Below are 57,671 nucleotides of genomic sequence, written 5' to 3' on the forward strand. Positions count from 1 at the left end.
TGTTTTTGTCGTTAAAAACATTGTACCGTATAATGAATGTTATTTGGCCTTTTTACTTTTACACATTTATCCGGACTTTATCTTGCATCGATAAAGAGGACTTCTTTTTTACGTTCATTTTTGCCATTCTTTTCTTTATCTTTTGAAATAAACCATAAACAAACTGGTATTTGTGTTGAGTAGAATAATTGACCTGGTAAGGTTACAATACACTCTACTAAATCTTGTTCGATTAAGTTTTTACGAATTTCTAATTCATCTTTACCACTTGTAGACATTGAGCCATTTGCTAAAACAAATCCTGCAGTACCACTCGGTGCTAGCTTAGAAATCATGTGTTCAATCCACGCATAGTTAGCATTTCCTTTTGGAGGGATACCAAATTTCCAACGATGGTCATCTAGTAATTTTTCTTGTCCCCAATCACTCGCATTAAAAGGTGGATTAGCAAGGATAAAATCTGCTTTTAGCCCCTTGTGTAAATCATTATGGAACGTGTCAGCATGATGGTCACCTAAATCACTATCAATACCTCTAATAGCCAAATTCATTTTTGCCAATTTCCAAGTGGTTGGATTTGATTCTTGACCATAAACCGCAATATTATCTAAACGTCCTTGGTGACGCTCTATAAAACGTTCACTTTGAACAAACATACCTCCAGAACCACAACATGGGTCATAGATTCTACCTTCATAAGGTTCAATCATTTCGACAAGGAGCTTAACAATTGACGCAGGTGTATAGAATTCTCCCGCATTTTTACCTTCAGCACTTGCAAACTTTGCGATGAAGTATTCATAAACACGACCTAATACGTCTTGTTTCTTACTTTCAGAATCGCCAACTTTGAATGTAAATAGATCGATAATATCGCCTAATTTTTCTTTATCTAATGCTGGTCTTGCGTAATCTTTAGGTAACACGCCTTTTAATGACTCATTTTCTTTTTCAATTGCTATCATTGCTTTATCAATAATTTGACCAATTTCTGGTTTCTTTGAATTATCGTTAATATATTGCCAACGTGCTTCTTTAGGAACCCAGAAAATATTCTCTGCTAAATACTCATCTTTATCTTCTTCGTCTGCATATTCATCATTTTTCAATTCTTCATATTTTTCTTCAAAAGAATCAGAGACATATTTCAAAAATATAATACCTAACGCTACATTCTTGTATTCTGCTGCATCCATACTGCCACGTAATTTATCTGCAGCTTGCCATAACTTTTCTTCAAATCCAATTGTTGCCATATACTTTCTCTCCCTTTTATTAATAGTGGTCTATATTTATCCAGTAATCTTCAACATCAAATTCATATTCTTTTAAATTTTTAATACCTTTATCATTTAATTGAAAACTACAATTTGCACATTTAACTGTATATATACATTGAAAACTATCTTCTTGTTCATAAAATTGAACATTACCTTGTTCATCCTCGTACTCATATTCATAAATATCAGTAATTACTTCTTTAGTGTATGTTACTAAGGACATCGCAGCACAACATGGACATTTTAAAATTTCATTGGTAAATGTAAAACTATTATTCAACTCTGCTTGTGCTAGTTGGTTAGCGCTTTGATTTCTCGAATCCATAATGCTACCAAAACCTTTACCATAATGGCTGTAATAGGATGCTCTACCAAGTTCTTTTAAGACAGCAATTTTATCAATCGCTGGAGATTCATTTTTAAATTCTTCAATTATATCTTCAAAAGGATTAATTTCTAAACTGTTTTTATTAAATCTCCAAATTTTATGGCTTCTATATTTTTCCTTATATTCTGAAACTTCTAAGCATTCTTTTACTAAGGGTAAAATATATTGTCCTATTAAAAAGTCAAACGCTTCATATTTAAGCATTACTTTTCCTTGATGCCATATTTTATTTCTTAAGTAGTTTAAATAATCAAATTCTGATCTATGCTTTGCTAAGAATTTGAATTTTACTTCTGGTTTTAATTTAATTACTTCACAGGCCCTATTAAGTGATTGACTAAAACTTAAGCTTTTTAAATTTTTCAATTCATTGTCAGATAGTGGTATTTGTTGAATGAATTCTTTGCGTTTTTTCTCAGATAATGGCATTTTTTGAATGAGTCTTGTTATTAATTCTGAATCATCTGATATAAATAAGGGCAATAATTCTTCCTCATCTCTCAATAGCTCCTTTAAGATTAATTCAAAAAAGTGATGAAAATGTAAAATAGTTTCTGAAAAATTCTCATAGTAATCCTGTTTATGACTATAACTATACGTTCGTTTGTCAAAATTTTCTCTTATACTTTTATAACTACTAAAATACGATTTTAATCCTATATTTAAAGAGTTTAAAATCACATCATTATTGTCATTATCAATTTTAAATTCATTGTTTTTGATGTTCTTAAGTTTCATTTATTTTCTCCTGATAATTATCTTTCTTCTAATTATATCAAAAATACATTAGATAATGTTTTTTTAGATATTATAATTAGATTTTTAGCAAAATTATTGATAATCAGAAGCATATCAAAAACCGCATCACTTATGATACGCTTCCCCTCGCATAATTTTAAACGCACGGTAGACTTGCTCAATTAAGATGACGCGCATCATTTGGTGTGGAAAAGTCATTTTACTAAATGACAAGGCGTAATTGCTTCTGTTTAAGACGTCCTGGTGTAAACCATTGGACCCGCCAATAATAAATGTGAAGTCGCTTTGTCCTCTAGTCATTCGTCCTTCTATTTCTTTAGCTAATCCTTCAGACGTCAGCATGTTCCCTTTAATTTCTAAAGTTACCACTGTAGATTGTGGTTTTACTTTTGCTAGTAAACGTTGGCCTTCTTTTTCTTTGACTTGTTCTACTTCTTTATCACTCATATTTTCAGGTGCTTTTTCATCTGGTACTTCTATAATTTCTATTTTTGAATAAGCACTAAGTCTTTTTTCGTATTCAGCTATTGCTTGTTTCCAGTATTTTTCTTTTAGTTTACCTACTGCAAGTATAGTAATTTTCATTATTTGCCTCCTGTAAAAGCTTTAAGAATCAGTAGTTATTATACTTATCCACAAGTTATTCACTTATTCACACTATTCCCTCTTATTATAACAGGAATGTATACGATAATTTAAAAATATTTACGATATTTTCACGATTATACGTGTATAACTTGTTTATTTGTGGATAACTCTGTGTATAATGTGGGTATTTCTATATTAATTGTGCACACCTCTGGATAACTTTGCATAATTTAGTGGATAAGATACTGGGTGTCTTACATACTTATTCACATAATTTACGTATTTTTTACATTTTGTCTGAGTTATTCATGCTATAAGCGAAGTTATCCACTGTTTATAAATTATCAGATAAATGCATATATGTATAACTATGTTATTAGCCTACTTTAAATTATTTTATATTCCAATTATCTTTTGTTTTAATTTCTTAACCACAAAAATAGCCTATACTCTCATTGAAATATAGGCTAAGACTTCTATCATATTTTATTTGTATAGATACTGAATATATATTCGTTACTTAAAAAATCACTAAACTTATGCCAAATTTAAGATTACAACAACTTGCTGTTGGCTACATTTAGAAATGCTATGTCCTACATCTTATATGAATTTACATTAGTCCTTGGCAAACGCATTAAGAGCCGCTAAACTTTTTGGTTAAGCCTACTAAACTACGGTTTACATTAGCTGAGGCATTAAGAAGCGCTAGGTCCCACAATATATCTTAGGTTTACATTAGCCCTTGGCTAATGCATTAAGAGCCGCTAAACTTTTTGGTTAATACTACTAAACTACGGTTTACATTAGCTGAGGCTAATGCATTAAGAAGCGCTAGGTCCCACAACCTATGAGACCAAGCGCTTCTATAGTGTATATATTGGTGTGGCTTGTGCTTTGTCTGTGTCGCAGAGGAGGACTTCTTTTTCTGTATCGATATCGTGTTCGTTTAGGACTTGGCCGACACTCATGCGGGCAAGGTCTTTCATGTTGTTATCTTGTGATAAATGGGACAGGTAAATGCGTTTGGTGCTGCCTGTTATGACATCTGTCATTGCATGTCCTGCATCTTCGTTGGATACGTGTCCCATATCGCTTAGGATACGTTGTTTGGTTTTCCATGGATAACCGCACATGCGCAGCATATCAACGTCGTGATTGCTTTCAAATACGAAAGCGTCGCTACCTTGAATCATACCTTTCATGCGGTCTGAAACGTAGCCTGTATCAGTAAGTATCGTGAATTTTTTATAATTATTATGGAAAATATAGAATTGTGGATCTATGGCATCATGAGATACGTTAAAGGACTCGATATCGAATCCTGCAATAGATTTTGTATCGTATGGATTAAAAATGAATTTCTGATCCATTGGAATTTTACTGTCTTTCTTTTCAATCGCTGACCATGTTTTTTCGTTTGCGTAAATGGGCAAGCCGTATTTACGTGCTAAGACACCGAGGCCTTTGATATGGTCTGAATGTTCATGTGTCACTAAGATGCCATTTAAATTTTTAATTTGTTTGTCGATTTGTCCAAATAGTGCTTCCATTTTTTTACCTGTTAAGCCTGCATCGACAAGGATACTACCTTTATCACTTTCTACATAAGTGGCGTTTCCTGTACTACCACTCGCTAATACACTCATCCGTATCAAGCGATTCACCCTTTCTAATCTAATAAACCTATTTGCTTATATGCTTAAAGGCAGTCTACGGTTTATATGCCCTTAGCATGCCTTCCGTCTAATTATTGATGTTTTTATAATAGCTAAAATGAATTTTAAAATATGTACTTATCACTTTTTCACCATTTATAGGTGTTTTGAATTCATTTTTATAACATGATATCGTCTCGTGTTTTTGCACATTCATACATTATCATTTAACAATAATCTATTTTAACATACTTTGATGCTTAAACTGAGTTTATTGTTTAATAAAACAGCTCATTTTTAAAATGCCGCTTCTCTATTTTTATAGAAAAAGAGCGGTATAGAAATCAAAAATGATGCGTTTAATTTCGTATATCCGCTCTCTTATCGTCAGTGGTTAATACAAGTTTTATAAAACTGATTGATACTACTGCACAATGTTTTTAATCACGCTGCAAAAACTACAAAAATATCACTCTTATTATTCTTCAATAATTTTCGGGCTATCTGATATAGCTTCGACGTAGTATGTCTTGAGCTCATTTGCATGCTTAACTTTGACTTCCCAATTGGCTTCTAATACTTGAACGTTAGGCTCTTTAACGACGGTGTAGTAACCCAGTCGGATGTTGGTCACTTCATCGTTGCGTTTGAGGTAACGATTGTAATAGAGTGCTTCAATTGCACTTCTCGCTGTGTTTACTTGTTTCTTATCATTATTGGCACCTTCTGAAGGCGCTATGGTTTTCATGGCTGTTTGTCTATAGCTGGAAGCTTTGCCATCATCATTAATGTTAAATTCAAGTTTGGCTTTGCTATTATTCATTATTGGAAAATTGTTGTATGTCTGTTCGAATGTGACGTGATCATCGTCAATCTTACTCATTTCATAATTTTTGCCTTTATAAACACTATCTTTAACATAAGATTTTAAATCTGTATATTGGTCGTTACTGACATCAATAGGGTTGTTAATATCACCTTTGATTTTTTGACCAGAATCTTCACTTGTTACATGTGAACGTGATTTAGCATAGGATGAAAAGTCGTTAGATCTCGCGGTCAGCAACTGCATTTTAATATTTTTAACGGTTGGTAAGTTATCAGGAATTTCAATTTTTTCTTGTTTAAAGTTAACTGCGTTTTCGTCGGCGCTGTCATTAATGTGTGATTTATTCACTTTATCAATATAGATAATGATGAGGCTAATGTTCACTAGAATAAATACAAAAATAAATAAGGTTTTCGTGTGTTTCCAGTTCATTTATTCTAGCCCCCCATCTTTGTATGCAAGCCATTGGCCATCGTACTCTACATACCATTGTGGATTGAATTCACTGTTGCGTTGAATTTCGATATCGCCGTTATCTTTCTTATCCTCCATGCTGTAACCTATGGTCATATTGGTTACCTTTTCGAATTCTATTTCAGGATTATTAGCTAGTTCAGAACGGACCGTTTCAGCACCAGGCAAGTCTACTTCCTTTTCACCACTATCAATGGTTACATTGGCTTTTAATAGTGTACGTGCGTAACCAAAAATACCTTTATTACCCCAAGATACTTTTAATGTGTTTAAATCGTCATCGTTAAATGTTGGTCGACCATTTAAGAACATTTGATATGTCAATTCACCACGTTTATTGTCGGTGTGGAATAATCTGAAATCATCGGTAAAACCACCGTGATTATTGATATATGCATAGGTACTTGGCATACTGTCTTGCATATTATTTGAACGAGCTTCATCTTCTGAAAGATTCGTATAGCGATATTTTTCAGTTTCATCGTTGTAATTTGCAACGCCTGTATTGTTATTGTAAGTCACTGAACCACTTCTTGAACTACGTACAACAACTGAATCATTAAATAGAATAGAATTCATTGTATCTACACTAATTCGATTAAAAATCGTGTGATAAGATTTTTGTCCTTTTGGTGATTTAGGCGCAAAAATATGTGTTGCCTTATCGATAGTATCTTTATTCGTAATAATTTCTGTGTATGGTTGCATTTGTTGTTGTTGTTTTTTCATCGCTTGTGAAAATTTATCTGCTTTAACCGTCGTGGTCATGCGTACGACGTTATGTCTATCTTTACTAATAGCATAAAGTTTAATCTTACCATCTTGATTATTATCGATTAAAAGACGATCAAATTTAAAGTTGTTTGGTACTTTAGCATTAATATTTAAAACTTGTCCTAAGTATGTGGCTAACGGCATATCATACGTAAAGTCTAATACTAAAAATTCATCGCTTAAATCTGGAATAATTAAATTATGGTTACTGTGCATTTGTTCAGCATGTAAAACGCGGTGGTTTTTTAACGGCTGAATCGTTTCTTCAACATTGCTACGTGTTGCTTCCATACCTTCTGTGTTTTCGCCTTTAGAGTGAATGACTTGATATGGCGTAACCACTTGAGACATCCCTTGGTCTAAAGGTTTACCAATTGTATTTGATTTTGCTTCTTTCTTACTATTATCATCTTTATCCACGTTCGCTAAATCAGGTGAAAAGTTCCATGTCATATACGTTAAAATAGCGCTCATCAATACTAAAAGAAACAGTATGATAGATTTAATCAACTCTTTACTCTGCATCCCAATCACCATCTTCTAGTACTTCACATGGAAGTGTAATAAAGATTGACGTTCCTTGTCCTTCTACACTATTCGCCCAGATACGGCCATTGTGCGCTTCGACAATTTCTTTAGAAATCGCTAGTCCTAGACCTGTACCACCCATTTTACGTGTACGGGCTTTATCCACACGGTAGAAACGGTCAAAGATTTTATCTACTTTGTTAATAGGGATACCAATACCATTATCTTTAACACGAATTGTCATACGATTATAAAGCGCGTTCTGTTTCACGTGAAACTCGACGCGTTTATCACCACGTGAATATTTCATCGCGTTGGTAATCACATTGTCGAACACTTGTGTCATCTTATCTGGATCAATTTCTGTAAAGATAGTTTGATTTGGAATTTCACGGACAAATGTCGTGTCTTTAGCAGACATTTCATGACGGTTGATAATTTTATTGATAAACATATTGAAGTCGACAATTTCTTTAGTGATTTGGTCTGATTCATTGTCCATTTTAGATAATTGTAGTAAATCATTTACAAGTCGAATCATACGTTCTGTTTCTTCACGTGTGACGGATAAGAATTGTGGCGCTAATTCATCGTCTTTCCATGCACCGCTTTCTAAGGCCTCGATATAACTATTCATTGAGGTTAATGGCGTACGTAGTTCATGTGACACATTTGCTACGAATTCACGGCGTTCTTGTTCAACTTGTTGTTGTTCCGTAACGTCATGGAGCACAGCAATATAACCTGTCACGAACCCAGTTTCTTGTACGATTGTGCTGAAGTTAACACGTGCAATAATACCTTCACTTTCATTGATATCCAATAAGAAACTATCGTTGTTTTCTTGGATTTCATCTAATGAGAAGTCTTCTTCTAATTTAAGCATGTTTAACATATAATGACCGATAATGTCTTCTTTTTTCATGCCCATCATTGTCAATGCCATGTCGTTCACAATACGTACACGACCACGGCGATCGGTTGCGATAATACCGTCACTCATATGTGTAATAACTGAGTCTAAACGGCGTTTTTCACTCTCAGTATTTGCTTGTGCTTCTTGTACTCGTTTTGAAAGGTTATTGAAGGCTAGCGCGAGTTCACCAATTTCGTCATTACCATATATTTTAACACGTTGCGTATAATTACCTTTAGACATTTCCACCGTTTGGTTACGCATATCTGTAATTGGTTTGGTAATTGTGCGCGCAATAAAGAAACCTAATATAACTGTGATTAAAAGAGAGATACCTGTCCCAACAATAAATATCTGATTGATATTACTTAATTGGTTATAAACATCGTTTATATCTGCTTCAATATAAACATTACCAATCGTGCCGTCGTTTGATGTCTTCACTGGTAAATTGTAGACCCACACACGCTGTTTACCGTTACCATAGTCTTTTAATACCGTATGGCTATTAATTTCCCCTAAAGATAAGGCTTTTTGTATAGAACTATCATTAGCTTTTTGATTAATTAGACTACGCGTAGACTGCTTCGAGGTAGCCATAATAATTTGGTCTTTATCAATAAAACGGATTTCTTCTATTTCTTGTCTATTCGCATACTCATTTAATAAGTTTTGTACTTCTTTTTGAGCATTAACTGAGTTATCTTCGTCATAGACTTTTTCAATATTGATTTCTATTTGTTTCGCGTACTGCGAAATATTATTTTTAAATGTTTGCGTTAATTCTTTTTCTAGACTATTGGTAAAGTATAAACCGATTATCTGCATTCCGATTACGATTAACAATACATAGACAATAACAAGTTTCGTGTGTAACGATTGAAAATGTTTAAGCCATTTCATTTAACACTATCCCCTAATCATGTTGTTGGAGGAAATATCCAACACCGCGGCGTGTCACTATATATTCTGGATGAGATGGATCATCTTCAATTTTTTCACGCAAGCGGCGAATTGTTACGTCTACTGTACGTACGTCACCAAAATAGTCATAGCCCCAAACCGTTTGTAATAAATGTTCACGTGTCATTACCTGACCCATATGTTTAGATAAATAATGGAATAATTCAAATTCACGGTGTGTTAATTCGATATCTGCACCGCGTTTTTTAATAGAATACGCATCTGGGTAGATAACAATATCTTTGATTGTAATTTCATTAGACGCATCATTCACTTCTTGTGCTGGTTGCGAATAATGGCGGCGTAAATTTGCTTTTACACGTGCGATTAATTCACGCGTACTAAATGGTTTCGTTACGTAGTCATCAGCCCCAAGCTCTAGCCCTAAAACTTTATCAATTTCAGAATCTTTTGCTGTTAACATGATAATTGGCATTTCGTATTTTTTGCGGACTTCGCGACATACTTCCATACCATCACGGCCAGGTAACATAATATCTAATAAGACAATATCTGGTTCTTCATCGTATATTAAATCTACTGCGTCGTTTCCGTCGTACGCACAGTATACTTCATAGCCTTCTTTTTTTAAGTTGAATTCTAAAATATCAGCAATTGGTTTTTCGTCATCTACTACCACAACTTTTCTAGCCATATTTATAAACCTCATTTCTAAATTGTAGTACATTTACATAAATTTCTACGCATTTCTCTATAATATAATTTACCATTTATAGCGTGCTAATTCTATTTTTCTATACAAAAAATAAAATTGGTATATTGTAAAATTATAACATTTTTTACTATTAAATGGGTAATTATCATAAATTATAGTCATATTCAGTCTATATAAAATGATATCATTGTTCGACCTTATTGCCTATAGCGCAAAAATAAAGTGATACATATCACAGAAGGCGTATGTTTTGTCATTCTAATGCTTTTAGTTATGACTGAAACATGACGGCCTCGATCCTGTATATGCATCACTGATAGAGTTATATTTTTTTAGTTTTTTTAACGAACAGCGATAAGATAAATCCGATAACTGTCAATCCAACAATAAAGAAGCATGCGTATTGAATACCGTACGCCAGTATGACCTCTTGTTCAGCATTGGGATGGTTTGTACCAAATGCATGCATCGCAGTCGTATAAATGGTAATCGCGATGGCAGTACCAGCTGAACCTGCCACTTGAATTAAAGTCGTAATCGTCGCCGAACCGTCTGCGTAAAGGTGATGAGGTAATTGATTTAAAGCATTTGTCTGTGCTGGCATCATCACCATAGATATACCAAAGAAAAGCACCATAAACGCTAAAATAATAGCCCAAACAGGGGTAGAAACTGAAATCATCAATGCAAAGGCCATCGCTGCAATAAACATCAGTAAAAATCCAATAATGCCAAAATATCTTGCGCCGAATCGATCGAATAAAGACCCTACCACAGGTGATAATACTAAATTGATAGCATTACCTGGCAATAAGATTAAACCGGCTATAATGGAATTAAATAGCAAAGCGCCCTTTAAATAAAGTGGGAGTAAGATACCCATAGAAAGTACGCATAAAATAGTTACAAAAACCATTACAGTACCTAAAACAAACATGGGATATTTGAACACATTTAAATTTAACATGGGCGAATCGATTTTAAATTGACGTGCAATAAAGATTGCCAATGCAACGACGCCTATAAGTAGTGGTAGCCATACTATGATATTTGTAAAAGAGGCTTCTGCTAAAGAACTTAATGCAAAAATTAACCCTGCAAACCCTACCGTAGATAAAGCAATAGAAATGATATCGATTTTAGGTTTTGTAATTTCGCCTACATTTTCTACCTTCGAAATAGCTAATAATAATACAATAATATATAAAATAGCACTAATCCAAAAAATAAAATGCCAACTTGAAGCAGAAATAATAACACCTGAAAGCGTTGGTCCAAGAGCTGGTCCAGCAGTAATAACCAGTCCCATGATCCCCATTACGGCGCCCCGTTTTTCTATAGGGAATATAAGCATTAATACTGTTACCATGATTGGTAATAAAATCCCTGTACCGAGTGCTTGTACGATACGTCCTAATAAAAGGAATCCGAAACTCGGTGCGAGTGCACCAATAATGACACCTAATAATGATAACAGAATACCAGTAATAATCAGTTGTTTGGTATTAAACCATTTAATTAAATAAGATGATGCGGGGACTAAGCAAGCCATTACGAGCAAGTACCCCGTCGTAAGCCATTGCACGACTGCAGCTGAAACTTGGAAATCTGTCATAATATCTGTTAAAGCCATATTTAACGCTGTTTCACTAAACAGACCCATAAATCCACCAATCATAAGTACGAGTGCGTACATTTTTGGATTTTTTACTTTTACTTGTGTAGCCATTTAATATACTCCTTTTAATGGTCAAATGAAGTATAAGTATCATTGAGAGACTTAAGAATGCTTAATATGTATACATAATGCATTGGTACACGATATGACTAGTAATCATTCTTTTTAAAAACCTCTATGTTCATAACTTATTCCTATATTACCATTCAAATTTATTTGTATGATTGAACATTCACAATTTGAATTTTGAAATTTATACATTGCCATTTTCATTGGTATGTATAGATATTTTAGTTGCTTCAAAGCAATGTCCTTGAATAATCAACTTACTTACTGTAGCAAAATTTTATAATTATTGTCAACTAAGTTGACGATAATAAATTTAAAAATAAAAGTATTGAAGCCACATTTTATGAAATGGCTCAATACTTCATTCGTTTCATTTATTTAGGGTCATTCTCTTTTAAGTCTTTGAGTTGCCAATCTTGTTGTAAAATCATTTTAAAAGTCTGGAATTGCTCGGGACCTATCATCGCTTCAATATGTGTTTCAATTGATTGTTTATAAGTCATATAGTGTTCTATACATTTGATGCCTTGATATGTCAGTGACACACATTTTTCTTTTTTATTATGGGTCATATTTTTAACTTTAACCAATTCTTTTTCTTCTAATTGTTTAATTGATTTATGAATAGCTTGTCTCGTTAAATTCACAGCTTGTGTTACTTCTACAAATGTTAATGTGCTTTCATATAGTTTAGCCATGATATACCATTCAGAACTAGAATTGTGTATGCCATTGATGTCGTTTGCTTTAGTTTCTATAATATTTCGTAATTCACCGTGTCGTTCACTGATGGTATCTAGCATATCTAAATCCTTTAATTTTGGATCTACAGTCATCGTCTCACCTCACGTTTATCCCACTTATTACTTTCTAGTTTAACCTTTTTGATTTTAATTGTATAAAAAAGCGTTATAGCAAGATGGTAACCAAGTAAAATATATTTCACTAAAATGAGTGCGTTGGTCTGTCTTGGCAAACACTATCAAAATTCATAAAAGATGGCATGAGCTTAAGCACGTAATAAGTGTCGCTTTTCGAAAGCTTGTTATAAGCGTATTTTTATCTCAGTCGTTTACTCCCTATATCAGGTTCAAATTTGACATGTTTTATGTTCAAACCACATAAAAAAATGCCCATCCTATTGGATGGGCAATACGGTCTCGACGGGAATCGAACCCGCGATCTCCTGCGTGACAGGCAGGCGTGTTAACCGCTACACTACGAGACCTAAAAAAATGGTGACTCCTACGGGACTCGAACCCGTGTTACCGCCGTGAAAGGGCGGTGTCTTAACCGCTTGACCAAGGAGCCTCTCTTAAGCACAAGATAAATTATATCAACTCTTATTAAGGATGACAAGCTATTTTTAAAATTTATTTAGTATAATTTTCTAACATTAATGTATAAAGTAAGAAAACAACATTAAACACTGACAAAATAGTATTTATCCGCCTTATTTATCTTTTTAAAACGGATGTTATTTCGGTTATAAACCTCATTTCATCTTTATTTGAAAATCATTTATATTTTAAAATCTAAATAATAAATACAAAATATTTTTGTTTTAAATATCTTTTGCTAAAATTATATCAGAGCAGGGCAAAAGTCACATTTTCTAAAATGATGATGCCGCCCCGCCAAGGCTAGATGACTAAGACGTGTTACAAAAGATGAATCGCTTATATAAGTATTACTCGTCTTTATAGAAGACTATACGAGCTCAAGGTTATGTATACGTTTTGCTATGGCTAAAAGATGACATAGGCATGAGCCCATGTATAAGTAGCAATCGCTAAAGCATAAAAGGGGATATAAGTGCTAAGGTGCTTACATAAGTTCTACTCCTCTTCGTAAGTAAGTGATTCATGAACCAAACTCGTGTATAAAAAGTGCGCTTTATCATCTACTACCTATATCATATTGATGTCGAGATACCGAGACTTTATTGAGGTCACGGCCTCACAACATACAAGGAGGCGCAATATTGGCAAAAATATTATTTGTTAACCCAGGTTCTGCTGGGCATGTTAATCCAACCATTGCAGTTGTTAAAGAATTAGTGAAACGTGGCGAAGAAGTCGTTTATTATGCAAGTGATTTGTACAAAGATAAATTAAGTGAAACAGGCGCTGAAATTAGAACATTACCTACAGAAGCTATTATGAGTGCATTCACTCATCATGAAAATCATCACTTATTTAATGTCATTAATGGCTTATTGAGAACAGTAGATATTATTGTTCCACGCATTTTAAGAGAAACTAAAAATGAACATTTTGATTATATGATTCATGATTCTATGTTTAGTTGTGGCTATATACTTGCACAGAAATTAAATTTACCATCTGTTTCATCTGTTTCGTCTTTCGCACATACAAAAGCAACATTTGATACATTTATAAATCATTTAACTTCTACCGTGAATGCTGAGGAAATCCAACAAGCTGACGAAACATTTGAAGTATTAAAAAATCACGTAGAGAGCACATATAATGTCATTGTTCCTTCACGTTTTGAAGTCATGAATAACCCGGGAAATATTAACATTGCTTATGTGATGAAAGGTTTCCAAATCAATTATGATACTTTTGATCCAAATGATTATAAATTTGTTGGACCTTCAGTACTTAAACCTAATGTTTCTGGATTTATGGACCAAATCGGTACAACGCGTCCAGTCATTTATATTTCCCTCGGGACAGTTTTCAACCAAAATGCTACTTTTTTCAATCATTGCTTTAAGGCTTTAGCAGATATTGATGCTTCATTCGTCGTTTCAATTGGTTATCGTAATCAACTCGAAGATTTTGATATGATACCATCTAACTTTACCGTTGCACAGTACGTTCCTCAAACAGAGTTATTACAACATACTGCCTTATTCTTAACCCATGCAGGCATGAATAGTACAAACGAAGCTATGTTGATGGACGTGCCGATGTTAGCTTTTCCGCAAAGTGCCGACCAACCTGTTGTCGCCCAGCAGATTGAAAAGTTAAATATTGGTCGTCAATTAAATACAGAAGATATAACGCCAGAGCAATTAAAACAAACTGTGCTGGACATGCTAGCAGCATTACCATATTATCAACAAAATATTAAAAAAGTTAAATCTGTACAATCTAGTGATAAAACAGGTTATCAATTAGCAGTTGATCATATTCTAAACTTTCGTGATCAACACTTAACACAATCTAATATTTAAACAAAAAGCCCCTTGCAGATATGCTAATTTGAAATAGCCTTTGCAAGGGGTTTGTATATTTAAAATTTTATTTTTAATTCTAAAGGTTTGGGCATCTAACTAAGTAGCTTACCATAATGATTTCAATAAGTTTGTTTGGTTACGGTCGGGCCCTACAGAGAAGATAGAAATTTGAACATCACATAATTCAGAAATGCGTTCTAAATATCTGCGTGCGTTCATTGGCAATTCTTCTAATGAACGGCAACTTGTAATATCTTCTGTCCAACCTGGTAATGTTTCAAAGATTGGTTTGCAACGTTGTAAATCTTTCAAGTTCGCAGGGTATTCTGTGATTTCTTTACCATCTAATTCGTATGCTGTACAAATTTTCACTTCTTTAAGACCTGTTAACACGTCGATAGAGTTAATAGAAAGGTCTGTAATCCCGCTTGCACGACGAGAGTGACGTAACACGACTGAGTCAAACCAACCAACACGACGTGGACGTCCTGTAGTTGTACCGTATTCACGGCCAACTTCACGAATATGGTCTCCATCTTCATCAAATAATTCTGTTGGGAATGGGCCATCACCAACACGTGAGGTATATGCTTTACATACGCCAATAACTTTCGATACAAATGTTGGTCCTACACCGCCACCAACAGTGACATTACCTGCAACAGGATTACTTGAAGTAACAAATGGATACGTACCATGATCGATGTCTAACATTACCCCTTGTGCGCCTTCAAATAATACTTTTTCTTCAGCTACAAATGCGTCATCCAAAACTTTTGCAGTGTCTGTAACAAACTCTGCTAAGCGTTGACCTGCAGCATAATAAGTTTCGAAAATTTCTTCAAATGATGGACACGCTTTATCAAACATGCCTTTGAAGTAGGCTGATTTGTATTCAATATTTTCTTTTAATAATTTTTCAAAAGTTTCTTTATCTAATAAATCAGCAACACGGATGCCAATACGTTGTGCTTTATCTACATAAGCAGGGCCGATACCTTTTTTCGTAGTGCCAATTTTATTATCTCCACGGCGTTCTTCTTCATATTCATCTTGTTTTATGTGATAAGGTAAAATAACTTGAGCGCGATTAGAAATACGTAAATTATCTGTAGAAATACCTCTTTCATTTAAACCGTCTAACTCTTTCAATAATGCGACTGGGTCGATAACGACGCCATTACCAATCACTGCTAATTTTTCTTTATAAAAAATACCAGATGGTACTAAGTGCAATTTATATGTTTCTCCACCAAATTTAATTGTGTGGCCTGCATTGTTACCGCCTGAAAAACGTGCAATAACATCTGCTTGTTCAGCTAAGAAATCTGTGATTTTACCTTTACCTTCGTCTCCCCATTGTGTCCCAACGACTACGATTGATGACATATGAGCACCTCCAAGTTTTTCTCAATTAACCATTAAGTATTCTACCAATACCAAACCGATATTGCAAACAAAAATCGAACATTGATTTTTTACGTTTTTTTAGTTTTTGGTAAATATCCAAATTTCACTCAACACACTATAAACTGACTGTTATCAAGGTTTTCAAAGACTTTTCTTTCAAATGCTAATACATACTTCATAAAATAATAAAGAATCAAACACAAACAAAAACCGTACAATAAATAAACCTGGTTATTTATTGTACGGAAAAAATAATTTTATTTCTTTTTCTTAACCCATATCTGCATGTGCATAATCGATGTCTGTAAATTTATTATATTGTTTCATAAAGTGTAGTTTCACAGTACCTGTTGGGCCATTACGTTGTTTGGCAATAATAATTTCAATCTCGCCGTTATCGTCATTGGTTTGAGGTTCATAGTTCGTATCTCCATCGTCGTCTTCCTCATCTTCGCCACGATTATAATAGTCATCACGGTATAGGAAGGCAACGATATCGGCGTCTTGCTCAATTGATCCCGATTCACGAATATCGCTCATCATTGGTCGCTTATCTTGACGTTGTTCTACGCCACGTGATAACTGACTTAGTGCAATGACAGGACATTCCATCTCTCTCGCAATCGCTTTGAGCGTACGCGAAATTTCAGATACTTCTTGTTGTCGGTTATCTGAAAATCTCGAGCCGCTACCTGATATTAATTGAAGATAGTCTATAACGACCATATCCAAGCCATGTTCTTGTTTTAAACGGCGGCATTTTGAACGGATATCTGTAATTCGAATACCAGGTGTATCGTCAATAAATATCTTCGTTCTAGATAATTTACCTACTGCAATCGTAAAACGATTCCAGTCTTCTTCGGTCATCATACCTGTTCTTAAACGGTTGGAATCGACGTTCCCCGAACTACAAATCATACGTGTTGCTAATTGGTCAGCACCCATCTCAAGTGAGAAAATACCTACTGAAAAATGGTCTTCATGCGTAGCTACTTTCTGAGCAATATTAAGTGCGAAGGCAGTCTTACCAACAGAGGGTCTAGCCGCTAAAATAATTAAATCATTGCGGTTAAAACCAGCTGTCATTTGATCCAAATCTCGATAACCAGTTGGAATACCCGGCGTTTGACCACTATTTTGGTCAAGCAATTCTGCGTTTTCATATACTTCTCCAAGTACGTCTCTAATATCTTTAAAGCCGTCGCTTTCTCTTGTCGACGATAATTCTAAGATACGACGTTCGGCATCGTTTAGTATTGTATCTAATTCTAATTCGTCATTATAACCGTCGTTCGCAATACTATCAGCAGTTTGTATTAATTTACGTTTTGTTGCGTGTTTAAAAACGATATCTGTATAGTATTGAACGTTTCGTGTTGTTGGTACATTACTAGATAATTCTGCTAGATATTGTGGGCCACCCGCTTCATTTAGTCGCCCTTCGTACGACAACTGATCCATAATTGTAACCACGTCAATATCTTTATTATCTTCGTTGAGGTTCATCATGGCTCTAAAGATGTGTTGATGTGCGCCTCTATAAAAGGACTCAGGAAGTAAAACTTCCTGAGTTCTGTTTATCAGTTCCGGATCTATGATAATGGCACCTAAGACAGATTGTTCAGCCTCATTACTGTGGGGCATTTGATTTTGTTCATACATTCCATCCATTATGATTACACCTCATATCTCAATCCGTTTTTATTGTTCAACTGTGTGTACACGAATTGTACCTTCTACTTCTTTATCTAATTTAACTGGCACATTTGTGTAACCTAACGCATGGATACCATTTGGTAAATCCATTTTACGTTTATCTAATTTAATATCGTGTTGTTGTTGTAAAGCTTGAGCGATTTGTTTTGTGCTTACAGAGCCAAATAATTTTCCACCTTCACCTGTTTTAGCAGATACTTCAACTTCAATATTACTTAATGTTTCTTTTAATTTTTTAGCATCTTCAATTTCTTGTTGACGCTCAGCTTCAGCAGCTTCGTGTTGTTTTTCTAATTGTTTTAAATTACCTGGCGTCGCTTCAACTGCATAGTTTTTCTTCAATAAGAAATTATTTGCATAGCCTACAGGTACGTCTTTAACTTCGCCTTTTTTACCTTTGCCTTTAACATCTTGTGTAAATATTACTTTCATGTATTTTCACTCCTACTCATTTGTTCTGTTATTGCTTGTTGTAATTGTTCTATTGCTTCTTCGACAGTTACATCTTTTAATTGGGTCGCTGCGTTAGTCAGGTGACCACCGCCACCGAGTGCTTCCATTGTCAGTTGAACATTAACTGCACCAAGCGAACGGGCAGACATACCGACTAGGTTATCTTCTCTTCTAGCAATTACATAAGAAGCCTCTACGCCATCTAAACTTAACAGTTCATCAGCAGCTTGTGCAACTGTGACAGGATGGTAGATTTTTTCATCTGAACCGTGCGCAATGGCTACACCGTGATCTTGTAACTTCACTGTTTGAATTAATTCTGTACGATTAATATACGTATCTAAGTCGTCTTTCAAGAAATGCTGCGTCAAGATTGTATCAGCACCATGTGCCCGTAAATAACTTGCCGCATCAAATGTTCTTGAGCCTGTACGTAATGTGAAATTACGTGTATCTACGATAATACCTGCAAACATAATCGTCGATTCTAAACGTGTTAATCTTTGTTCTGTCGGTTGATATTCTAGTAATTCTGTCACTAGCTCTGCGGTAGAACTTGCATATGGTTCCATATAGACGAGTAATGGGCTAGAAATAAAGCTTTCGCCACGTCTGTGATGATCAATCACAACTTTACGATTTGCTTTATTTAAAATATTTTCATCAATGACCATTTCTGGTTTATGTGTGTCTACAACCACTAAAGTTGTCTTAGATGTCATAATATCCCATGCTTCATCTGATGTTATGAAACGATCTTTGAGTTCTGGTTTTTCATCTACAGCATCCATTACACGGCGTAATGTCGGATCAATATCCGAATCATTTAACACAATGTAAGCATCTAGATTATTCATCATAGCGAAGCGTGATACACCAATCGCTGCGCCTATAGCATCTAAATCTGGGCGTGTATGTCCCATAATAATGACTTTATCGCCTTCCATTAAAATATCTTTTAATGCGTGGGAGATAACACGTGCTCTGACACGAGTACGTTTTTCCATTGGGTCAGTCTTACCGCCATAGAAACGCACATTCCCATTCATATTCTTAATCGCAACTTGGTCACCACCACGCCCTAGCGCTAAATCGAGTCCAGATTGTGACAATTCTCCTAAGTCGATTAAATTCTCAGAACCTTCACCTACGCCAATACTTAACGTCAATTGTGCACGGTAACCCACGCTTTTTTCGCGTAATTGACTTAGTATACTAAAGTTAGACGCTTCAACTTCATCTAAAATATGTTGATTTAAATAAGCGACAAATTGATCAGAACTATACCGTTTGAAATAGATATTATATTCTGTCGCCCATCTACTTATCACACGCGTAACCATTGAGTTAATCTCTGATCGTTGTGTGTCATTCATATTTTGAGTGATTTCATCGTAGTTATCTAAAAATAGTGTGGCAATGATTGGTTTAGATGCTTCGTATAATGCTTGTGTGTGTACTTCTTCTGTTATATCGAAGAAATAAAGTACGTGTTCTTTTTCTGAATATCTTACACGGTAGTGATATTCATTTTCTTGAATTTCAACTTCTTGTGTCTTTTCTAATTGCTTTAAGATGTTAGGATATACTTCGTTGACTGGATCAGAAATAACATTTCGATCCAAACGCTCTGACATAAATTGGTTCATCCACTCTATGTTTTCATTTTCATCTAAGATAATCATACCAATCGGTAGCTTTTTAATAGCAGTGTTGCTACTTGCTGAAATTATTCCGCTTAGACTATCTACATAGCTATCCAGTTTTTGTAAAGCTTGTCTTACCATCAGTGCTGTCCCTATAATAATCACAAGTAAAACAACGGTGGCTATACCTGCAATCAATTGATTAAAAATAAACCAAACGACTACAAGCGCTATCGCTGTCAATACCATGATTATAAATGGTAAAATCAACGCTTTTTTAGTGGATTGACGGTTCATTCTTCCACCTCAAATCATTTTTTAATGATACGTTTTAAATTGATGCATAAATCTACAAAACCCAGGAGACTTACAATATGTGTTAATGGTGTTAAAATTGTCCCCACCACCATTAGAATGATAGTAAGTGCTGGCGGCATTGATTTTGCCTTTCCGAAAAAGTGAATCACACTTAACCCCTGAATATACATACATAATGATAACACAGTTTGAAAGTTTAATACGATAGTTTGAAATGCGCTTGGCTCGGTTGAAAACATAACACATATTAATACAATAATATATATCCATAATACAGAACGCTTCATTTGCCAAGCGTATAATGGTTTGAATATGGGCGTAGCGATTTTGAATTTACGCAAGATTGGAAAAGTAATAATTAAATTGATTAATATTAATAGAAAAACGCCAATAATAATATAACTTGGTAATTGAACTGATGATTGGCGGAATGTTTCTTCAAACATTTGTTTATAATCTGCGCTTACAGAAGCGTTAGCAATCACACTATACATCTGGTCTTTAAATGGTTTAATTAATGATGTAGCGTTTGGTATTTTTTTTAATGCTTGTAACATCATAAATGCAATTAACGCAATAATACTAATATACGTTGTTGTTATATAAAGTATACGTTCTTTAGATGTACGTTCTTTTAATAATTGACCCACTACAAAACTCACTACAAGCAAGAGGATCATAATGCTTAACACGAATATATTACCCAGCAATGTTGTTAACACAACTGTAACCACCGCTGTAAAAGCAAATGATTCTACAGATTTATGCCATAAAATAATACCTGGAATTGTTGCAAATAAGCCTAACAGCAACCCAAGTGGTGGTAATATATGTAAAGCTAAAGCCACTATAATTAACGTAATCACACTAAGTATAGTGGCTTTAGTATCTATTTTAGAAAACAAGTTCGCCACTCCTATACTAATTTTGTCTATGTTTATTATTTTAACCTCTTTAAAACTTTTATACAATTATTGACAATCCTTTTTAATAGAAGTTCCACTCAAACTATAAAATTCAAAAATAGACTAATACTTCAAAATGTACTTTTACGCATTAATTTGACCAAAATGCCTCATTTATTTCTGATGTTATGCCATAAAAATAAGACGTCCTGGTAAGGCAATCACTTCACTCTTTTAATCAACTAGAAAGCCATCTTCCAGACGTCTTATTTTTCCACGTACATCGTAACCATATATTTATTTTCTTTTGAATTTGGATACTTTTAAGAAATGATATAAATTGGGCGCCCAATCATTAAAATTAAGTAAAAAGCCATCATGTCCTACATTGTCCGGTACAAAGAAGTGTTTATGGTATTTAAAGCGAGCACCAGTCGCATATACCAAATCATCTGGATATAATAAATCATCTGTAAATCCCATCGTCATGACTTTAGTATCAAGACGTCCAAATACTTCATCTACATCTTTGCGATCTCTATCTATATCATGGCTATCTAAGACATCCAGTAGTGTTAAATAGCTCAATGGGTCAAAGTTTTTCTTGAATTTGTTACCTTGGTGTTTTTGATAATTCACAACTTGGTCCGGCGTAAAGCGTCTATCATAACTCTTAGACGAACGATAAGTTAAAAAGCCAAGTTGTCTTGCTATACTCATACCCTCGCTGTGATCTAATTGAATTGCTTGTCTAGCAATTTCATTAAATGCACGACTATATGAAGATGTTTTGTCTGTAGCAGCTAAAATAACTGCCTTATCGACCTCAAATTTATGGTTGTATAATAATTCTAATGCTTGCATGCCACCTAAAGAGCCTCCAATTAAAATATTAATTCGATCAAACCCTAACGTTTTAATACCTAATTCAATTGCATGTACAATATCTCGTAAAGTTAAATGTTTAGGAAAGTCTGCATCTGTATGTGCCGAACTAGAACCATATGGGCTCCCAATGACATTGAATGTTAAAAATTGATAGTCATGAATAGGCATATAACCACCATCTATAATGCCTCTCCACCACCCTGGGTTATCATCCGTGCCATACGTCAAATGATTACCTGTTAATGCGTGGCATACCAGCACTAATGGTTGCCCTTGATACCCAACATGCTCATAACGTAATTTCAAATTTAAAATCGTTTCACCTGATTCTGTTGTAAATGGCCCTAATTCCAATGTATCAACTGTATAATTTGTCATCATTTACCTCCTACCTAGTAAAAAAACTTCTCACCTATTTATAATAAGTAAGAAGTTAAAATACTTATTATTCGACGAGTCGTTGGTATTAGCACCGTGCTTTAAAAGCCGGTTGCTGAAGCTTCATCGGGCCAAGTCCCTCTGCTTCTCGAAATAAGATTTAGTTTTAATTGTTTAAAAAAACGACGTATATAAAAGTGATTTACTTCATCAATGACGCACGCGTACTTCAAATTTCATAATTTTCTAATTATTGTCATTCTAACGGATTTTGGGATGTACTTCAATCATATATTTAAAATACCCATCTTAAAATAGCCATGAGCAAGATGCCGCCAACAATTGTCATCGTTAGACTTCGTGTAATGACTGCGATAATAATTGTTGGCACCATAGTAACTAAAAAAGGGATATTAATACTATAGATCATTGTTCCTTCATGTTGCTCTAACACACCATCTATAATTAATGCCGTAAACAGTGTGATTGGAATAAAGGATAACCATTTTACGATTGTTTCCGATAATCTAATTTTAGTTATTAATATAAAGGGTATGATGCGTGTTAACCAAGTAATCACACCGCATAACACGATGATTAATAACATGTGTAGGGTCGTTGTCATTTATCAATCACCACCCCTAAAGCAGCAGTAAAGACGGATGCTAATATAATGGCTACATATGAAGGCATGAAAAAGCTTAAAACAAACATTAGTATAATCACGCAAACGATTAATACTAGATAAGTCCTAATTTGTGATTGTTTAATAGTATCAAACTGCGATACAGCCAAAAATATAAACATCGCGGTAATCGCAAAGTCCAAACCAAAAGCATCGGGGTTAGTTATGTATTTACCAAAGACAGCGCCAACGATACTTGCAAATGTCCAAAATAGGTATGCTGTGATATTTAAACCATGTAGCCAGCGATCATTAATTTTTTCTCCTTTTAAATGTGGCGTGATAGCAACACCGAATGTTTCATCAGTAATGAGTGTAGACATCCCGATACGATTCCAAAAACCATAATCTTTATAACTTGGTGCAAGTGTCATACTTAATAAAAACATCCTTGAATTAACAATAAACGTAGTTAATGCGATTGCAGAAATGGGTGTCCCAGCAATGACTAACGCACATATAATAAATTGTGCAGCACCTGCGTAAACGAGTAAACATAACAAAATAATCTCGAGTAAATTAAAACCCGAAGCTACTGCTACAATACCAAATGAAAGTCCAACACCTGCGTAACCTAACAATGTAGGCACACATTCTTTGACACCTTGCCTAAAAGTTAAATGTGTTTCCATAACGCCACCTCCTAAATTTTTTGTAATAAGAAAATAATATGACTATTTTAATACGACTCGTAAAATATATTCAATGCTTTTAGACATCTGCTTGTCTTACGTTAGACTAACCACAGTGTTAAAATGCTGTTTTTATAATAGTTTTAATTTCAGAATTTTTAAATCATTATTTTAGACGTCCCTCTTATAGTTAAGTAAAATGCTGTTTTTCTGTATTATTATCTATGATTAATCATTTAAATTGAGGCCTCCCTACCCTTTCTCCAAATTAAAAAAGCAGGAATAGTAATCTCGCAAAGATTACAATCCTGCTTTTTTAAAGCTAGATGATGCTAAGCTCATTTTAAACATTCACGTAGTTTATCATGATATTTAAACTTTAATTCATCTTTCTATTTAACTGGGCGTATAACTGTTTTACCGCCCATATAAGGTACTAATGCATCTGGAATTGTTACTGATCCATCTTCATTTTGATAGTTTTCTACAATTGCAGCAAATGTACGACCTACTGCTAAGCCACTGCCATTGAGCGTATGCACTAATTCCGGTTTTGCTGTTTTATCACGTTTAAAACGAATGTTAGAACGACGCGCTTGGAAATCAGTAATATTTGAACAAGAACTGATTTCTTTGTATTCGTTATAACTTGGTAACCAAACTTCTAAGTCATATGTTTTACTTGAACCAAAACCGATATCTCCTGTACATAAAATAACTCTACGATAAGGTAATCCTAACTCCTCTAAAATTGATTCTGCATGTTGTGTCATTTCTTCTAATGCGTTCCAAGAGTCTTCTGGTTTTTCAAAGCGCACCATTTCTACTTTATCGAATTGATGTAATCGAATTAAGCCTCTTGTATCTCTACCTGCAGAACCCGCTTCACTACGATAACAAGCTGATTGGGCAGTGAATTTAGCAGGCAACACATCTGGCTCAATAATTTCATTACGATAATAATTCGTTAATGGCACCTCTGCAGTTGGAATTGTATAAAGTCCTTCTTTTTCAATTTTGAATAAATCTTCTTCGAATTTTGGCAATTGTCCTGTACCATACATAGAATCGGCGTTCACTAATTGCGGCACCATCATTTCAGTGTAACCGTGCTGTGTCGTATGTTTCGTTACCATATAGTTCATCAATGCTCTTTCTAATTGAGCACCTTCCCCAGTTAAGAAGACAAATCTAGCGCCAGAAACTTTTGCGCCTCGTTCGAAATTAGCCATTTGTAATGATTCAACTAAATCCCAATGTGCTTTTTCTTCAAAATCAAATGCTCTTGGCGTACCCCAACGTTTTAATTCTACATTCTCTTCATCAGAATCGCCTTCAGGCACATCATCATGAATGATATTTGGGATACGTGATAATAAATCTTCTAATTCTTTATCTACTTTATTTAAATCTGCATCTAATTGTTTGATATCATCGCCTAATTTACGCATTTCTACAATAACGTCATCTGCATTTTCTTTATTACGTTTTTTCTCAGCGATTTCGCCACTCACTTTATTACGTTTCGCTTTCATTTCCTCAGCACTGCGAATAAGTTCACGACGCTTATCATCAAGTGCTAATACATCATCCACTACTTTTGCGTCCATACCACGTTTTGAAACTTTGTCTTTTAGTAACGTTGGTTCGTTACGAAATCGTTTAATGTCTAACATATCACTTTCCATCCTTTCAAATGTAAATATTTTCAGATTGAACACAAAAAAGACCACATCCCTATACAAGGGACGTGGTCTTTACGCGTTGCCACCCTATTTAACAGTCAAAAAAGACTGCACTTTCACAAAAATAACGGTTAAATCCGATTGTTCTTCTTTATAGTAGGTAGATTCATATTGACACTGATTGCTTGTTCTCACCAACCACAAGCTCTCTGAAATCAGACGATTCAACACTACTTATCCTACGAACAATAACTTTATTGAGTTGTTTTAAATATAGCAAATAACGCACCATTTTTCAAGACTGATGACATTGAAACAATTAAATTTCATTTGAATAAGCATGATCTAGTAAATATTGTGCAACAGCTTCGATATCTTTATGAAATTGTCGATCTCGTGTTATAGAGGGTACTACCTTGCGTAAAGCTTGATATTTGTCATACGTTTTAGGTGATAATTTTTCAATATCTTTATATTCTACTGCTTGAAGTGCAATAATAGCTTCTATTGCTAGCACACGCCGTGCATTTTCAATCATTTGATAGCCATGGCGAGAGGCAATTGTTCCCATAGACACATGATCTTCTTGGTTAGCTGATGATGGAATGGAATCTACACTCGCTGGATGTGCAAGTGTCTTATTTTCTGAAACCAAACTCGCTGCTGCGTATTGCATAATCATCGCACCGCTTTGTAGTCCTGGTTGTGGGCTTAAGAATGCTGGCAAGCCATTGTTTAATTGCGGATTAACAAGTCTTTCTAGTCTTCTTTCTGAAACATTAGCTAATTCGCTAACACCCAGTTTTAAGAAATCCAGTGCAAAAGCAATTGGTTGTCCGTGAAAGTTCCCGCCAGAAATAACGAACGTTTCATCATCTTCATCAAATATTAATGGGTTATCATTAGCTGCATTCATTTCAAATTCAAGTTTTTCTTTCACATAATTAAATACCTGGAAGCTTGCGCCATGTATTTGTGGGATACAACGCAATGTATAAGCGTCTTGTACACGAATGTCTCCTTGTGATGTAGTTAATTTTGAACCTTCAAGCCAATCTAACATACGTGCTGCAACATCGATTTGTTCTTTGAAATGACGTACTTTATGTACGTTTTCATGGTATGCGTCTGTTATACCATTTAATGCTTGATGTGTGAGTGCAGCAATCCATTCTGCTTGATAACCTATATATTCCGCTTCTATATAATTAATCACACCTTGAGCAGTCATGGCTTGCGTGCCATTAATTAAAGCTAAGCCTTCTTTAGCCTGTAATCTTAAAGGGGTACGATTTAATAGATTTAAGACATGCCGGCTGTCTACTTCCTCGTTTTTATAATATACGCTGCCTTCTCCGATTAGCGCTAAAGCTAGATGTGAAAGTGGCGCTAAATCTCCAGAAGCACCCAGTGATCCTTGTTGAGGAATAACAGGAATGATTCTATTGTTAATAAAGTATATGAGTTGATCTACTAAATCGACGGTCACACCAGAATGACCTTTAAGTAATGTATTTAGACGTAATACCATCATCACTAATGCAACGTCTTGTGAAAAAGGTTTTCCTATCCCACAAGCATGCGAACGAATTAAATTCACTTGTAATTGATTGTATTCTCCTTCATCAACCCGTACGTCACTGAATAACCCGAATCCTGTCGTTATACCATAAATCGTTTCTTTATTCTCTATAATCTTCTCTACGGTTGCTCGGCTTTGTTTTACACGCTGGTATGCATCATCCGTCACACTAACTTCATCGCTTTGATATAGTAATTCCTTTATTTTATTAATCGTTAAACTTTCTCCATTAAGTTGCAATGTCATATTTTCATCTCCTTGCTTTTAATGTGTTTCAATTAATTTGAGTATACGCTTACAAAATTTTAAGGACAATAGGTTAACGCATATCCGTAACATGGTATTAAATTAGTATTTTAATAAGGCAAAGTAAGTGATTTTATATTTTCTAAAAACAAATCCACGCTTAATACTTCTAACTATTGACTAAAATGCAAACCAGGTATAATATTTTCTATTGTATTTATAAAATAAGTAACTAGGGTAAATATAAGAATAGACTACACTTTGATAATGCTTAAAACCACGTATTATTTTATCGAAAATAATAAACTTACTCATAAAAAAATCAAATCATTAAAATAAGCTAAATTGATCATAATTTATATCTCTAAAGGAGGTTTCAATGTTGGAAACAATTTCATCCGTAAGTATTCCTAAGCGTAAAGACGAGACACATAAAGGGGATTATGGCAAAATTCTGTTAATCGGAGGCAACGCAAACTTAGGTGGAGCAATTATGCTTGCTGCACGTGCTTGTGTGTACAGTGGTAGTGGTTTAATCACAGTAGCTACACATCCAACCAACCATGCAGCGTTACATTCACGTTGCCCTGAAGCAATGGTCATTGACATCAATGATACAAAAATGCTCACTAAAATGATTGAGAACACAGATTGTATCTTGATTGGGCCTGGGTTAGGATGTGATTTTAAAGGAAACAATGCCATCACGTTCTTATTACAAAATATCCAACCACATCAAACACTTATCGTGGACGGAGATGCAATCACTATATTTAGTAAATTGAAGCCAGATATTCCAACCTGTAAAGTTATTTTTACGCCCCATCAAAAAGAGTGGGAACGTTTAAGTGGTATTCCAATAGAAGAACAAACTCACGAACGTAATCGTGAAGCGGTTGATAACATTGGCGCAACAATTGTGTTAAAAATGCACGGCACTGAAATCTATTTTAAAGATAGTGAATGCAAGCTTCCAATTGGTACGCCAGCAATGGCTACAGGTGGCATGGGCGATACACTTGCTGGTATGATTACAAGCTTTGTGGGACAATTTAATGACCTCAAGGAAGCAGTCACAAGTGCAACTTATACGCATAGTTATATTGGTGAAACATTGTCTGATAAAATGTATGTTGTACCGCCATCTCAACTGATAAGTGAAATTCCATATGCAATGAAATCATTAGAAAATTAAATAATACAAAAAGAGTGAGACAAAAATCTATTTTTCTAAAAAGAATGCATTGTCTCGCTCCTTACTAAAATGACTAGGGTTGAAATATATATTTTCAATCCTAGTCATATACTACCAATATTATATGAGCCTGAGACATTTCAATATATGCCTCAGGCTCATTTCTTGGATTACATCATTTAAATTTACGTTTCATCATTATCTTCGTTATCAATGTCTTCGTTGATGCGGTCCATAAAGTCTTCTCTTACTTCTTGGCGACCGTCTTCATCTGTTTCGTCCTCATCTTCTGTTTCTGTGTGGACAATATCCTCTGATAAATGATCATTTACTACTGATTCTGATTGTTGATTTTCACTTGCATTATCAGTACTTTCAATTACTTCATCATCTGTTTCTTGTAGCTCTTTTTCTTCAGCTTCTTTTTCTTCTTCATCTACTTTAGCTACCGTAGAAACAAATTGATCTTCGTTTAATTTAATCAATCTCACACCTTGTGCAGCACGGCCATTTTGTGAAATATCTTCTACGCCTATACGGATAATGACGCCTGCATTTGTAACAATCATCAAGTCTTCTTTACCTTCAACTGAAGTAATACATACTACTTTACCATTACGTTCTGTGATTGTTGCAGTTTTAATTCCTTTACCGCCACGGTTTGATAAACGATATTCACTTACTGGCGTACGTTTACCGTAACCATTTTCTGTTACTACAAGGATTTCGTCATCTGTTTCTGCTTTAGTAACGTCTAGTCCTACGACACTATCGCCATCTCTGAGCGTAATACCTTTTACACCTGCAGCTGTACGCCCTAATGGACGTAATGCTGTTTCATTAAAGCGGATGAGCGAACCATGCGATGTACCGATGAGAATATCTTCATCCCCGTCTGTTAATCGTACTGCTATCAATTCATCGTCCTCTTTGAAACCAATAGCAATCTTACCGTTTTTGTTAATATGTGAGAAGTTACTTAACGCTGAACGTTTAACAATACCATTCAATGTTGCAAACACTAAATAATCTTCTTCACTTTCTAAATCTTTAACAGCAATCATTGTGCTAATTGTTTCGTCATTATCGAGTTCTATTGCATTGACTACTGGAATACCTTTAGACTGACGCGAGAGTTCAGGAACTTCGTATCCTTTTAGTTTATAAACTCTACCTTTATTTGTGAAGAATAGGACATGATCATGGGTACTCAATGTTACAAGCTGACTTACAAAGTCTTCTTCTAGCGTTTGCATACCTTGTACGCCACGACCACCACGATGTTGTGCTCTATATGTTGAAACTGGTAGACGCTTAATGTAGTTATTGTGGCTTAACGTAATAACAATTTGTTCTTCTGGTATAAGGTCTTCATCTTCAATGTTATCTAGACCACCCAATTGGATTTCCGTCTTACGTTCATCACCGAAACGTTCACGTACATCAATTAATTCGTCACGTACAAGTTGTAATAATTTTTCTTCATCTGCAAGAATTGCTTTTAACTCGTCTATATAAGCAATTAATTCGTTATATTCAGATTCAATTTTATCTCTTTCTAAACCTGTTAAACGTCTTAAACGCATATCTAGTATTGCTTGCGCTTGTCGTTCAGTTAATTTGAATTGTTCTTGTAAGCTTGCCATTGCAACCTTATCAGTGTCAGATTCACGAATCACACGAATAATTTCATCAATATGATCTAAAGCGATTCTCAAACCTTCTAAGATATGAGCTCGGTCTTGTGCTTTTTTCAAGTTGTATTCTGTTCTTCTTCTAACGACTACTTTTTGATGTTCAAGATATTCAACTAATGCTTCTTTAAGGTTAATTAATCTTGGCCTACCATTCACTAAAGCAATCATATTCACGCCAAAGGACGTTTGTAATGGTGTTTGTTTATACAAGTTATTTAATACAACACTCGCGTTTGCATCTTTACGTATATCAATAACCACACGTACACCAGTACGTAAACTTGTTTCATCACGTAAATCTGTAATGCCTTCAATTTTCTTATCACGTGCTAATTCAGCGATTTTTTCAATCATACGTGCTTTATTGACTTGGTAAGGCACCTCAGTCACAACGATACGTTGACGGCCGCCACCACGTTCTTCAATCTCAGCTCTTGCACGCATTTGGACTGAACCACGTCCAGTTTCAAACGCCCGACGTACGCCACTTCTACCAAGAATGATACCTGCTGTAGGGAAATCCGGTCCTTGAATATCTTCCATTAACTCTGCAATAGTAATATCCGGATTATAACTTAAGCTTAATACACCATTTATAACTTCAGTTAAATTATGTGGTGGGATATTAGTAGCCATACCAACCGCGATACCTGAAGCACCGTTTACTAGTAAGTTAGGGAACCTGGATGGTAAGACTGACGGCTCTCTTTCATTACCATCGTAGTTATCAACAAAATCAATCGTATCTTTATTTATATCTCTCAGCATTTCAAGTGTGATTTTAGACATGCGCGCTTCAGTGTAACGCATTGCCGCTGCTCCATCGCCATCCATGGAACCAAAGTTACCTTGGCCATCAATTAAAGGGTATCGATAGCTGAAGTCCTGTGCCATTCTTACCATGGCTTCGTATATTGATAAGTCTCCGTGAGGGTGATATTTACCCATGACGTCCCCAACAATACGTGCAGATTTCTTATATGATTTATCAGGTGTCATACCTTGCTCGTGTAAGCCGTAAAGTATACGTCGATGTACTGGTTTCAAACCATCTCTAACATCTGGTAGCGCACGTGAGACGATAACGCTCATCGCATAATCTAGGAACGACTCACGCATCTCATTTGTTATATTTCGTTCATTAATTCTTGATTCAGGTAATTCAGCCATCAAGATATCCTCCTTCAAAAATTCAGTTCATTGTCTTAGAAATCTAAGTTTGCATAGACTGCATTATCTTCAATAAACTGTCTACGATTCTCAACAACATCGCCCATTAACATCTCGAAAACTTGGTCAGCTTCTATAGCATCATCTAACGATACTTGCAGCATCGCTCTATTCTCAGGGTTCATTGTAGTCTCCCATAATTGATCGGCGTTCATTTCACCAAGACCTTTGTAACGTGCAATAGACCATTTTGGACTTGGGTCTAATTGCCCTTTAAGTTTTTCTAACTCACGTTCATTAAACACATAGTATTTTTGTTTTCCTTGTGTCAACTTGAATAATGGTGGTTGTGCGATATAAACGTATCCTGCTTCAATTAATGGTCTCATAAAGCGATAGAAGAATGTTAATAACAATGTTCTAATATGCGCACCGTCTACGTCAGCATCCGTCATCAAGATAATTTTATGGTAACGTGCTTTACTGAGATCAAATTCTCCACCAATACCAGTACCAAAAGCAGTAATCATAGAACGAATTTCATTATTGTTTAAAATTCTATCTAATCGTGCTTTTTCAACGTTTAATATCTTACCACGTAACGGTAAAATTGCCTGTGTTTCTGAGTCACGTCCAGACTTAGTAGACCCCCCGGCAGAATCACCCTCGACAATAAATATTTCACTGCGAGAAGGGTCTTTACTAGAACAATCGGCTAGTTTACCAGGTAAACTAGAGACTTCTAAAGCAGACTTACGGCGTGTCACTTCACGCGCTTTTTTAGCTGCAAGGCGCGCTTGGGATGCCATAATGCCTTTTTCTATTATTGTGCGACCCACTTGCGGGTTTTCGTATAAGAAGCGTTCAAAAAGTTCAGAAAATATACGGTCTACGACTTGACGTACTTCAGAGTTACCAAGTTTTGTTTTAGTTTGTCCTTCAAATTGTGGGTCACTGTGTTTAATTGAAACAACAGCTGTTAAACCTTCACGTGTATCTTCACCTGAAAGTCTTTCTTTATCTTCTTTCATAATTTTACTATTAATCCCATAGTTATTTAATACTCGAGAAAGCGCACGTTTAAAACCTTCTTCATGCGTACCACCTTCATACGTGTGGATGTTATTAGCGTATGTTAAAAGGTTTGTAGCGTAGCCTTTGTTATATTGAAGTGCAATTTCAACTTCAATATCGTCTTTTGATTGATGTACATAAATAGGCGCTTCATGGATAGGTTCTTTATTTTCATTTAACATTTCAACGTAAGATCTAATACCACCTTCATAGTGATATGTGTCTTCGCGGGTTTCCTCTTCACGTTCATCTCTTAATGTGATTGAGATACCTTTGTTTAAAAATGCAAGCTCTCTAATACGCTGTTGCAATATTTCATAGTTGTATGTCGTTGTTTCAGTGAATATCTCAGGATCAGCTTTAAAACGAATTGCCGTACCAGTGTTTTCATCTGTTTCTCCGATGACTTTCAAGTCAAACTGAGGTATACCTTTTTTATATGCTTGATGATATATATTTTCATCTTTGTAAACATACACTTCTAAATCTTCAGACAACGCGTTTACTACAGAAGAACCTACACCGTGGAGACCGCCGGAAACTTTATAACCGCCACCACCGAATTTACCACCAGCGTGTAATACAGTTAAAATAACTTCAACAGCAGGACGTCCCATTTTCTCTTGTATGCCTACAGGGATACCACGACCGTTGTCTGTTACTTTAATCCAATTGTCTTTTTCAATAACGACATCAATTTGGTCAGCATACCCTGCAAGTGCTTCATCAATACTATTGTCGACTACTTCCCATACTAAGTGATGTAGCCCTCTCTCTGAAGTTGAGCCTATATACATACCTGGTCTTTTACGAACCGCTTCAAGACCTTCTAATACCTGAATCTGACCAGCACCATAATCTTCCGTGTTGTTCACATCTGACAATGCTTCCACCTTCACTTTCTGTTACTTTATAATTTCGCCTTTATTAATGCGATAAAGTTTAGCGTTTTTCATAATTTCATGATCAATGCCATCAACCGATGTTGTAGTCACAAATGTCTGCACTTTATGTTGAATTGTGCTCAATAAATGAGACTGACGTGAATCATCTAATTCACTTAATACATCGTCTAGCAATAGAATGGGATACTCGCCTACTTCAATATTCATCAACTCAATTTCCGCAAGCTTGATAGATAAAGCAGTCGTTCTTTGTTGCCCTTGTGAGCCGTAAGTTTGTGCATCCATACCATTTACGTTAAAACCTAAATCATCTCTGTGAGGCCCAAATAAACATATACCTCTATCTTTTTCACGATCTTTATTATCATCTAGTAAAGTTAAGACTTCCTCTAAGCGTTCTGTCTCACTTTTTTCTTCACCATCTAGCTTGATGCTAGGTAAATACTCCAATGACAGTGTTTCGTTTTCGTCAGTAATACCAGAATGGATAGGCTTTGCTAATGATTCAAGTTCCTTAATAAAATGTTCACGTCTGAGTGTAACTTTGAGTGCATATTCTGCAAATTGTTGGTTTAAGACATCAAGCATAGTGCTATCTGTCTTTTGCCCGTATTGCAATTGCTTCAAATAATTATTTTTTTGTTTTAAAATTCTTTGGTACTGAGACAAATCATTTAAATAGACTGCTGAGATTTGCCCAAGTTCCATATCTATAAATCTGCGTCTTATTTGAGGTGCCCCCTTGACAATGTTCAGATCTTCAGGTGCAAACAAGACAACATTTAAGTGACCAATATATTGTGTCAGTCTACTTTGCTCTAAGTGATTGATTTTTACTTGTTTACCCTTTTTAGTTATAAACATTGTTAAAGGCATCTCACCATACCTATAACTAAGTTCACCCTCTATTTTAGCATAGTCACTATCAAAACGTATCAATTCCTTGTCATTTGACGTTCTATGGCTTTTTGCCAATGCTAAAGTATATATAGATTCTAATAAATTTGTCTTTCCCTGAGCGTTTTCACCAATCAATATATTGACTTCAGGATGACAATTTAAGGTGATTGACTCATAGTTACGGTAATTGTCTAACTGGAGTGTCTTTAATTTCATTCTTCACCTTGGTGTATAATCAAAAATGAACCGACTTCTGGTATTTCGATGTTATCTTGATGGTTTAACTTCTTACCACGACGCGTTTCACGCTCACCATTGATCATTACTTCAAAATCTTGCAAGAACCATTTCGCTTGTCCGCCAGACTCAATAATACCTTCTGTCTTTAGAAATTGCCCTAAAGTAATGTCTCCATCAACAATTACTTCTTCAACCAAATCAATCACTCCATTCCTTTTAAACTCATCTATATATTATACCTTTTTTTTAGAAAAATTTCATGTAAAATACAGTTAGAAAGCGTTTTCTTGTGTGTTATTTTTACTTATTTCTGAAATTTATTTACAAAGGTGTTTAGAATAACGTATTACTCATATATTATAACAAACTTTTATTCATATTATTCGATTTCTTTAGAAAAATATTCTAACTTTAAAATTAATTATTAACAATTTTATTAACTATATATTAAATCATCACTTTTAAGTGTAACGATAGCAAATTGTTACAGTAATCTATCATTTTGCATTTTAAAGCGTTTCTAAGCTCATTTATTAATTTTAGGCATCTAAGTTCGTAATAGACTGCTAAATGCTTATATTAAAGCTCTAAATAGCTTGTAGATAGTTAAATATATTTAATGCACTAAAATATGCTTTGTTAATATACACGGTTTATTTTGGTGAATTACTTCTAAAAATTATAAAACTCACTTAACTCAAGCTTCTTCATATAAAAAAGAGACCCATCTGGGTCTCTTTTTGCCTATCATACATTGCCTCTATAGGATTAATTCTTGATAATTCTTTTTTTAGCCATTCTCGTTGATGTACAAAAAGAATTTTTTAGAAAAGTATAATACTTACGCTTTCTTATAAGATTTTAATATGTTCTGATTGGTAAAATTAATTGCGTAACAGAGTCATCGTCTTTTGGTTTTAAGATAAATGGTTTCATCGTGCCAAAGAACTCAACTTCTACTTCATCATTATCGATCGCTTTTAAAGCATCCATCATATATTTAGAGTTGAATGAAATTTTTAAGTTACCGCCATCAACATTATTAGCTTTCACTTCTTCTTTTACAGTACCTATTTCTGGAGATGTTGAAGATAATTCAACTAATTCACTACCTGTGCTTAATTTAATAACATTATTTCCACCTTCACGTGCTAATAAAGATGCACGATCAATCGCATGGTAAAATTCGCCATTATCTATACCAATTTTGATTTCATAGTTTTCTGGGAATAAACGTGAAGTATCTGGATAATGACCTTCTAATAGACGTGAAATAAAGTTTACATTACCCACTTTAAATAAAACTTGGTTTGATGCGAAGAAAATATCTATTTCTTCTTCATTGTCTGACATAATTTTATTTAATTCAGATAAGGCTTTACCTGGAATGATGACATTTTTGTTTTCAGATGTTTCTTCTAAAGCGACTTTTCGCACAGCCAAACGGTGTGAGTCAGTAGCAGTGCATATTAATTCATTATCCTGTATAAGCCAGTTAACCCCCGTTAGTACCGGGCGTGTTTCTGAGGTGGACACAGCGAAATTCGTTTGTGCAATCACGTTTTTTAAGACTTTCACAGATAATTGAATTGCATCATCGCGTGAAACTTGTGGTAATAATGGGTATTGATCTGGGTCTAAACCACTTAAGTTAAATTCTGAATGTCCAGAAGTGATTAAAGTTTGGAATTGTTCATTCGTTGATAATTTAACTTCTTTTCCTGGTAGTTTTTTAATAATATCTACAAAGAAACGACCAGGGAGTACAACTGAACCAGTTTCAGCAACTTCAATGATATCTTCTCCGTCAACTTGTTTAGGAATAGTGATTTCAATTGAGATTTCTGAATCTGAACCAGTGAGTATCACTTCATTGCTTTTAACTTCAATTTTTATACCAGTGAGTATAGGTAATGTTGTTCTTGGTGAGATTGCTTTTAGTGTATCATTTAATTGATTTATAAAATAATCTCTTCTAATTGTAAATTCCATTTTTTAAACTCCTTCCAGTCGTTTATATAATAATTGTATAGGTTTTAAACCCGTAGTAATAGTAGTAGGGCTTGTGGATTAGGGGATAACTCAAATTATTTCACGTATGCCATCAGCTGATAACTGTGGATAACTTGTGCACAGTGTGTATTACTTTTACACATTGTCCACAAATCAGAGCAATACGTCAATTTGTTATATCTCCCAATTTATTCGTTTAATCTGTTATAGTACAGTCGATTTTATTGGTTTCTAATCTCTTTTTCTAAATTTTCAACTTCTTGTTTAAAGGTTGGATCATTATTGATATCTTTCACAATTTTTTCATGAGCATGAATCACTGTCGTATGGTCACGGCCACCAAATTCTTCCCCAATTTTAGGCAAGGAGAAATCAGTTAATTCACGTGATAAGTACATAGCAATTTGGCGCGGATAGGCAATTGATTTTGTACGTTTTTTCGCGCTAAAGTCTTCAATTCTTACACTATAATATTCGCCAACAACTTTTTGAATATCTTGAATGGTGATTTTTTTAGATTTAGGTGCTTGAATAATATCTTTTAAAGCAGCAGCAGTTAATTCAGTTGTGATTGGTTGTCCTTGTAATTTTGAAAATGCTAATACACGTGTAAGCGCACCCTCGAGTTCACGAATGTTAGATTGTATTTGATTTGCAATATACGTAAGCGCTTCAGTAGGAATATTAATATTTTCTTCGCCAATTTTTTTCTGCAAAATTGCCATTCTTGTTTCATAATCAGGTGGCGTTATGTCCACAATTAGCCCCCATTCAAAACGAGAACGTAAACGATCTTCTAATTTAGCAATTTCTTTTGGAGGTCTATCACTAGAAATAACAATTTGCTTATTAGCTTGATGTAAGTCATTAAAAGTATGGAAAAATTCTTCTTGAGTTTGTTCTTTGTTTTGAATAAATTGTATATCATCTATTAATAGCACATCGATGTTTCGGTATTTTTCTCTAAAACGTTCAGTTTTATTATCACGAATTGATTTAATAAACTCATTCGTAAATTTTTCACTTGATGTATAAATAACTTTAGCATTCGGGTTATTATCTAAAACATAATGACCAATAGCATGCATTAGATGCGTTTTTCCTAACCCTACACCCCCATATATAAAAAGTGGATTATACGCTTGCGCAGGTGCTTCTGCTACGGCTAAACTTGCAGCATGGGGGAATCTGTTGCCAGGCCCAATGACAAATGTTTCAAAGGTATTGTTTGTATTAAATTGTTCATCGCCGATTCTTGCTACATCGACTGTATCGAAGTCTATTTCATTTTCATTAGATTTTTGATTGCTATTTTGTTTCTCTTCAGATTTTAAACTTTCTAATTCATCTTCAGAGTAAAAAACTGGCATGATTTCATGCCCAATAGCTTCATATAATGCAGATTGTACTATTTCAACGTAATGTGTTTTCAACCAATTAGCTACAAAAGGATCATCAATCACTATGATAGCTTCATCATTTTGTAATGAATAAAGTTTTGTATCTTTTAGGAAAGTTTGATAGCTAGGATAGCTGACTTTCTCTTGAGCCAATGTTAAAACTTTTTCCCAAATTTCTTGTTCTGACATAATAACAAACTCCAACTTTCTAAATTTTAAAAGTTATACACAAAAATAACATGTGTGAATAAGTATAATCACAAGCTGTTAATAATTATCCACAATTTACACACAATCAGTGGATAACTTTATCATATACATAAGTTACTCACAGGGTTTTTGTATATTTTTTAATAAAATAACCCTTTATTTATCAATATTTAGATAACTTATCCACATAATTATACTTTTTAACAATCACCTCTGTCAAATAGGTGTGAATATGTTGCTAAATCGTAAATAACTCTGTGAATAGGATATAAATTATCCACAAAAACAATCATCTTATATGTGTATAAGTGGATAACTTACAAGAATTCATAGTATACCAAAAAATAACCGTTTTGTACGGTTGGGAAATAATTTATATAAAATGTATGAAAATTGTATAACTGAAACTGCGTATGCGTAGTTAAGTGAAAAAACAGGGAGAAGGGTTGCAAAACTTCTATATAATAGATAATTTAGAATGTAGTGTGATTAGGGAAGTATCAAAATTACATTAAATGAGGTAATAAAGTGCTTGAAATTGATACTTGCTTTATAAAAAAGATTTTGTTATATTGTAGTAGTTGCTTGAATTATGACTAGAAATTAATAATATTAAATCAAGACTTGAAGCAAAAAGCTTATATTAATTTATCTATTATAATGTTTAGATAACCGAATACAGATGGAGGTGTTTTTGCATGGTAAAACGTACTTATCAACCAAATAAACGTAAACATAGTAAAGTTCATGGTTTCAGAAAACGCATGAGCACAAAAAACGGTCGTAAAGTTTTAGCGCGTCGTCGTCGTAAAGGCCGCAAAGTATTATCAGCATAAGATCACTGACTCATCAGTGGTCTTTTTTTTGGTTTAAAATTCAGTGAATTAGTATGGATTTATTGTTATTATTTGAAAAAGTTTAAAGTACATGCTATAGATTGAAATATTTAACAGTAAATGTAATGAAATGATAAGTGAGTGATGTTTCTTGGAGAAGGCATACCGAATAAAAAAAAATAGTGATTTTCAATTTATATATAAAAAAGGGAAATCTGTTGCAAATCGGCAATTTGTAGTTTACACAAAAGCCAATAAAGAATTAGAACATTTTAGACTAGGTATTAGTGTTTCTAAAAAATTGGGTAATGCTGTTGTAAGAAATAAAATCAAACGTGCTATCCGTGAAAATTTCAAGGTACATAAAGAAGATATAATACCAATGGAAATTATTGTGATAGCAAGACAGCCAGCTAAAGATATGAACACACTACAAATCCAGGCGAGTTTAGAACACGTGTTGAAAATAGCGAAGGTTTTTAATAAACGAATATAAGTAGAGTAGGGGAGTTATTTTAGTGGTAGCGCAGTCTTACCTCAGACAACCCTAAGGCTGACATTTAGAATTTTTCAGTTAAGATATTAGCTTTTTAGCTTAAAACTATTTACAATATTATAATGATAAATTTTAGAATAAAAGGAGGCGAGATGGATGATGGATTTAGATACGATAACGAGTATATCCACACCTATGGGCGAAGGTGCAATTGGTATTGTACGTTTATCAGGTGTTGATGCCGTAAGTATTGCAGATAAATTATATAAAGGAAAGGAATCATTAGATTGTGTGCCGTCTCATACAATTAATTACGGGCACGTCGTTGATCCTGAGACAAATGAAGTTGTCGAAGAGGTTATGGTTTCAGTTTTACGTGCACCAAAGACTTTTACTAGAGAAGACATCGTTGAAATTAACTGCCACGGCGGTATTTTAACAATCAATAGAATTTTAGAGCTAACAATGACACACGGAGCACGAATGGCTGATCCTGGTGAATATACAAAACGTGCATTCTTAAATGGACGTATCGATTTATCTCAAGCTGAAGCAGTGATGGATTTTATTCGTTCTAAAACCGATCGTGCATCTAAAGTTGCAATGAATCAAATTGAAGGTCGTTTAAGTGATATGATTAAACGACAGCGACAGTCCATTCTCGAGATCCTTGCGCAAGTCGAAGTTAATATAGATTATCCTGAATACGATGATGTGGAAGATGCCACAACTGAAGTTTTATTAGAAAAATCAAACCAAATCAAAACAGAAATTAATAAACTATTAGATACAGGCACACAAGGGAAAATTATGAGGGAAGGCTTAGCTACTGTCATAGTTGGTAAACCAAATGTTGGCAAATCGTCAATGTTAAATAACCTTATCCAAGACAATAAGGCAATTGTTACAGAAGTGCCTGGTACTACAAGGGATACATTAGAAGAGTACGTGAATGTTCGCGGTGTGCCATTAAGACTAGTAGATACAGCGGGCATACGTGAAACAGAGGACATTGTTGAACGTATAGGCGTAGAACGTTCTCGTAAAGCACTAAGTGAAGCAGATTTAATTTTATTCGTTTTAAATTATAACGAGTCTTTAACAGAAGAAGATCGTAAATTGTATGAAGTCATTAAAAATGAAGATGCAATCGTTATAATTAATAAGATGGATTTAGATAAGCAATTAGATATTTCAGAAGTTGAGTCAATGGTTGGCGACATGCCGATTATCCAAACGTCTATGCTAAAACAAGAAGGCATTGATCAGTTAGAGACTCAGATTAGAGATTTATTCTTTGGTGGAGACGTCCAAAATCAAGATATGACATATGTTTCTAACTCAAGACACATCTCATTATTAAAACAAGCAAGAAACTCTATTCAAGATGCAATAGATGCTGCTGAAGCAGGTGTGCCAATGGATATGGTTCAAATAGATTTGACGCGAACTTGGGAAATTTTAGGTGAAATTATTGGAGAATCCGCAAGCGAAGAATTGATTAACCAATTATTTAGTCAATTCTGTCTCGGAAAATAAAAGGGAGGAAAAAATATGGCTCAAGAATATGACGTAGTAGTAATAGGAGCCGGGCATGCTGGTATTGAAGCAGGGCTCGCTTCAGCACGACGTGGCGCTAAAACATTAATGCTGACAATTAATTTAGATAACATTGCATTTATGCCATGTAACCCATCAGTAGGTGGGCCGGCAAAAGGAATTGTAGTACGTGAGATAGATGCTTTGGGTGGTCAAATGGCGAAAACAATCGACAAGACGCATATCCAAATGCGTATGCTCAATACTGGTAAAGGACCAGCAGTAAGAGCGCTTCGTGCACAAGCAGATAAAACGTTATACCAACAAGAAATGAAAAAAGTAATTGAAGATGAAGAAAATCTTGATATCATGCAAGGCATGGTGGATGACTTAATTATAGAAGACGAAATAATCAAAGGCGTACGTACGAATATTGGTACAGAATATTGGGCAGATGCAGTTGTTATTACAACTGGTACGTTTTTACGTGGTGAAATTATATTAGGTAATATGAAATATTCAAGTGGTCCAAACCATCAATTACCGTCTATTTCGCTTGCTGATAATTTAAGAAATCTTGGATTTGAAGTAGTGAGATTTAAAACAGGTACGCCACCACGTGTTAACGCGAAGACCATCGATTATTCAAAAACAGAAATACAACCAGGTGACGATGTAGGTAGAGCATTCAGCTTTGAAACGACTGAATATATTCTAGATCAGCTACCATGTTGGTTAACATATACAAACGGTAATACACACCAAGTCATAGATGATAACTTACATTTATCTGCTATGTATTCTGGAATGATCAAAGGTACTGGCCCTAGATATTGTCCTTCCATCGAAGATAAATTTGTAAGATTCAATGACAAACCAAGACATCAACTTTTCTTAGAACCAGAAGGTAGAAATACAAATGAAGTTTATGTACAAGGTTTATCAACGAGTCTTCCAGAACACGTCCAACGCCAAATGTTAGAAACAATTCCTGGCTTAGAAAAAGCAGATATGATGCGTGCAGGCTATGCTATCGAATACGATGCACTTGTGCCAACCCAGTTATGGCCAACATTAGAAACTAAAAAAATTAAAAATTTATATACAGCAGGGCAAATTAATGGTACTTCAGGTTATGAAGAAGCGGCAGGCCAAGGTATTATGGCTGGAATTAATGCAGCTTCTAGAGTATTAGGAGAAGAAGAAGTTATTTTAAGCCGTTCAGATGCTTATATTGGTGTTTTAATTGATGACCTTATTACTAAAGGTACAAATGAACCTTATCGTCTATTAACATCCCGTGCTGAATATCGCTTATTATTAAGACATGACAATGCAGACTTACGTTTAACAGATTTAGGTCATAAACTTGGCATGATTTCTGAAGAACGCTATGCAAGTTTTAATAAAAAACGCCAAATGATTAAAGACGAACAAGCACGCTTGAATGGAATTAGAATTAAACCTCACGAACGTGTACAAGAAATTATTGAAGCACAAGGCGGATCACGTTTGAAAGATGGTATATTAGCCTTAGAATTATTACGTCGACCTGAAATGACTTATGACTTAATTCTAGAAATTTTAGAAGAAGCACATCAATTACCTGATGATGTAGAAGAACAAGTTGAAATTCAAACGAAATATGAAGGCTATATCAATAAATCATTACAACAAGTTGAAAAAGTAAAACGTATGGAAGAAAAGAAAATACCAGAAGACTTAGATTACAGTAAAGTTGAAAGTTTAGCGACTGAAGCACGAGAAAAATTAGCGGAAGTTAAACCGTTAAATATTGCTCAAGCGTCTCGTATTTCTGGTGTAAACCCAGCAGATATTTCAATCTTATTAGTATTTTTAGAACAAGGTAAAATTCAAAGGGTGGAAAGTTAAGATGAGTGTAGAATGGTTAACTGAGCGACTCAGCACACAAGGTATAGCACTTACAAAGAAACAACAACAACAATTTCAAACGTATTACCAAATGCTCGTTGAATGGAACGAAAAGATGAATTTAACTAGTATTACTGAAGAACATGAAGTGTATTTGAAACATTTTTACGATTCAATTGCGCTGAGTTTTTATACGGACTTGAGACAAGCATTAACAATTTGTGACATTGGTGCTGGTGCTGGTTTTCCAAGCATTCCATTAAAAATAATTTATCCTCATTTAAAAGTTACAATTGTAGATTCATTAAACAAGCGAATACATTTTTTAAATCAATTAGCAGATGCATTAGATTTGGAAAATGTGAGCTTCGTACATGATCGCGCAGAAATTTACGGAAAGGGAGACTACAGGGCGTCTTATGATATCGTAACTGCGCGCGCAGTTGCTAGACTTTCCGTATTAAGTGAGTTATGTTTACCGCTAGTTAAAAAGGGTGGACAATTCATTGCTTTAAAATCAGCTAAAGGCGAAGAAGAATTAGAAGAAGCGCGTTTTGGTATAGGAGTCCTCGGAGGTAAAGTTCAGGATGTCATTTCATATGAATTACCGGAAGACGCTGGTGAGAGGCAAATGATAAAAATAGGTAAACGAAGTGAGACACCTAAAAAATATCCTAGAAAGCCAGGAACGCCCAATAAGTCTCCGTTACTTGAAAAAGAAAAGTAATTCAATACAACTAATTTAGAGGGAGCGCATAGACTATGAAGAAACCTTTTTCTAAATTATTTGGTTTAAAAAATAAAGATGACATTGTTGGTTATATTGAAGAGGATCATAATAATGGTGTTGAATCTATTCATACTGAACGTATTGTGCCCAATCGTTACCAACCAAGACAAGTATTTGAGCCAAATAAGATTAAAGAACTCGCAGAATCTATAGATGAGCATGGATTGTTACAACCGATTGTAGTACGTCCTATAGAAGAGGGCATGTTTGAAATCATTGCAGGAGAGCGTAGATTCAGAGCTTTACAATCGTTAAACAAAACGCATGCAGACGTTATCATAAGAGACTTAGGTGACGAAGAAACAGCAGTTGTCGCATTAATAGAAAATATCCAACGTGAGAATTTATCTGTCGTTGAAGAAGCAGAAGCTTACAAAAAACTTTTAGAACTTGGAGAAACGACACAAAGCGAATTAGCTAAAAGTGTAGGTAAAAGTCAAAGTTTTATAGCAAACAAATTGCGATTGCTAAAATTAGCGCCTAAGGTCATTGAACGTTTACGTGAAGGTAAAATTACGGAGCGTCATGCGCGTGCAATGTTGAGTTTGTCAGATACTGAACAAGAAGCTTTAGTTGAAACGATTATTAGTCAGAAATTAAATGTGAAACAAACTGAAGCTAGAGTAAAACAAAAAGTGGGCCCTGAAAAAGTGAAAGCACAAAGATTCGCATTTGAAAAAGATCTTACTGATGCACGTGAAGCTGTAGGCAAAAGCTTAGAAGAAATAGAAAAAAGCGGCGTGAAGTACGAGCATCAAGCGAAAGACCACGATGACTATTATGAAATAAAAATCAAACTATATAAAAGGTAGTATTTAGCGTTTACGCATATATCTATTGCCTCACAAAGTACAACACCGTTTAAAGGTCAGAACGGCGTTGTACTTTTTTATTATCATTTTTCATACTATTGAGTTTAAGTTATTTAGAAAAAGATATGTAACACTATTTTATAAAAACAAAAAGCCTATAAAATTCTTTAAGTAGCATTGTAGAAAAGCAAAATATGTGATTAAATTAAGAAAACGCTTACATATATATAAAGGGGGACTATAATATGATTACGTTTATTGTATCTATTATTTTATTAGTTATAGGTTATTTCACCTATGGGAAATATATCGATAAAATGTTTGGAACTAAAGAAGAAAGACCAACACCAGCTTATCATCAACGCGATAATGTTGATTACTTGCCTATGAAAACATCATCCAACTCATTGATCCAATTGCTGAATATTGCAGGAGTAGGGCCTATATTCGGACCAATCATGGGGGCGCTATATGGACCCGTGGCATTTATTTGGATTGTTGTAGGCTGTATATTTGCGGGAGCAGTACATGATTATCTGACTGGAATGATTTCAATTAGAAACAAAGGGGCACACTTACCTGAACTGGCCGGGAAGTTTTTAGGTCAAGTCATGAAACACTTTGTCAATATCTTCTCTATTTTATTATTACTACTTACGGGTACTGTTTTTGTAACAAGTCCAGCACTGTTATTACATAATTTATTAGATGGACGAATTGCATTAGGTATTATTATCTTTGTTATTTTTGTTTATTATATTTTATCTACGGTTTTACCTATAGATAAAATCATTGGACGCGTTTATCCAATTTTCGGCGCATTGTTATTAATTAGTGCAGTAGGTATAGGATTCCGTCTTATTCAAACAGGTGCACCGATACCTGAAATTAACCTGAAAAATATGCATCCAGATGGCGCGCCAATCTTTCCATTGCTCTTCTTTACGATTACTTGTGGTGCTTTATCTGGTTTCCATGCTACACAAACGCCTATTATCTCAAGAACGACAAATAAAGAGAAAAATGGGCGTTTTATTTTCTATGGTATGATGATTGCTGAAGGTATTATAGCGATGATTTGGGCAGCAGCAGGTATGAGTTTATTTAATGGTTATAATGGCTTGAACGAGGTCTTAGCTCGTGGTGAAGCGGCGCTTGTTGTCAGCGAAGCCTCACATCTTCTATTAGGTTCTGTATTTGGTACGATTGCAGTACTAGGCGTTATTATTTTACCAATCACAAGCGGTGACACATCCTTCCGTAGTGCGCGTATGATTATTGCTGATTATTTAAATTATGGCCAACGAAGTATGTTAAAACGTGTAATAGTAGCCATACCTTTATTTATTGTGAGCTTTGGTTTAACTCAAGTAGACTTTACAGTACTTTGGCGCTATTTCTCATGGGCAAACCAAACAACAGCGGTAGTTGCTTTATGGGTAGGCGCGATGTATTTACTCATTGCAAAAAAGAATTTTTGGGTCGCAGCTATTCCTGCTGTATTTATGACTTGGAATATTTCCACGTACATTTTAAGTCAGAAAATTGGATTGGGGCTGGATCTTAATTTAAGTTATTTCATAGCATTTGGTTTAACAATATTGTGGATTGGTTATTTTGCTTATCAATATAAAAAATTAACTGCAGGCGCTACATTTGAATTAGACCATCCGATTCAATACCAACAACAAACAGTATAAAATATTGAATTTTAAATTATAATCATAATTATATCTGAAATGTGCGATAGCATGATACGAGCAATCTAATCCATTTTTGGAGTGGTATAAGCGATTAAATGAATTGTTTTAATTGCTATTCTACTCCTTTTGTGTATGTCTAAGGTGAGTCTTAAAATGCTGCTATATCAATGTGTCAAAGGATTTTGTCACTATAAAAAATGCGCATGTTGAAAGATTTTGATAGTCTAAAATAAAGTACCATTATACTCTCTATATTGAAGGAGCTAAACAAATGAACCTAGGCCATCAAATTAAGTATTTCAGACAACGTGATCATTTATCACAAGAAGATTTAGCTGAAAAATTATATGTTTCACGTCAAACAATTTCTAATTGGGAAAATGATAAAAGCTATCCTGATGTACATAACTTATTAATGCTTAGTTCTTTGTTTCAAGTTTCTTTAGATGACTTAGTCAAAGGAGACGTGGAGATTATGGAACAAAAATTAAAACAAGCTAAATTTAACGTATGGGCACATTTAATGACATGGCCTATGCTGTTAGTAGCCATTTTAGCAGGCCCAGTTATTTTATATTCGAATCTTTTAGGCGTAGTGGTTGAAATTTCACTTATAGCACTTAGTATGATTGCAGCATTTAAAGTTGATTCGTTAAAAAAATCATATCAAATTCAAACATATGATAGAGTTGTGGCATTTATGAAAGGAAACGACCCTAACGAAGTGCATAGTAGCAAATTACGGAATACTTTAACATTTATTTATAGTTTTGTACTTTATGTAGGTTCGTTTATTATCATTATGCTGCTCAGTATATACATAGTTGGTTTACTCTATTAAGTTATGATTAAGACGCCTTATAATATGAACTGTACGTTTATTATAAGGTGTTTTTATTTAATATTTGGCTATGACATCTACAAAAGATAACTATTCTATCAGTAGTATACATATTAAATTAGTAATAAATTTTTTCTAGGAGAAGAATTTTAAAATATGAAACTTAGTATTGCTTTACCTATCAAGAGTGATTAATATAAAGTTAATAAATTATTAATAAAATATTAGAAGAAATGATTAAAAGTGAGATAGGAGTGATTGTATGTTTAACTTTTTAAAACCAGCAAAACATGTTGATCCATTGCCATCTGAGCAAGTAGATGATACCTATAAAAAACTTCGTTTACAAGTCTTCTTAGGTATTTTTATCGGCTATGCGGGTTATTATTTATTGAGAAAAAACTTTTCACTAGCGATGCCTTCATTAATTGAGGACGGGTTTAGCAAAGGAGAACTTGGTATCGCACTTTCAGCGATTTCGATAGCCTATGGTTTTAGTAAATTTGTTATGGGAACTGTAAGTGATCGAAGTAATGCGCGTATCTTTTTAACGTTAGGCTTGATACTTACAGCAATAGTAAACTTATTATTAGGGTTTGTCCCATTTTTCACTTCTAGTATAACAATCATGTTTATCATGCTGTTTTTAAATGGATGGTTTCAAGGTATGGGATGGCCACCCTCTGGGCGTATACTTGTACATTGGTATAGTGTAAGCGAACGTGGTAGCAAAACATCTATTTGGAACGTGGCACACAATGTGGGCGGAGGTCTTATGGCGCCCATCGCAACTTGGGGTATCTCTATGACAGCAATGTATAATTTTGGTTATTTAAAAGGCTTTGAAGGCGTGTTTATTTATCCAGCATTGCTTGCTATCGTTATCGCAATTATTTCGTATTGTTTAATTCGAGATACACCTCAATCACAAGGTTTACCACCGATTGAACAATATAATAACGACTATTCAACATCTTCACGTGAAACGCTTGAAACAGAATTAACAACAAAAGAGATATTATTTAAATATGTATTAAATAACAAATGGGTGTGGGCCATTGCCTTTGCTAATATCTTTGTATATTTTGTACGCTATGGCGTGTTAGACTGGGCGCCTACTTATTTAAGCGAAGAGAAACAATTCAATTTGAATGAATCTGGTTGGGCTTATTTCTTATATGAATGGGCGGGTATACCAGGAACACTACTGTGCGGTTACCTTTCAGATAAAATATTTAAAGGTCGTCGTGGACCTGCGGGATTCTTCTTTATGTTAGGAGTAACGATCTTCGTACTTATATATTGGTTAAACCCTCCAGGTCATGCTTGGCTCGACAACTTGTCTCTCATTGCAATAGGCTTTTTAATCTATGGTCCAGTGATGTTGATAGGTTTACAAGCATTAGATTATGTACCTAAAAAAGCGGCTGGGACTGCTGCAGGATTAACAGGATTGTTTGGTTATTTATTCGGTGCAGTGATGGCTAATATAGTTTTAGGTTTTGTCGTGCAACATTTTGGTTGGGATTTTGGGTTTGTCTTGTTAACAGGTATTAGTATTCTAGCAATGCTCAGCTTTATCCTAACTTGGAATAAACGTGGGCAAGAACAATTACATTAAGGTTGGAACGATTTATAAAAATTTGAATATATGCTTAATATTTAGATTATAAATTAAAATGAATTATGATATGAATAATATAAAAAACTTTTACATTTAAAAAATATCGAAAGGGGCGTAATAGTAATCAATGTTTATTAGTTGATTTCTATCTCGCCCTTTTTTGTATATAAAATAAAAAAATTATATAAGTTTCTATTTAACTTATTAGAATTTTCTGATAATATAAATAACATATGTAATCGCTTTCAGATAAAGGGGGATTTTTATGAAAAAGTGGGGGATATTCATAATCGCACTGTTAATCACGCTTTCTGCTTGTGGAAAGCAGAAAGAATCAAGTGCTGAAAAAGAACAATTTCCTAACGAAACAGTAGAAATTGTTGCACCAGCTTCTCCAGGTGGGGGATGGGATACAACTGCACGTGCTGTTCAAAAAATTATGATTGATAATGACTTAACTGAACAAAATATTAATGTGATTAACAAACCAGGTGGCGGTGGCGAAGTCGGCTGGCAGTACTTAAAATCACGCTCACCTAATACGATTTCAATTAACTCAAGTTTATTGTTATCAAATAAAGAGTTGGGGCTTAGTGATTTAGGTACAGAAGATTTTACACCAATCGCTATTTTAGCAACAGAATGGATAAGTTTAACCGCTTCTAACCAATCTAACTTAGATTCTGGTAAAGAAGTGATGGAAAAGCTTAAAAAAGATCCTAAATCATTAACGATTGGTGTTGCACCTGGATTAGGTAATAACGATCACTTAGCATTTGTCCAAGCGGCTAAAGCGTATGGTGTTGACGTTGATAAACTTGACTTTTTAGTTTATAAAAGTGGCGGTGATTTACAGACTGCATTATTAGGTGGTCATGTTGACGTTGCTTCAACTGCTGTATCAGAAGTTAAAGAACAGCATCAGACTGGTAAATTGAAAATGTTAGCTGTTACGTCAGATAAACCAGTTAAAGGCATTGAAGATGTACCAACATGGAAAGATCAAGGCATAGATGTTGTATTCCCGCATTGGCGTGGTGTGATGGGTCCTAAAGATATGACACCTGCTGAACGCAAGTACTGGGATGAAACGATGAAGGAAGTCGTTAAGTCAGATAGTTGGCAAGAAATAAGAAAAAATAATGATTGGGAAAATTTTTATAAAGATAGTGAAGAAAGTGAAAAATTCTTAAAATCACAACAAAAGAAATATAAACAACTTGTTAAAGACTCAGGTTTAAAATAAGGGGGGAGAAAGGATGTCACGACTTGTATTTCCAGTATTATTAATTATATTTGGCATCGTTTATATCACGTTGACATTAAATTTACAGAAATCAAATATTGGTGATCCTAATAGTCCAATGTATTTTCCAATGCTTTTAGGTATATTGCTGACGGTGATGAGTTGCATCTATTTTATTCAAGAATATAGAAAAAGGCATTTAACGTTTAAAGCTTTTTCTCAACTATTCGAAAAAGCGACGTTTATTCGTATTATCTTAACGATTATTTTAGCAGTTATATATGCTTTTATATTTGAACGCTTAGGTTTCCTAGTTTCAACGGTTCTCTTTTTAGGCGCTATTATGTTTTTAATCAACGGATATCAAAGATGGCTGCAAAATATTTTAGTGACAGTGATTTTTTCTGGTATTGCATGGTACACATTTTCACAATTATTAGACGTAAGTCTACCATAAGGGGGTAAATAAATGGGGATAGATATCAATAGTTTTATAGATGGATTGTCAACCGCATTACATCCAATGAACCTTCTCTGGGTTTTGATTGGGGGATTTTTAGGCACTGTAGTTGGTATGTTACCTGGATTAGGGCCTGCGACAGCAGTAGCAGTGTTAATACCTGTGACCTTTGGTATGGAACCAGTCAGCGCATTGATTTTAATGGTTTCGATATACTATGGCGCAATGTATGGAGGTTCAAGAAGTTCGATCTTGTTAAATACGCCTGGTGATGGATCAGCAATCGCTGCCACATTTGATGGGTATCCAATGACTAAGAAAGGCGAAGCGGGTAAAGCGCTAACAATCTCAGCCATTGCTTCTTTATTCGGTGGCATTATTGCTGTTATTGGATTTATTATTTTAGCCAAACCGTTGTCTGAATTTGCGTTAAAATTTGGTCCACAAGAATATTTCTTATTATTCTTATTTACGCTTTCCGCTATTGTCACTTTATCTCTAGGGAAAATGGTTAAAGGCTTTATTGCTATGAGTATTGGTTTAATTATTAGTACCGTAGGCGTAGATTTACAAACAAGTATATACAGGTTTACATTCGATTTACCACATTTAAGTGAAGGTATCAACTTTTTAGTAGTTATTATTGGTGTATATGCAGTAGCTGAAGTGCTGTTTAATTATTTAAACTTAGATACATTAAAACCACCTAAAGCTGATTTAGGTTCTATGAAATTAACTAAAAAAGATTGGAAAATGACACGCGGGGCTATGCTTAGACAAAGCCCAGTAGGCTTTTTAATTGGTGTATTACCAGGCGCGGGTGGTTCAATTGCAGCTATGTTAAGTTACTCTACTGAGAAGCAAATATCAAAAAATGGAAAAAAGTTTGGTAAAGGACAAATTGAAGGCGTAGCCGCACCTGAAGCGTCGAATAACGCAGCATCTGTAGGCGCTTTAATACCGTTATTAACAATGGGTGTTCCCGGTTCAGGTACAACAGCGGTTATCTTAGGTGCAGTAGTTATGTTAGGGTTACAGCCAGGTCCCTTACTGTTTGAAAATGAACCAGAGACGATTTGGACTTTAGTAAATAGTATGTTTATTGGTAACATTTTTTTAGTTATTTTAAATATCGCGTTAATTGGGTTATTGTTAAAAATTTTACGTACGCCACCAAAAGTATTATATCCGCTTATTATGGTGCTCGCATTTATCGGTACATATACATTAGGCTATAGCGTGACAGATTTATATATTTTAGTTATTTTTGGCATTTTAGGATTGATAATGAAATTGTTAGCATTTCCTATGGCGCCGTTAATTTTAGCAGCTATTGTTGGTTCGGATATGGAACAAAACTTCCGTAAAAGTTTAATCGTTAGTAATAATAATGTAGGTGATATATTTATTGGTTCGCCAATATGTATTATATTAACATTAATGACCCTACTTGCTTTGTTTTATCCGTTAATATTAAAAGGTGTCAAACGTTTGAAAATAAAAAATTAATACTGTTAAGCGTAGCATAGGATAGAAATGGTCCTTTTCAATATATTTCATATCCTTACTTTAGCAAGATTAGCTAAAGTAAAAGCATACGAGAATTGAAATGCTTTATAGATAATCAGAGACCTAACCGGGTCTCTTTTTTTTGTTTTTTAAGGGTTTGATTAACAATTTAATTGTCTTAAATGATTTAGATGATGTAAATAAGGTTAATAAGTATGTAAATGGAAGAAGTGATAATTACTGGAGAGATAGTTTGAATCACTTTGCGAATCCTCGTCAGCGTGGGTGTTTTATAAGAGAAGGGATATTATGTTATTTCAATTAGATTTATTTTTGAGAATTTTCTTGTCTGTTATTTGTGGTTCAATCATCGGGTACGAACGTGCGCAAAGGTTAAAAGCAGCTGGCATAAGAACGCATATCTTAGTTGCAGCGGCGTCAGCGCTTTTTATAATAATTTCTAAATATGGTTTTAATGATATTTTAAATGCACATGATATTATTTTAGATCCTTCAAGAATTGCAGCACAAGTAGTAAGTGGTATCAGTTTTATAGGTGCAGGTACGATATTAATTAAAAATCAAAGTATCGATGGTTTAACAACTGCGGCTGGATTATGGATAACTTCAGGCGTAGGTATGGCTTTAGGTGCAGGACTTTATTTTATTGGTGTGATAACGACAATATTAATCGTAATGATTCAATACTTTTTAAGAAAAAATCACTTATACCAAATGTTTATCAAAAAAGAAACGATTCGTTTTTATATCAAAGCAAATTACTCAAACCATGTTAAACAAGATATTGACAATATACTAAAACAACATGATGTATCAGACATTACTTTTAGTATTAACCGCATTGAACAAGGTACAATATATTTAAATGTTACTGGAAAAGCAATTTCAAAAAAATACAATAGTAATCTATTTATTGAAACATTATTCAAACTAACAGATATTAGTGCAGTCATTAAGCAATGAGTCGATAAAGCAATATATTTCAATAATAATGGTTATTTAATGAATAATTTATATAAAAAGGTGGTAATTAAATAATAAGGATATACTACTAATTTCTATAATAAATATAGCGCATTGGCTAGTTTAATCTATTAAGTAGATAGTTACGTGATTAAAGCGTAATTTAATTTATTAGTAAATGAGTATTGTGGCACCAAAAAATACTTTAACGACAAAACTGATTCATATTGTTTTGATTTCGTTAACTTAAGAAAGGTGATTTATTATGTATAAAAATATTTTACTACCGTACTCTTTTGAGAACGATTTTGATAACATTCCAGAGAATTTAGCTAAATTAGTTGAGGAAACATCTACTGTAGTCATTCATAACGTGATGACTGAAAATGATTTATTAGCAAGTGTACGATATGAAAATAAACATAAAGAAGACATTATAAAAGAAAGAGAAGAAGCACTTGCTCCATTTCTTGAAAAACTAAAAGCATTAGGTATTAATTATAAAGTGGCCATCGAATTTGGCCCTGTCAAAGACACTATTCTTGAGAGAATTCAATTTGGAGATATAGATGTCGGGGAGTTTGATTTAGTTGTAATGAGTAACCATCGTGTAAGCATAGATATTAAACATGTACTAGGCGACGTGACGCATAAAGTGGCTAAGAGAAGCCCTATACCAGTGTTAATTGTGAAATAGATTGAATCTGCACAATATAGAATATTAGTAGATGAAATAGCACAAAAAATGACTTTTGATGATGGTTATTTTTAGAGACTAGAGCGTAATCATAGAAATTACGTTACTAGTCTTTTTAATTTTTTAAATTAATTAAAATATCAATGTGTTTTTTTAATAATTATAAAATTTTACAAATTAGGTAGAAACTATTTTTCTTTCAAAACCCCTTTCATGACAGGGTTAATAGACTTTTGTGTTCATAAATTTCCCTTAGCTGCTGTTGTTTTAATACATAAAGTCTGTTATTCTGCTAATGTTCAATTATAAGGGAGGTTACTCATTTTGGAAAATAAACAACATAATGCGAGTGGGAAGAAACTGTCTTCTGTTTTTACTTATAGTATTATTGTTATCGCAATCGTTGTATTATTAGGTGCTATTTTTCCAAATCAGTTTAATGAAATAGGAACAAATATTACTGGTTGGATTACTGAATATTTTGGTTGGTATTATATGGTTATTGTAGCGCTAATGATTTTCTTCTGTGTCTTCTTAATATTTAGCCCAATTGGTAAATTGAAATTGGGTAAACCGGAAGATAAACCAGAATTTAATACAATTTCATGGTTTGCGATGTTATTTAGTGCTGGTATGGGGATAGGTTTAGTATTCTGGGGAGCAGCTGAACCGATCAGTCACTTTGTGTCACCGCCTACTGGTGAACCTCAATCAGCAACTGCTTATAAAGAAGCATTAAGGGGTGCGTTCATGCAATGGGGATTCCACGCATGGGCAGTTTATGGTGTTGTAGCATTAGCACTAGCGTACTTCCAATTTAGAAAAAACGAACCTGCATTAATTTCAAAAACATTGCGTCCAATTTTCGGCAATAAAGTGGATGGCCCACTTGGTACGATTATTGATGTGATTTCTGTCTTTGCTACTATCGGTGGTGTAGCAGTATCTCTAGGTTTAGGGGCAATGCAAATCGCAGGTGGCTTGAACTACTTATTTGGTATACCAAATAATATTGTAACGCAAGGTATTATCATCATTGTCGTGACAATCTTATTCTTAGCTAGTGCGTGGTCAGGCTTAAGTCGCGGCATTCAATATTTAAGTAACGCTAATATTGGTTTTGCAGGCATTATTTTATTATTTATTTTTATCGTAGGACCAACAATTTTAATTTTAAATATGTTAACTAGTTCTACTGGTGAATATTTAAATTCATTACTCTTTAATATGTTTGACACTGCGCCATTAGATCCACAAAAAAATGAATGGATGAAATCTTGGACATTCTTCCAATTAGCATGGTGGATTAGTTGGAGTCCATTCGTTGGTATATTTATTGCACGTGTATCTAAAGGGCGTTCAATTAGAGAATTCGTTTCTGGTGTTATGTTAGCACCAGTACTTGTAAGTTTAGTATGGTTTGCGGCATTTGGTGTTTTAGGTATTGAAACTGCTAAAGACAAACCAAAAATATTTGATATGCCACCAGAAACTGCGCTGTTTGGTGTATTTAATGAAGTACCACTTGGTTTTATCATATCAATTTTAACATTGTTATTAATTGCAACATTCTTTATCACGTCTGCCGATTCAGCGACATTCGTTTTAGGAATGCAAACAACATTTGGTTCATTAAATCCTTCAGCATTTATTAAAGTAATTTGGGGTATTGCACAAGCCTTGATTGCATTTATCTTGCTATTCTCGGGTGGAGATAATGGACTAAATGCACTTCAAAATATGGCGATTATGACAGCCTTGCCGTTCTCAGTCATCATTCTCTGTATGATGGTCAGCTTCTACAGGGATGCGAACAAAGAGCGTAAATTCCTAGGTTTAACACTTTCACCAAACAAACATAGATTAGAGGAATATACGAGAATTGCAGAACAAAGAGCTGAAAATAAAAATGAATAATTGCTATTATAGTTAAACAAAAAAGAGTATCTGGGACATAAATGCCATACTCAAAATAAAAATGCATCTTCATTTAGAATGAAGGTGCATTTTTATATTTAAAAGCTTTTAATTCTGAACCTACATACTTGTGTAGGCACATTATTTTATTTTGTAGTCTTTCACTCATACTATATCTCTTGGATGTCAGAAAAGGAAAGCATCATATTTTAATTTTATAATATTTTCTTTTCTGTACTGCATCTGTTTTTAGATCCACATGAACTGCATTTTCCGTCTTTGGATTTTTTGAAAAAGTGGCATAGTGTGTAACCTGCATAACTAAAGATAGCTAAAAAGATTACCACATTGATAATAACTGACATTTCATCACATCCTTAACTAAATAATAGTCCAACTTGATAAAAGATAAAGGAAAGTAAATAGGCCGTGATTAATGGATATACTACTGCAAGTACTGTCCATTTTAATGAGTATGTTTCTTTACGAATCGTTGCAACAGTAGATAAACATGGAATATATAATAATATAAAAATCATAAATGAATATGCAGATAGCGGTGTGAATTGACTGTGTATTACGTTAACCAGTCCTGATTCGTCAGATGCATAAATGATAGCCATTGAACTTACAATGACTTCTTTGGCTAAGAATCCAGGTATTAATGTAGCACCTGCTTGCCATGAACCGAACCCTAATGGTGCAACTAACACAGCAAAGAGACTCCCGATTGAGTGTAAAAAGCTATCATCAACATCCACATTAAAACCACTCGGGCCTGTATAATTTAATAACCATATCATTACTGAGCCAGCAAATATAAAAGTCCCGGCCTTTTTAACAAAACCTTTAGCTTTCTCCCAAGTACTTCTCCACAGTGTCTTAATAGATGGCAGTCGGTAAGTAGGCAATTCAATGATAAATATAGAATCATCATTTTTTAGCACAGTTTTAGTTAGTAATACACTTGTTAATAATGCGACAACAATGCCTAGCACATAAAGACTCAGTACGATAAGCGCTTGATGTGCTTCGAAAAATATACCTACAAATAGTGCATAAACTGGTAACCTGGCTGAACAAGACATAAATGGGGCGATTAAAATAGTCGTTAATCGTTCTTTTTCACTTTCAATACTACGTGCGGCCATGATGCTAGGCACATTACAACCAAAACCAATAATCATAGGGATAAAAGATTTACCGCTAAGACCAAAGTATTCCATAATACGGTCCATGAGCGTTGCGATACGTGCCATATAACCAGAGTCTTCTAGAAGTGAAATAAAGAAGAAAAGCACCATAATCTGTGGTACGAATACAAGTACTGCACCTACACCAGCTATAATACCGTCTGTTATTAAATCCTGTAAGAAATCAACGATACCGATTTTATCCATGAGGTTGGATACAGCATCTGTAAATGAGCCACCTAAAAACTCATCTAGCGCATCAGAGACGGGCGTCCCGACCCAAGTAAACGTGATATGAAAAATAAGCCACATAATTCCTAAAAAGATAGGGATGCCTAAATATTTATTTGTTAAAATGCGATCAACGCGGTTAGTAAAATATTGTTTATCCTCTTTAGGATATTCAACTGTATCCTTTAACAGATTATCTATATAAATATTTCGAGTATTTTGGATGACATCTCTAATTGAATTATTTAATTTTTCTGACAATTTTCCGCGTAATGGTTTTATTTTTGCCAATACAGCGTCGTCAAGAAAATCGTAAATCTTTGGGTTGTCTAATAAAAATTGTATCGATATGAATCTTAATAATCTTTTTTCAATGGTTGGACAAGTTGCTAAATGTTTTTCAATAGATGAAATTGTAGATTCAACTTTTTCACCATAATTTAATTTCAATGGTTTATTTCTCGATAGTGTATGTCCTTTTAATGCATCTAGTAATTGGTGCGTACCTTTACCGTTTCTAGCAATAATAGGTAATAAAGGCAGTTTTAATTTTTTCATGAGTGCTTTTTGGTCAATATGAATACCACGTTTAGTAGCTACGTCAATCATATTTAAGCCAATAATTAAAGGTGCACCCAATTCCATAAGTTGGACTGTAAGTAACAAATTACGTTTTAATTGGCTTGCATCTATGATATTAATCATGCCTGAAAAGTCATTGTTTAATAAGTAATCTGTCACTACCGTTTCATCTTTAGATA

At 34.4% G+C, this 57,671-nt stretch carries 44 protein-coding genes, 2 tRNA genes, 1 pseudogene, 1 riboswitch and 1 other annotated feature (1 of these 49 running past the window's edge); of the genes and pseudogenes, 17 read left to right on the forward strand and 30 right to left on the reverse strand.

Features of this window, described 5'->3' with window-relative positions; genetic code table 11:
- Positions 1-80 precede the first annotated feature (80 nt).
- The 12 genes and pseudogenes from KA894_RS11195 to KA894_RS11250 form a co-directional block, all read right to left on the reverse strand.
- A pseudogene (locus KA894_RS11195) lies at positions 81-1,256 on the reverse strand (type I restriction-modification system subunit M); the annotation flags it as partial.
- 19 nt (positions 1,257-1,275) lie between these two features.
- On the reverse strand, positions 1,276-2,406 hold the full coding sequence (locus tag KA894_RS11200) for a hypothetical protein (RefSeq protein ID WP_210133974.1): 1,131 nt from the start codon (positions 2,404-2,406) through the stop codon (positions 1,276-1,278).
- 126 nt (positions 2,407-2,532) lie between these two features.
- On the reverse strand, positions 2,533-3,012 hold the full coding sequence (gene rlmH / locus KA894_RS11205) for a 23S rRNA (pseudouridine(1915)-N(3))-methyltransferase RlmH (RefSeq protein WP_096807964.1): 480 nt from the start codon (positions 3,010-3,012) through the stop codon (positions 2,533-2,535).
- 869 nt (positions 3,013-3,881) lie between these two features.
- Positions 3,882-4,682, reverse strand: a complete 801-nt coding sequence (locus tag KA894_RS11210) for an MBL fold metallo-hydrolase (protein ID WP_096807963.1) — start codon at positions 4,680-4,682, stop codon at positions 3,882-3,884.
- 469 nt (positions 4,683-5,151) lie between these two features.
- Positions 5,152-5,934 carry a two-component system regulatory protein YycI gene (locus KA894_RS11215; RefSeq protein ID WP_107643882.1) on the reverse strand — a complete coding sequence of 261 codons (783 nt, stop codon included), beginning with the start codon at positions 5,932-5,934 and terminating at the stop codon, positions 5,152-5,154.
- Positions 5,935-7,275 (reverse strand): YycH family regulatory protein, encoded by a 1,341-nt coding sequence (locus tag KA894_RS11220; protein ID WP_096807961.1) that lies wholly within the window; start codon positions 7,273-7,275, stop codon positions 5,935-5,937.
- Positions 7,265-9,097 carry a cell wall metabolism sensor histidine kinase WalK gene (gene walK / locus KA894_RS11225; protein WP_103373107.1) on the reverse strand — a complete coding sequence of 611 codons (1,833 nt, stop codon included), beginning with the start codon at positions 9,095-9,097 and terminating at the stop codon, positions 7,265-7,267. The genes KA894_RS11220 and walK overlap by 11 nt, the downstream gene beginning before the upstream one ends.
- A 13-nt stretch (positions 9,098-9,110) precedes the next feature.
- Positions 9,111-9,812, reverse strand: coding sequence for a response regulator YycF (gene yycF / locus KA894_RS11230; RefSeq protein ID WP_096807959.1), 702 nt, complete (start codon positions 9,810-9,812; stop codon positions 9,111-9,113).
- Positions 9,813-10,155: 343 nt separating this feature from the next.
- On the reverse strand, positions 10,156-11,562 hold the full coding sequence (locus tag KA894_RS11235; protein ID WP_103373108.1) for a DHA2 family efflux MFS transporter permease subunit: 1,407 nt from the start codon (positions 11,560-11,562) through the stop codon (positions 10,156-10,158).
- A 392-nt stretch (positions 11,563-11,954) separates the two neighbouring features.
- Positions 11,955-12,416 carry a MarR family winged helix-turn-helix transcriptional regulator gene (locus KA894_RS11240; protein ID WP_107643879.1) on the reverse strand — a complete coding sequence of 154 codons (462 nt, stop codon included), beginning with the start codon at positions 12,414-12,416 and terminating at the stop codon, positions 11,955-11,957.
- Between the two features lie 319 nt (positions 12,417-12,735).
- Positions 12,736-12,808, reverse strand: a tRNA-Asp gene (locus tag KA894_RS11245).
- An 8-nt stretch (positions 12,809-12,816) separates the two neighbouring features.
- Positions 12,817-12,891 (reverse strand) — tRNA-Glu (locus tag KA894_RS11250).
- A gap of 673 nt (positions 12,892-13,564) precedes the next feature.
- Here KA894_RS11250 and KA894_RS11255 point away from each other — a divergent pair.
- Positions 13,565-14,785, forward strand: a complete 1,221-nt coding sequence (locus tag KA894_RS11255) for a macrolide family glycosyltransferase (RefSeq protein ID WP_119487769.1) — start codon at positions 13,565-13,567, stop codon at positions 14,783-14,785.
- A 108-nt stretch (positions 14,786-14,893) separates the two neighbouring features.
- On the opposite strand, the gene KA894_RS11260 is transcribed toward KA894_RS11255, so the two are convergent.
- The 10 genes from KA894_RS11260 to hutH form a co-directional block, all read right to left on the reverse strand.
- Entirely contained in the window at positions 14,894-16,177 is a 1,284-nt protein-coding gene (locus KA894_RS11260) for an adenylosuccinate synthase (RefSeq protein ID WP_107643877.1), read from the reverse strand.
- A gap of 291 nt (positions 16,178-16,468) precedes the next feature.
- A complete protein-coding gene (gene dnaB / locus KA894_RS11265) occupies positions 16,469-17,872 on the reverse strand; it encodes a replicative DNA helicase (RefSeq protein WP_096807954.1) in 1,404 nt (467 codons plus the stop codon).
- Between the two features lie 30 nt (positions 17,873-17,902).
- A complete protein-coding gene (rplI, locus tag KA894_RS11270) occupies positions 17,903-18,349 on the reverse strand; it encodes a 50S ribosomal protein L9 (RefSeq protein ID WP_096807953.1) in 447 nt (148 codons plus the stop codon).
- Positions 18,346-20,313, reverse strand: coding sequence for a DHH family phosphoesterase (locus KA894_RS11275; protein WP_096807952.1), 1,968 nt, complete (start codon positions 20,311-20,313; stop codon positions 18,346-18,348). The genes rplI and KA894_RS11275 overlap by 4 nt, the downstream gene beginning before the upstream one ends.
- 14 nt (positions 20,314-20,327) lie before the next feature.
- On the reverse strand, positions 20,328-21,239 hold the full coding sequence (locus tag KA894_RS11280; RefSeq protein WP_103373112.1) for a DUF2232 domain-containing protein: 912 nt from the start codon (positions 21,237-21,239) through the stop codon (positions 20,328-20,330).
- Between the two features lie 297 nt (positions 21,240-21,536).
- Positions 21,537-22,505: a homoserine O-acetyltransferase MetX gene (gene metX, locus KA894_RS11285; RefSeq protein WP_103373113.1), complete on the reverse strand. Its 969-nt coding sequence runs from the start codon at positions 22,503-22,505 to the stop codon at positions 21,537-21,539.
- 61 nt (positions 22,506-22,566) lie between these two features.
- Positions 22,567-22,665: riboswitch (SAM riboswitch) on the reverse strand.
- A 135-nt stretch (positions 22,666-22,800) separates the two neighbouring features.
- A complete protein-coding gene (locus KA894_RS11290; protein ID WP_096807949.1) occupies positions 22,801-23,130 on the reverse strand; it encodes an AzlD domain-containing protein in 330 nt (109 codons plus the stop codon).
- Positions 23,127-23,822, reverse strand: a complete 696-nt coding sequence (locus KA894_RS11295) for an AzlC family ABC transporter permease (RefSeq protein ID WP_107643876.1) — start codon at positions 23,820-23,822, stop codon at positions 23,127-23,129. Before KA894_RS11295 ends, KA894_RS11290 begins: the two co-directional genes overlap by 4 nt.
- 392 nt (positions 23,823-24,214) lie before the next feature.
- On the reverse strand, positions 24,215-25,498 hold the full coding sequence (gene serS / locus KA894_RS11300; RefSeq protein WP_096807947.1) for a serine--tRNA ligase: 1,284 nt from the start codon (positions 25,496-25,498) through the stop codon (positions 24,215-24,217).
- A 65-nt stretch (positions 25,499-25,563) separates the two neighbouring features.
- Positions 25,564-25,765: a binding site (T-box leader), on the reverse strand.
- Between the two features lie 61 nt (positions 25,766-25,826).
- Positions 25,827-27,335 (reverse strand): histidine ammonia-lyase, encoded by a 1,509-nt coding sequence (hutH, locus tag KA894_RS11305; RefSeq protein ID WP_119487770.1) that lies wholly within the window; start codon positions 27,333-27,335, stop codon positions 25,827-25,829.
- A gap of 379 nt (positions 27,336-27,714) precedes the next feature.
- On the opposite strand from hutH, the gene KA894_RS11310 reads away from it, so the two are divergent.
- On the forward strand, positions 27,715-28,530 hold the full coding sequence (locus tag KA894_RS11310) for an NAD(P)H-hydrate dehydratase (protein WP_318270733.1): 816 nt from the start codon (positions 27,715-27,717) through the stop codon (positions 28,528-28,530).
- 185 nt (positions 28,531-28,715) lie between these two features.
- On the opposite strand, the gene gyrA is transcribed toward KA894_RS11310, so the two are convergent.
- The 6 genes from gyrA to dnaA all read right to left on the reverse strand — a co-directional run bounded on the left by gyrA (position 28,716) and on the right by dnaA (position 38,118).
- Positions 28,716-31,397 (reverse strand): DNA gyrase subunit A, encoded by a 2,682-nt coding sequence (gene gyrA, locus KA894_RS11315; RefSeq protein WP_210133976.1) that lies wholly within the window; start codon positions 31,395-31,397, stop codon positions 28,716-28,718.
- Positions 31,398-31,432: 35 nt separating this feature from the next.
- Positions 31,433-33,364: a DNA topoisomerase (ATP-hydrolyzing) subunit B gene (gene gyrB / locus KA894_RS11320; protein ID WP_182478020.1), complete on the reverse strand. Its 1,932-nt coding sequence runs from the start codon at positions 33,362-33,364 to the stop codon at positions 31,433-31,435.
- A gap of 12 nt (positions 33,365-33,376) precedes the next feature.
- The gene (recF, locus tag KA894_RS11325; protein WP_103373116.1) at positions 33,377-34,492 is read right to left on the reverse strand and encodes a DNA replication/repair protein RecF; all 1,116 of its coding nucleotides are present in this window, start codon (positions 34,490-34,492) and stop codon (positions 33,377-33,379) included.
- On the reverse strand, positions 34,489-34,722 hold the full coding sequence (gene yaaA, locus KA894_RS11330; RefSeq protein ID WP_174221760.1) for a S4 domain-containing protein YaaA: 234 nt from the start codon (positions 34,720-34,722) through the stop codon (positions 34,489-34,491). The genes recF and yaaA overlap by 4 nt, the downstream gene beginning before the upstream one ends.
- 655 nt (positions 34,723-35,377) lie before the next feature.
- A complete protein-coding gene (gene dnaN / locus KA894_RS11335; protein ID WP_119487773.1) occupies positions 35,378-36,508 on the reverse strand; it encodes a DNA polymerase III subunit beta in 1,131 nt (376 codons plus the stop codon).
- A gap of 242 nt (positions 36,509-36,750) precedes the next feature.
- On the reverse strand, positions 36,751-38,118 hold the full coding sequence (gene dnaA, locus KA894_RS11340; RefSeq protein WP_096807940.1) for a chromosomal replication initiator protein DnaA: 1,368 nt from the start codon (positions 38,116-38,118) through the stop codon (positions 36,751-36,753).
- Between the two features lie 719 nt (positions 38,119-38,837).
- On the opposite strand from dnaA, the gene rpmH reads away from it, so the two are divergent.
- The 15 genes from rpmH (at position 38,838) to KA894_RS11415 (ending at position 55,486) form a co-directional block, all read left to right on the forward strand.
- Positions 38,838-38,975, forward strand: a complete 138-nt coding sequence (gene rpmH / locus KA894_RS11345; RefSeq protein WP_000240855.1) for a 50S ribosomal protein L34 — start codon at positions 38,838-38,840, stop codon at positions 38,973-38,975.
- 151 nt (positions 38,976-39,126) lie between these two features.
- Positions 39,127-39,471, forward strand: a complete 345-nt coding sequence (rnpA, locus tag KA894_RS11350) for a ribonuclease P protein component (RefSeq protein ID WP_096811182.1) — start codon at positions 39,127-39,129, stop codon at positions 39,469-39,471.
- A gap of 159 nt (positions 39,472-39,630) precedes the next feature.
- Positions 39,631-41,010: a tRNA uridine-5-carboxymethylaminomethyl(34) synthesis GTPase MnmE gene (mnmE, locus tag KA894_RS11355; protein WP_096823969.1), complete on the forward strand. Its 1,380-nt coding sequence runs from the start codon at positions 39,631-39,633 to the stop codon at positions 41,008-41,010.
- A 15-nt stretch (positions 41,011-41,025) separates the two neighbouring features.
- Positions 41,026-42,903 carry a tRNA uridine-5-carboxymethylaminomethyl(34) synthesis enzyme MnmG gene (gene mnmG / locus KA894_RS11360; RefSeq protein ID WP_096811181.1) on the forward strand — a complete coding sequence of 626 codons (1,878 nt, stop codon included), beginning with the start codon at positions 41,026-41,028 and terminating at the stop codon, positions 42,901-42,903.
- 1 nt (position 42,904) lies between these two features.
- Complete coding sequence (gene rsmG / locus KA894_RS11365; protein WP_096811180.1) at positions 42,905-43,630, forward strand: 16S rRNA (guanine(527)-N(7))-methyltransferase RsmG; 726 nt, start codon at positions 42,905-42,907, stop codon at positions 43,628-43,630.
- Between the two features lie 35 nt (positions 43,631-43,665).
- On the forward strand, positions 43,666-44,505 hold the full coding sequence (locus tag KA894_RS11370) for a ParB/RepB/Spo0J family partition protein (protein WP_119487774.1): 840 nt from the start codon (positions 43,666-43,668) through the stop codon (positions 44,503-44,505).
- Positions 44,506-44,750: 245 nt separating this feature from the next.
- Positions 44,751-46,205, forward strand: coding sequence for a carbon starvation CstA family protein (locus KA894_RS11375; protein WP_210133978.1), 1,455 nt, complete (start codon positions 44,751-44,753; stop codon positions 46,203-46,205).
- Positions 46,206-46,479: 274 nt separating this feature from the next.
- The gene (locus KA894_RS11380; protein ID WP_103373358.1) at positions 46,480-47,049 is read left to right on the forward strand and encodes a helix-turn-helix transcriptional regulator; all 570 of its coding nucleotides are present in this window, start codon (positions 46,480-46,482) and stop codon (positions 47,047-47,049) included.
- A gap of 262 nt (positions 47,050-47,311) precedes the next feature.
- Positions 47,312-48,670 carry a glycerol-3-phosphate transporter gene (glpT, locus tag KA894_RS11385; RefSeq protein ID WP_096811177.1) on the forward strand — a complete coding sequence of 453 codons (1,359 nt, stop codon included), beginning with the start codon at positions 47,312-47,314 and terminating at the stop codon, positions 48,668-48,670.
- 268 nt (positions 48,671-48,938) lie between these two features.
- The gene (locus KA894_RS11390) at positions 48,939-49,919 is read left to right on the forward strand and encodes a tripartite tricarboxylate transporter substrate binding protein (protein ID WP_119487775.1); all 981 of its coding nucleotides are present in this window, start codon (positions 48,939-48,941) and stop codon (positions 49,917-49,919) included.
- A gap of 13 nt (positions 49,920-49,932) precedes the next feature.
- Entirely contained in the window at positions 49,933-50,376 is a 444-nt protein-coding gene (locus KA894_RS11395; RefSeq protein WP_096811175.1) for a tripartite tricarboxylate transporter TctB family protein, read from the forward strand.
- 12 nt (positions 50,377-50,388) lie between these two features.
- The gene (locus KA894_RS11400) at positions 50,389-51,888 is read left to right on the forward strand and encodes a tripartite tricarboxylate transporter permease (protein ID WP_174221774.1); all 1,500 of its coding nucleotides are present in this window, start codon (positions 50,389-50,391) and stop codon (positions 51,886-51,888) included.
- 309 nt (positions 51,889-52,197) lie between these two features.
- Entirely contained in the window at positions 52,198-52,872 is a 675-nt protein-coding gene (locus KA894_RS11405; RefSeq protein WP_096811174.1) for an MgtC/SapB family protein, read from the forward strand.
- Between the two features lie 265 nt (positions 52,873-53,137).
- A complete protein-coding gene (locus KA894_RS11410; RefSeq protein ID WP_096811173.1) occupies positions 53,138-53,569 on the forward strand; it encodes a universal stress protein in 432 nt (143 codons plus the stop codon).
- Positions 53,570-53,890: 321 nt separating this feature from the next.
- Positions 53,891-55,486 carry a BCCT family transporter gene (locus tag KA894_RS11415; RefSeq protein ID WP_103373587.1) on the forward strand — a complete coding sequence of 532 codons (1,596 nt, stop codon included), beginning with the start codon at positions 53,891-53,893 and terminating at the stop codon, positions 55,484-55,486.
- A gap of 215 nt (positions 55,487-55,701) precedes the next feature.
- On the opposite strand, the gene KA894_RS11420 is transcribed toward KA894_RS11415, so the two are convergent.
- Together KA894_RS11420 and feoB are read right to left on the reverse strand one after the other, a co-directional pair.
- Positions 55,702-55,851, reverse strand: a complete 150-nt coding sequence (locus KA894_RS11420; RefSeq protein ID WP_107643873.1) for a FeoB-associated Cys-rich membrane protein — start codon at positions 55,849-55,851, stop codon at positions 55,702-55,704.
- Between the two features lie 12 nt (positions 55,852-55,863).
- Positions 55,864-57,671, reverse strand: partial view of a ferrous iron transport protein B gene (gene feoB, locus KA894_RS11425; RefSeq protein WP_207572938.1) — the 3' portion only. The gene runs 187 nt beyond the window's last position; 1,808 of the gene's 1,995 nt are visible here — the last part of the coding sequence; its start codon lies off the right edge, out of view — the gene reads right to left on this strand; it ends in the stop codon at positions 55,864-55,866.

It is taken from the genome of Staphylococcus sp. GDY8P131P (assembly GCF_017891975.1).
Taxonomy (GTDB): Bacteria; Bacillota; Bacilli; order Staphylococcales; family Staphylococcaceae; genus Staphylococcus; species Staphylococcus nepalensis.

Coding starts and splice junctions, on each gene's coding strand:
- KA894_RS11380 (WP_103373358.1), top strand. CDS start 46,480: ATGAACCTAGGCCATCAAATTAAGTATTTCAGACAACGTGATCATTTA.
- KA894_RS11410 (WP_096811173.1), top strand. CDS start 53,138: ATGTATAAAAATATTTTACTACCGTACTCTTTTGAGAACGATTTTGAT.
- KA894_RS11215 (WP_107643882.1), bottom strand. CDS start 5,934: ATGAACTGGAAACACACGAAAACCTTATTTATTTTTGTATTTATTCTA.
- KA894_RS11400 (WP_174221774.1), top strand. CDS start 50,389: ATGGGGATAGATATCAATAGTTTTATAGATGGATTGTCAACCGCATTA.
- hutH (WP_119487770.1), bottom strand. CDS start 27,335: ATGACATTGCAACTTAATGGAGAAAGTTTAACGATTAATAAAATAAAG.
- dnaA (WP_096807940.1), bottom strand. CDS start 38,118: ATGTCAGAACAAGAAATTTGGGAAAAAGTTTTAACATTGGCTCAAGAG.
- KA894_RS11290 (WP_096807949.1), bottom strand. CDS start 23,130: ATGACAACGACCCTACACATGTTATTAATCATCGTGTTATGCGGTGTG.
- KA894_RS11275 (WP_096807952.1), bottom strand. CDS start 20,313: ATGAACCGTCAATCCACTAAAAAAGCGTTGATTTTACCATTTATAATC.
- KA894_RS11395 (WP_096811175.1), top strand. CDS start 49,933: ATGTCACGACTTGTATTTCCAGTATTATTAATTATATTTGGCATCGTT.
- walK (WP_103373107.1), bottom strand. CDS start 9,097: ATGAAATGGCTTAAACATTTTCAATCGTTACACACGAAACTTGTTATT.
- KA894_RS11390 (WP_119487775.1), top strand. CDS start 48,939: ATGAAAAAGTGGGGGATATTCATAATCGCACTGTTAATCACGCTTTCT.
- metX (WP_103373113.1), bottom strand. CDS start 22,505: ATGACAAATTATACAGTTGATACATTGGAATTAGGGCCATTTACAACA.
- recF (WP_103373116.1), bottom strand. CDS start 34,492: ATGAAATTAAAGACACTCCAGTTAGACAATTACCGTAACTATGAGTCA.
- dnaB (WP_096807954.1), bottom strand. CDS start 17,872: ATGGATGGAATGTATGAACAAAATCAAATGCCCCACAGTAATGAGGCT.
- KA894_RS11295 (WP_107643876.1), bottom strand. CDS start 23,822: ATGGAAACACATTTAACTTTTAGGCAAGGTGTCAAAGAATGTGTGCCT.
- KA894_RS11375 (WP_210133978.1), top strand. CDS start 44,751: ATGATTACGTTTATTGTATCTATTATTTTATTAGTTATAGGTTATTTC.
- KA894_RS11370 (WP_119487774.1), top strand. CDS start 43,666: ATGAAGAAACCTTTTTCTAAATTATTTGGTTTAAAAAATAAAGATGAC.
- rlmH (WP_096807964.1), bottom strand. CDS start 3,012: ATGAAAATTACTATACTTGCAGTAGGTAAACTAAAAGAAAAATACTGG.
- rsmG (WP_096811180.1), top strand. CDS start 42,905: ATGAGTGTAGAATGGTTAACTGAGCGACTCAGCACACAAGGTATAGCA.
- KA894_RS11240 (WP_107643879.1), bottom strand. CDS start 12,416: ATGACTGTAGATCCAAAATTAAAGGATTTAGATATGCTAGATACCATC.
- dnaN (WP_119487773.1), bottom strand. CDS start 36,508: ATGGAATTTACAATTAGAAGAGATTATTTTATAAATCAATTAAATGAT.
- KA894_RS11220 (WP_096807961.1), bottom strand. CDS start 7,275: ATGCAGAGTAAAGAGTTGATTAAATCTATCATACTGTTTCTTTTAGTA.
- KA894_RS11405 (WP_096811174.1), top strand. CDS start 52,198: ATGTTATTTCAATTAGATTTATTTTTGAGAATTTTCTTGTCTGTTATT.
- KA894_RS11420 (WP_107643873.1), bottom strand. CDS start 55,851: ATGTCAGTTATTATCAATGTGGTAATCTTTTTAGCTATCTTTAGTTAT.
- rplI (WP_096807953.1), bottom strand. CDS start 18,349: ATGAAAGTAATATTTACACAAGATGTTAAAGGCAAAGGTAAAAAAGGC.
- glpT (WP_096811177.1), top strand. CDS start 47,312: ATGTTTAACTTTTTAAAACCAGCAAAACATGTTGATCCATTGCCATCT.
- mnmG (WP_096811181.1), top strand. CDS start 41,026: ATGGCTCAAGAATATGACGTAGTAGTAATAGGAGCCGGGCATGCTGGT.
- yycF (WP_096807959.1), bottom strand. CDS start 9,812: ATGGCTAGAAAAGTTGTGGTAGTAGATGACGAAAAACCAATTGCTGAT.
- KA894_RS11310 (WP_318270733.1), top strand. CDS start 27,715: ATGTTGGAAACAATTTCATCCGTAAGTATTCCTAAGCGTAAAGACGAG.
- gyrA (WP_210133976.1), bottom strand. CDS start 31,397: ATGGCTGAATTACCTGAATCAAGAATTAATGAACGAAATATAACAAAT.
- rpmH (WP_000240855.1), top strand. CDS start 38,838: ATGGTAAAACGTACTTATCAACCAAATAAACGTAAACATAGTAAAGTT.
- KA894_RS11260 (WP_107643877.1), bottom strand. CDS start 16,177: ATGTCATCAATCGTAGTCGTTGGGACACAATGGGGAGACGAAGGTAAA.
- mnmE (WP_096823969.1), top strand. CDS start 39,631: ATGGATTTAGATACGATAACGAGTATATCCACACCTATGGGCGAAGGT.
- KA894_RS11235 (WP_103373108.1), bottom strand. CDS start 11,562: ATGGCTACACAAGTAAAAGTAAAAAATCCAAAAATGTACGCACTCGTA.
- serS (WP_096807947.1), bottom strand. CDS start 25,498: ATGTTAGACATTAAACGATTTCGTAACGAACCAACGTTACTAAAAGAC.
- KA894_RS11200 (WP_210133974.1), bottom strand. CDS start 2,406: ATGAAACTTAAGAACATCAAAAACAATGAATTTAAAATTGATAATGAC.